Below are 57,671 nucleotides of genomic sequence, written 5' to 3'. Positions count from 1 at the left end.
GCAGCGGTCCGCTGAGCCTGCCGCACTTGGATGCATTGGGTTTGGGAGCCGCCATCCAATTGGCCTCTGGTGCCGAGACGCCGGGATTAGACGCAAAGCCCACGGGCCTGTGGGGGGCGGCGACCGAAGTGTCGCGCGGCAAGGACACGCCTTCCGGCCATTGGGAGCTTGCGGGACTTCCGGTCCCTTGGGACTGGCATTACTTTCCGGATACCAATCCGTGCTTTGAAGCGGATCTGGTGGCAAAGGTGTGCGCGCTAGCGGGCACGGACGGTATTTTGGGCAATCGGCATGCCTCTGGCACCTTGATCATCGAACAAGAGGCCGAGGCGCATGCCCGCACTGGCTGGCCGATTTGCTATAGTTCTGTGGACAGTGTTTTTCAGATCGCGGCCCACGAAGAGATATTCGGCCTTGATCGATTGTATAACCTTTGTAGTGAGTTAGCGCCATATCTTCATGCGATGCGCGTAGGTCGTGTGATCGCACGTCCCTATGTGGGAGACGCCAAGCAGGGCTATACCCGCACCCAAAACCGCAAGGATTTCGCAATAGAAGCGCCCGCGCCGATGCTGTGTGATTGGGTGTCCGAGGCGGGGCGCGACGTGATTGGGATTGGTAAAATTTCAGACATTTTCTCGGGGCGTGGGATCAGCAAAAGCCATAAGGGGGCGGATGCGGATTTGATGGAACACTTGGTCGAGGCGAGCAAAACTGCGCCTGATGGCAGCCTGACCTTCGCCAACTTTGTGGAGTTTGACAGCCTTTATGGGCACCGCCGCGATGTGTCGGGATATGCCCGCGCATTGGAGTGGTTCGACAGCCAACTGCCACGCGTTTTGCAAAACATGCGGGCCGATGATCTGCTGATCATCACCGCCGATCACGGCAATGACCCCACGTGGCGCGGCAATGATCATACGCGCGAACGGGTGCCTGTTGTGGGGCTTGGTGGGGGTGCGATTGGACTGCGTGCATTTGCGGATGTTGCAGCCAGTATTGCGGGCCATTTGCAGGTAAAGGCCGATGGGCCGGGGCGGAGTTTTTTGTGAGAGATTTGAAAAAGATAGAGCTGCATCTTCACCTTGAAGGCGCGGCGCCGGCCGCGTTTATCCGTGGGCTGGCGTCAGAGCAAAAAGTTTCGCTCGACGGGGTGTTTGATGAGGCGGGCCACTATGCCTATGACGACTTTCCCGGGTTCTTGCGGACCTATGAGGCGGCGACATCGGTCTTACGCTCACCTGAGCATTACGCGCGCCTCACGCGTGAGGTGCTAGAGCAAAGCGCGGCGCATGGTGTGATCTATACCGAGGCCTTTATCAGCCCCGATTTTTGCGGTGGTGGCGATGTATCCGCGTGGCGCGATTACCTTGCTGCGATGCAGGAGACTGCGTTGGAAGCTCGCACCGAGTTCGGGATCGAAATGCGCGGTATCGTTACGTGCATCCGCCATTTCGGGCCTGATCGCGCCAAGGCCGTGGCCCGCTGCGCCGCTGAGACTGCGGGCAGTTTCATCACCGGCTTTGGGATGGGCGGCGATGAAAGCATCGGCACCGCACGGGACTACGCATGGGCGTTCGATTGCGCGCGGGAAGCACAGTTGGAACTGACCAGCCATGCAGGGGAATGGAGCGCGCCGGACACTATTCGGGCGGCGTGGCAGGACCTTGGCTTGGCGCGTATCGGACACGGCGTGCGTGCCGTCGAAGACCCGTGTCTGTGCGAGGATCTGGCGGAGGCCGGTGTCGTGTTGGAAGTCTGCCCGGGGTCAAATGTCGCCTTGGGAATTTACCGTAACGTCGATGCGCATCCCATTGAAAAATTAAGAGAACGGGGCGTAAAAGTCACGGTGTCTACCGATGATCCGCCGTTCTTTCACACCACGATGACGGCCGAGTACGAAGCCCTAGACCGCACCTTTGGTTGGGGCGTTGAAGGATTGATGGCACAGGCGCGTGTCGCTGCCGAAGCCGCATTTTGCGACCCCGAGACCAAGGCCCGTTTGCTCACCGCACTGGAGGACACCCCATGACCGCACCGCTCACTGTTGTTGATCACCCCTTGGTGCAACATAAGCTTACGCTGATGCGTGCGCAGGACACGCCCACGGCGGTTTTTCGCCAACTCTTGCGAGAGATCAGCCAACTGCTCGCCTACGAAATTACGCGTGATTTGCCGACCGAGCTTCGGACCATTGCGACGCCGATGCAGGACATGGATGCGCCGGTTTTGGCGGGCAAAAAGCTTGCGTTGGTGTCGATCCTGCGGGCCGGGAACGGGCTGTTGGATGGGGTGTTGGAACTGATCCCCTCGGCGCGCGTTGGCTTTGTCGGTCTCTACCGGGATGAAGAAACGCTTGAGCCGGTGCAGTATTATTTCAAGGTGCCTCAATCGCTTGAGGACCGTGTGGTCATTGCCGTCGATCCTATGCTGGCGACGGGAAACAGCTCAGTCGCGGCGATTGATTTGCTTAAGAAAGCGGGCGCGCGGGACGTTCGATTCTTGTGTTTATTGGCGGCGCCCGAGGGTGTGGCGCGCATGCAAGAGGCGCATCCGGATGTGCCGATCACCACTGCATCTGTGGACGAAAAACTTAACGAACATGGATATATTGTTCCGGGCCTAGGGGATGCGGGTGACCGCATGTTTGGCACCAAATAAGCCAAATAGCTTTACTTGCAGGGCTCTCCTGCTGCATCATCGTGGTTAATTAAAGCTATGCCAATTAACCACAAAAAGGGCCCGCCCGATGCGTGCATTCCCTCTCTTGTTGGCCTGTTCGGTCGTCGTCTCTGGTGCGGTTGCCGCAAGTGCGCAAAGCGATGTGGTTGTGGCCGTGACCACTCCGGCCGAGGTGCCCCCGAGTGCTTTTAACGGCCGCCAATATGTGGACAGCGCGGGATGCGTGTTCGTGCGTGCGGGGCAGGGCGATGTGGTCGCTTGGATGCCCCGCTTGACGCGGTCGAACGAACCGCTGTGCGGGTATACGCCGACGAAAACCGAAGCGACACAGGGGCCAGAAACCGCGGTGGCAACGGTTGCACACACAACGACGTCTGCCAAACAGCTTGCGTCTGTGCAGGAGATCACGTTGATGTCAGCCCCTCGATCAGGCGCGCGCAGCACGTCCGCCGCGCCGATGGCTAGCGCCGCAGATGTTGTGATGCGGCCCGCGACCCGCGCGGCATGTGGGGCGACGGCGTTGCGCCTCGGGCATAGGATCGGCTGTGATACGGCCTCTGAGGTTGGTCCGAGTAACCTCGTGGCCATTCAAATCCCGCCGCAAACGCGCAATAGCACCCATGGGCTGGAAGGGTTGAACGGCAAGGATCTGCGCCGCACCGCACCGGCGCGAATTGTTGTGGCGAGCGACGCGACATACAGCTTTTCACCCAGCGCGCAGGGAACTGTGATCGTCGGATCAGCGGAGACCGCCAAGCGGTTGAGCCGCGATACCCAGCGCATCGCTGTTCCAAAGGGTTACAAAGAGGCGTGGACCGACGGGCGCTTGAACGTGTTTCGTGGAGTCGGCACCGATAACGGAACGTCGCAAATGCGGCGGACATGGACCGAGAGCGTGCCGCAACGGCTCATCGAGCAAGATGATTAAAGGTCACTGACAGATATTCGCGAGCGTTAACCAATCCGTGTCCGATAACACCTCTGGCGCAGGCTGGTTGGCAAAGGGGTCGGCTGCGACGAGGCGCGCGGCTTGGGGACCATCGCGGGGCAGGCTGCGTGCGTAGGGCGCCACCGGTAGGGACCGCGCTGAGAAAGCGTCGAGCAGGTGGCTATCGTCAACCTCCGTCGCGGGGCGCGTCAGCTTTAGGTCAACGTAGCGGCGCAGCGTTTCGGGGTTAGTTTCACCGCTGGTGAGGAGCCGAAACGTTTCACGAAAGCCCGCGAAGGTGAGATATTCGCTCAGCGTGTCATACAGATCTGCGCGCAGGGACGCGGTCAGGATATGGCCTGCAACAGCCTCCGCCGCGGAGCCGGGATCCAACAGATCCGCTGAGACAATGATGTGGCCGCCGGGCAGGTGCATCGTCGGCTTGGGCAGGTTGGGCAAGACGACGATCCGCGCGCGCGTCTGCGGCAGGACCCGGGCGTTGAGCACGCGCAGCGCTTCTAGGCCTTGGGGGTCGGAACAGGCCGGACCCGTGAGGGTCGTGATGCGCGACAACATACTCTGGCCAATTGCCACCTGCTGTGGGCCAGGCAGAACAGAAAGCGTGTGATCGCGTAGGGCCTTTGGCACCCAAAACAGCGCCAACGCCAGCAATGTGACGGTGATCGCCAAAAGGCTCAGCACACGTAGGCGACCGGGATGGGGGCGGGTGCGATCAATGGCCGTGCGAATGCGCTCAATCGCGTCGATCATCGTGGCGTCTTCGATCTCTAGCTCTTCGGGCGTGTCGCGGCCGGGCGCATAGATTGCGGGCCGTTTCCCGGGATTGCGCCTGTGTACGGCCGCTAAGGCCCAATGGGACAGCGCGGTATTGGATATGTCGGTGATGATCAGGCTGCCATCACCCACGGACACAAAGACCTCGATCCTCTGGGCGTCCTCATCGGCGCGCCACAGGCCCGTGGTTTCAATTTTTGCGATGTCCTTAAGTGCGGTCACTGCGCGGTGGCCCCTGTTCTTTCGTGATTAGAGTAGGGGTATCCGGGGGCCTCGGCAAGATCACCAGGCGCGGTTTGGGGCCGTGGCAGGGCCATGCGGCGGTCCGCCGCTGACCCTGCCACTGGGCCAAACGCTACGCCGATTGGCGCAAGCGTTGGCGCAGTTCAAACTTTTGGATTTTCCCGGTGGAGGTTTTGGGCAGTTCACCAAAGACCACGGCCTTGGGTGACTTGTAACCGGCCAGTCGTTCCCGGGCGAAGGCGATGATCTCAGCCTCGGTCGCGGTGACGCCGTCCTTGAGTTCCACAAAGGCGCAGGGCACTTCGCCCCATTTGTCATCAGGCTTGGCAACCACCGCGCAGAGCATCACCGCTGGGTGACCCATCAAGGCGCCTTCGACCTCAACCGATGAAATATTCTCACCGCCTGAGATGATGATATCCTTGGCACGATCTGCGATTTGGACGTAGCCGTCGGGATGTTGGATCGCGATGTCACCGGTGTGGAAATAGCCGCCCTTGAAGGCCTCTTGGGTGGCTTCTGGGTTCTTGAGGTAGCCTTTCATGACCGAGTTGCCGCGAATGGCAATCTCACCCTGTGCGGTTGCATCCTGGGCGATCGGCTGGCCCTCGGCGTCTAGTACCGTGATGTCCTCCATCATCGGGAAGATCACGCCCTGACGGGCTTTGATCGCAGCTTGTTCGTCAGCAGGCAGAGCGTTCCAATCGTCTTTCCACAAGCATTCGGTCACGTGGCCATAGGTTTCGGTCAGGCCGTAAACTTGGGTGATATTAAAGCCCAACTTGCCAATCGCCGAAAGGGTCGCGGGCGCAGGCGGGGCGCCAGCGGTAAAGACCTCGACCGTGTGGTCAAAGGCTTTGCGCGTGGCCTCGGGGGCATTCACGATCATGTTCAACACGATGGGTGCGCCGCCAAAGTGGGTCACGCCGCCTGCGATGGCGTCATAAATCGCCTCGGCGGTGATGTCGCGGCAGCAGTGCACGGTGCCGCCCAAAACGGGCATCATCCAGGTGTGGCACCAGCCGTTGCAGTGAAACAGCGGCACAATCGCCAAGAACCTTGGATGCAGGGTCATCCGCCACGAAATCACGGTGCCCATCGTCATCAGATAAGCGCCCCGGTGGTGATACACGACGCCCTTGGGTCGCCCCGTCGTGCCTGAGGTGTAGTTGAGCGCGATGCTCTCCCACTCATCTTTGGGCATGAGCCACGGCGCATCGGGGTCACCGGTTTGGAGGAAATCCTCATAGGTCATGTGCAGACCGCTGGCGTGAACACCAGCTACATTATCGGCAACCTCGATCAACCGTGGGGGCGTGCCTTCCATCTGTTCGCATGCGGCGGCAGCCACCGGCAGGAACTGGGGGTCGACCAGCACGATCTTGGCCTCACCGTGGTCAAAGATATAGGCGACTGTATCGACCTCTAGGCGGGTGTTGATCGTGTTTAGTACCGCGCCGCAGGCGGGCACGCCAAAATGCGCCTCGGCCTGAGCAGGCAGGTTGGGCAGAAGGGTTGCGACCACATCGCCGGGTTCAACGCCAGCGCGCGTCAGGGCCGAGGCCAAGCGGCTTACGCGCGCATGGTATTCGGCATAGGTGCGACGGATATTTCCATAAACAACCGCCTCCCGCTCAGGCCAGATTTGGGCAGCCCGGTTTAGGTGCGACAGGGGCGTCAAAGCGACGTGATTTGCATCACATTTCTCAAGGCCTGTTTCGTCTTTCATCCAGCCCATAGCGCGCCCTCCCTTGCGTCTGCTTATTCGCTCGCCATAGTGATCGTGAGACGCGCAAATGGAAAGAGCCTTCATGCAAAACAGACCCCTTGCGGCGGCAGGTGCAATCTTGACCGGTATGGCGATCATTTCCGTGATCGATCAATTCCTTCGCGTGATCGCGGCGGACAGCAGCCTTTGGACATTTCACCTGATCCGATCAGTGATGATGTGGGGCTTGGCGCTGGCCTATGTGGTCTGGCGGGGCACGCCATTGCGGGTCGTTTCTTGGCGGGGAATGGTGTTTCGGTCGGTGTTTTTATCCTCCGCAATGATGATTTACTTTGGGGCCTTGGCGTTCATGCCCGTCGCGCAGGCGGCGGCGGGGCTGTTCACGTCGCCCATTTGGGTTCTGATTTTCTCCGTGGTGTTTTTCGGACTGCGTATCGGGGTCTGGCGGGTGCTGGCCGTTGGGTTGGGGTTTGTGGGTATTTTGGCCGTGTTGTCGCCCGATCCCGCGACCGTGGGGCCGCTGACTTTCGTGCCGGTTCTGGCGGGTGCCTTCTATGCGATTGCGATGATTTCGACGCGGGAATGGTGCCCCGAGGAGGGCAGCCTTGAGATGACGCTCGCGGGGTTTACCGCGATGTGGCTGTGGGGCTTGGTCGGCGTGATCGTCGTGGGTCTTGTGGGGCCAGAGGCCCCTGCGGGCGCGGACGGGTTCGTGATGCGCGGCTGGGTTTGGCCCACGGTTGAGGTGTGGTTCTGGCTCTGGGTGCAGGCGGCGGGATCGCTGGTCGCGGTGATGTTCCTGACGCGGGCCTATCAGTTGGCCGAAGCGTCCTACGTGGGCGTGTTTGAATACGCGCTGTTGGGGTTTTCGGCCCTGTTCGGCTGGCTCGTCTGGGGTGAGGTGTTGGGCTGGGTCGGGCTGATCGGGATTGCGATGATCGCGGCCGGGGGCGTGATTATCGCGCTGCGCAGCCGAACCGCGCCTGAAGCCGAGGCTAACGCACAGGCCGTGTCCCCAAATAGCTGAGTGTTGCGGAGCGCGCCGTTACGCGCCCCGCCATGGTCATGTGCAGGTTAGGCTGCGGATTTTTCGCCGCCAAACCGGTGATAAAAGCTTTGGCCTTTGTCGGCCATCTCTTGCAGCAGGGCAGGCGTTGTGAACCGGGGGCCATAGGTTTCGGTCAGGCGGTCACAGGTGTCTGCGGCCCACGGCGTGCCAACCATGTCGAGCCATGAGAACGGTCCACCGGACCACGGCGCAAAGCCCCAGCCGAGGATCGCGCCGACATCGCCTTCGCGGATGTCCATCAAGACACCTTCCTCCAGGGCGCGCACGGCCTCTAGAACTTGGGCGAACAACAGGCGGTGCTGGACTTCGGTGACATCTGGTTGCGCCTCTGCGAGGGGGAATTTCGGGCCAAGCCCTTCCCAAAGTCCGCCGCGCTTGCCCTTGGCGTCGTAGCTGTAGAAGCCCGCGTTGGATTTGCGGCCCAAGCGGCCTTCATCCGCCATCCAGAACAAGACCTCATCCACGGCCCCATCAGGATAGGCATCACCCATCGCGGCCCGGGTCGCCTTGGCGATTTTGACGCCCAGATCGATCGAGGTTTCATCCACCAATTGCAGCGGCCCCAATGGCATTCCGATCAGTTTGGCTGCGTTCTCAATCAGGGCAGGGGCGACGCCCTCGGCCACCATGCGCAGGCCCTCGTTGATGTAGGGGATGATACAGCGGTTGGCATAGAAGAACCGCGCGTCATTCACGACAATGGGTGTCTTGCGGATTTGGCGCAAATAATCGAGCGCCTTGGCCACAGCACGGTCGCCGGTGGCTTTGCCCTTGATGATTTCGACCAAGAGCATCTTTTCCACGGGTGAGAAGAAGTGGATGCCGATGAACTGCTCGGGCGCACCGCTGGCCTTGGCCAACTGGCTGATTGGCAGGGTCGATGTGTTGGTCGCAAAGATACAATCGGGCCCAACGGCGGCTTCAACCTTGGCGGTGACCTCGGCCTTGACGGTCGGATCCTCAAACACGGCCTCCACCACCAGATCACAGCCCGCCAGCGCGGCGTAATCCGTCGTGGCGGTGATTTGTGCCAGTACGGCGGCCTTTTTCTCGGCCGTGACTTTGCCGCGCTTCATACCCTTGTCGAGGTAGGTCTCGCTATAGGCCTTGCCGCGGTCGGCGGCGTCTTGGGCGGCATCAATCAGCACCACCTCGATGCCTGCCTGCGCAGACACAAGTGCGATGCCAGCCCCCATCATGCCCGCACCAATCACACCCAGTTTGCGGACCTTTTGATCCTCAACCTCTGGGCGGACCGCGCCTTTTTCCAGGGCCTCTTTGTTGATGAACAACGACCGGATCATCGCAGAGGAGGAGGGGTTCATCAGCACATTGGTGAACCAGCGTGCTTCAATCCGAAGGGCAGTGTCGAAATCCACCATTGCGCCTTCGTATACGGCAGACAGAAGCGCCTTGGCCGCAGGGTAGACGCCTTGTGTTTTGCCGTTCACCATAGCGGAGGCGCCAACAAACGTCATGAAACCCGCCGGGTGATAGGGGGCACCACCGGGCATTTTGTAGCCCTTTTCATCCCATGGTTTGGTGATCTTTGGGCTGGATAGGACCCACTCTTTGGCCTTCGCATGCAGCTCGTCGGGGGCGACGACCTCATCCACGATGCCCGCCGCTTTGGCCTTTTTCGGATCGCTCAGCTTACCCTCCAGCAGGAAGGGCGAGGCGGCCATGGCACCCATTTTGCGCACCAACCGGGTGGTGCCGCCCATGCCGGGAAAGATGCCGACCATGATTTCGGGCAGTCCGATTTTGGCCTTTGGATTGTCGGCGGCAAAAATGCGGTGGCATGCCAGCGGGATTTCCAGCCCAATGCCAAGCGCTGTGCCGGGCAGACAGCAGGCAATCGGCTTGCCGCCTTTGTTTGTCTTGGGGTCTTGGCCTGCGCGCTCAATTTTGCGCAGGATACGGTGGCAGGCCATCAACCCGTCCATAAGGCCGCGCGCGGGGTCGTCGCCCGCGGCTTCCTTCATGGTCGCAATGATGTTCAGGTCCATGCCGCCCGCAAACGAGCCGGGCTTGCCCGAGGTGATGATGACGCCCTTAACCGCGTCATCGGCCAACGCCTGATCGATCAACGCATCAAGGTCTAGATAACCCTGTTGGTTCATCACATTCATGGACTTACCGAGGGTATCCCACGTGATTGTGGCCACGCCGTCAGCGTCCGTTTTCATGGTAAAGTCAGTCATTTACAGATCCTTTGGCAAACGACGCAGGGGCTGCGCGGGATGTCATAGTGGGAAGGTCGCGCGGCATTAGATACGCTCAATAATGGTGGCAGCACCCATGCCAGAGGCCACGCAAAGAGTGGCAAGGCCGGTGCTTTTGCCGCTGCGCTCTAGCTCATCCAGAAGCGTGCCAATGATAATGGCGCCGGTGGCCCCAAGGGGGTGACCCATCGCAATGGCCCCGCCGTTCACGTTCACACGGTCATGGTCCACGTCAAACGCTTGCATGAACCGCAACACCACAGAGGAGAACGCCTCATTCACTTCGAACAGATCGATGTCGGCGATATTCATGCCCGAGGTTTTGAGGATGTGTTCCGTCACCGGGACCGGCCCGGTCAGCATGATCGTCGGGTCCAGCCCAATTTTGGCCGTTGCGCGAATGACCGCGCGGGGTTTGAGGCCGTGCGCCTCACCAAAGGCTTTGGAGCCGACCAAAACGCCCGCAGCACCATCCACAATGCCCGAGCTGTTGCCCGCGTGGTGGATGTGGTTGATCCGCTCCAGATGGGGGTATTTCATCAGCGCGATTTTGTCGAAACCGGGCATGACCTCACCCATGGCTTGGAACGCGGGGTTCAGGCTGCCGAGCGATTGCATATCGGTCTGCGGGCGCATGTATTCATCGTGATCAAGGATCGTGAGGCCGTTTTGATCGCGCACTGGCACGACTGATTTGGCAAAACGGTTGTCGTCCCACGCGGCCTTGGCACGCTGTTGGCTGGTCACGGCAAGGTGGTCGGCTTGTTCACGGGTGATGCCGTATTCGGTGGCGATGATATCTGCCGAAATCCCTTGGGGGACGAAGTATTGGTCCATCGCGACTGAAGGATCGACGGCAATCGCCGCCCCGTCCGAGCCCATCGCGACGCGGCTCATGCACTCAACACCGCCCGCGATATAGGCATCACCTGCGCCGCCGCGGATTTGGTTGGCCGCAAGGTTAACGGCCTCCATGCCAGAGGCACAGAAACGGTTAATGCTGAGCCCTGGGATGCGTTCATCCAGATCAGAGGCCAACACGGCGGTCCGCGCCAAGCAGCCGCCCTGTTCCATCACTTGGGTGGCATTGCCCCAGATCACGTCTTCAACCGCGTGGCCTTCTAGCCCGTTACGTTCGCGCAAGGCGTTCAGAACATTGGTGGAAAGCCGCACGGCGGTGACTTCGTGCAGGCTGCCGTCCTTGCGGCCCTTGCCGCGCGGTGTGCGCACGGTGTCGTAGATATAAGCGTCAGACATGGTTGCGGTCCTTTGCAACGTTTGGGGGCGGCCTTGGTGTGTGTGTCCGAGGCGACATCTTTGTTTGCGTGCCTCATAGATATAGCACGCCAGTGGTTTAGGTGCAGGCTTGCGCCCGTTGGTTAGAAGTTTGGCAAGTCATTGCCGGCAATGCGAGGGGGCGCGGCCCGCATGACGTAGCGTTTTTTACGTGAACGTAAGGTCGGTTTGCGCGCAGGCTTGGGCCAGTCACGTGGATAGATATTGCATGCGCGGTCTATTGGTCCGCACGGCATTGCAGAGGCGCGGAAAAATCTCGGTTTGTGGCGATCAAAACTGGGCGCGCCGCCATGCATACCAAAAGGCTGCGCGGCGAAACTGCCGCGCAGGGTAATTAGGTGAGTGTCGAAGTGTTTGGGCGTTGCCCGTTATGCACCGAAGGCGCGTTGCATCAAGTCGTAGGGATGTTTCCAGCCCGGCGTGGCCGCGATCCGGTCCAGCCAAGCGTCAATATTGGACCATTCTGTGCGGTCAAACCCAAAGGGTTCCTCGTAGAAAAGATAACCACAGCAGGCAGTGTCGGCGATGGTAATTTGATCGCCAACGATCCAATTGCGCCCCTCTAGGTGGTCATTCAAGACGCCATAAGTCGCCTTGAGACGCCCCTGCATAAAGCCGATCACTTCTTGGGGGCGTTTTTCGGGGGGCAGGAAATTCATCAAGAAACGGGTCATCCCGGCCTGACCGGACAGTTTGTGATTGTCCCACAGGAGCCAACGCAGCACTTCACGTTTGTCTTCTGACGACGCGGGCATCAGCTTGCCCGTTTTTTCGGTGACATAGGTTTGGATCGCGCCGGATTGGGTGATGGTTTGATCGCCGTCCAGCAGAACGGGGACCTCACCCATGGGGTTGATCGCGCGAAATTCAGGTGTGCGGCTGCCGCCGTTGAAAAAATCAACATGGACTGGGGTCCAGTCAACTTCGGCCAGTGTGAGGGTCAACGCCGCTTTGTACGCGTTGCCGCTTTCGCCGAAGCAATAGAGTTTGGTCATTGGATAGAGCCTCCCGCCCTGAGTTTTGCCTTTGCACGGAGTGGTACTGTGCAATGTGCGCGCGGACCAGAGATGTATCGCGTTTGGCGGGAGATTGGGGGCTTTGTGTTTTACGGAACTTTGGTGGTCTGTGCTGCTCGGCCGCTTTCTAGTCGGCTTGCGAAAGCCGATTTTTGAAGCCCGCGAGGCGGTGCATCAGGGTCGCGTCGTCCAGCAGGCCCGATAGGTTTTCGAACACGAAACTCAGCGCCTCATCCTCTGTCAAACCTGATTGCGCGGCAAAGGCCCGAAGCTGCCGATACCCGGCATCCGTCATTTTTGCGGGAAAGTGGCAGGTGAGGCGGGGAGGTGGCGGCATTTGAGGCATTGATCCGTGATTGCGTGGCGGGGACGGGCCCCGCCACGCAGTCTTGGCTTAGAAATGGGCCGCGTCTAGTGCCATCAAGGTATCTGCCCCGGTTTCGATGCGCGACAAATGCATCGAGGTCGCGGGCAGTTGGCGGGCCATGTAGTAGCGCGCAGTTGCGAGCTTCGCGTCATAGAAATCACGATCCTCGGCGCCGTTGGCCAGCGCGTCCTGTGCGGCGCGTGCCATGCGTGCCCACATCAGGCCAAGGCAAACATGCCCCATCATGTGCATAAAGTCATAGGACCCTGCGAGCGCATTGTTGGGGTTTTTCATGCCCGCTTGCATGAAGTACATGCCCGCAGCCTGTAGATCTTTGGAGGCTTTTTTGAGCGGTTCAACGAAGGCGGCCATCTCGTCGCTCTCGTTTTCCTTGCAGAAAGTTTTCACCATCTCAAAGAAGCCCATCACATGCTTGCCACCGTCCTGTGCGAGCTTGCGGCCCACCAGATCAAGCGCCTGTACACCATTCGCACCCTCATAAATCATGGCGATCCGTGCGTCGCGGGCGAATTGGGACATACCCCACTCTTCGATGTAACCGTGCCCGCCATAGACCTGTTGGGCGTTGATGGTCATCTCATAGCCCTTGTCGGTCAGGAACCCTTTGATGACGGGGGTCATTAGGGAAATCAGGCCGTCGGCTTCGGCGTCCGAGTTGCGATGCGCCCGGTCGATGAGGTTAGCCCCCCAGAATGCAAAGGCGCGCGCGCCTTCGACAAAGGACTTTTGGTCCATCAGATTGCGGCGAATGTCGGGATGTACGATCAGCGGATCAGCGGCCAGTTCGGGGTGCTTTGTGCCGGTCACGTCACGGCCCTGTAGCCGGTCAAGGGCATAGGCGCGGGCGTTTTGATAGGCGACTTCGGACTGGGCATAGCCTTGAAGGCCGACGCCAATGCGCGCTTCGTTCATCATTGTGAACATTGCGCGCATGCCTTTGTGCGCTTCACCCAAGAGATATCCGGTCGCACCGTCGTAGTTCATCACGCAGGTTGAGTTGCCGTGGATGCCCATTTTCTCTTCAATCTTGCCGACCGAAAGATCGTTGCGCGCGCCAAGGCTGCCGTCGTCGTTTACGAGGACCTTAGGGACAATGAACAGGGACACGCCCTTGATCCCCTCGGGCGCGCCGGAAATCTTGGCGAGAACAAGGTGGATGATGTTGTCCGCCATGTCGTGATCACCGGCTGAGATGAAAATCTTTTGCCCTGTGATTTTATAGCTTCCGTCGTCTTGGGGCTCTGCGCGGGTGCGCATCAGGCCAAGGTCCGTGCCACAATGTGGCTCGGTCAGGTTCATGGTGCCGGTCCATTCACAGGTCACCATCTTGGGCAGGAACGTTTGTTTTTGGGCGTCTGAGCCGTGGGCATGGATCGCGGAATAGGCACCATGGGTCAGGCCAGGGTACATGTTGAACGCCATGTTCGAGGCGGACATGATCTCGCCAACCGCAGTGTGCATCAGATAAGGCAGGCCTTGGCCGCCGTAGGCAGGGTCGCAGTCAAGGGCAGTCCAGCCACCATGGCGCATTTGATCAAAGGCCTCTTTAAAACCGGTTGGCGTGCGCACCACGCCGTTCTCTAGCTGACACCCTTCGCGGTCGCCCACTTCGTTGAGCGGATGCAGGACTTCGCTCGCGATCTTGCCCGCTTCCTCCAACACCGCGCCGGTGAAATCGGCGTCCATTTCGTCATAGCCTGGGATGTTCTGCTCAGAAGCTTTGAGGACCTCGTGCAGCACGAATTGCATGTCTTTGGTGTTGGCGTTGAACGCTGGCATTTCCTGTCTCCCTGCCGTCGCCCAGGGTATCTGTTACGAGGCGACTCTTTGGTTAGTGTTCGCGGAGGCGATAAGGCTCGCTCCCCATTCCAGTTGGCTCTCAAGTTCGGCGATCGCCTCGTTGAGTTCATCACGTTGGACAATCATCGCATCGAGACGATTTTTGCCGATTTCATAAGTGCGGGCGTACTGAGTGGCTTGCCCGTCACCGAGGTAATAAAGATCCAGAAGTTGGCGGATTTCTTCGAGGCTGAACCCAAATCGCTTGCCGCGCAGGATCAATTTGAGCCGGGCACGGTCACGCTTGGTAAACAGTCGTTTTTGCCCTTCACGGATTGGGCTCAACAGCTCCTTCGCCTCATAGAACCGAAGAGTACGCGGCGTTACATCATATGCATCGCACATCTCTCGGATGGTCATCGTTTCTTCAGACATCTTTTTCACCATTCACAACTCCTGCGCAGCTGTGTGTGCACCGGAAATGTGAATTTCCAGTTTATGCTACAAGTTTATATTACGTTTACGTAACTCTAACGTCGCGTCACATTTTAGGTGACCAAAGGTCGGTCCGAAAACGCGCCCATACAGCCGAAAACCAACGCCAAAGCGAGGAGACAGTATTTAAAACCGCCTGTAGGAGCCAGCTATCAGTGACAGAAAATCATCGGTCTAGAGCGCATCTTACGGATCGGGGCGCTCTCTTTCGTATAGGAAACGCGCGTCCGTATCGTTAATCCGGCAGAGTATCGGCCACATTATCGCGCAAAGTTTGCAGCTGTGAGATCGCTTCATCCACCTCTGCCCGACGCTGCGTTAACTCTTGCAGCTGTTTGTCGGCCAGTTCGATCCAAGCCAGCATCTGTGTCCGGCCCTCGGGATCGGCGTCATAAAGCTCGAGCCACTGGCGAATCTCTTCCAGTGAAAAGCCGAATTTCCGCCCCCGCAGGATCAAGGTCATGCGGGCGACTTCGCGGGCACCGTAAAACCGTGTGCGACCTTCTTTTTCGGGAAACAGAAGCTCAATGTACTCGTAATGCCGCAACGTGCGTGGCGTTACATCAAATTTTTCGCACATTTCTTTGAAGCTGATCCGCTCGCTCATCGTAGTCTCCCTCAATCCCTGCGAGAAGTATGCGCGTAATCGCGGGGCAATGCCAACCCTTGCCCCGCAGCGATGTGCGGCGCATACACAAACCCATGGATACAACCGACGAAAAATCCCAACGCGTCCGCGCCTTTATGGAGGCACTGCCCCATTGCAGGGCGCTGGGTCTAGAGATGACCGAAATTGGCGGAGGGCAGGCCGTGATGCGTATGCCTTATAATCCGGCGTTGGTGGGGGACCCGGCAACGGGGGTGGTCGCGGGTGGGGCTGTGTCGGCCTTGATGGACAGCTGTGGCGGAGCGGCCGTGATGTGCCACCCCAAGGCGGTGGCGAGTACGGCAACATTGGATTTACGCATCGATTACATGCGCGCGGCCACGCCGGGGCAGGCCATTACGACACGCGCGGTATGTCATCATATCACACGCTCAGTCGCATTTGTCCGCGCAGAGGCGTTTGATGACGACGCAAGCACGCCAGTGGCCGTGGCCAACGGCGCCTTTACCGTTGAGATGCAATCATGAAGCGGCCCGAACCCATTCAAATCGTCAAACAACGCCGGGATGCCGCGTTGGCGGCTTTGATCGAAGGGGTGCCCTACATCCAATTCATGGGCATCGGGTTTGAACGTCGCGGTGATGAACTTACGGGTATTTTGCATTTCGATGAAAAGTTGATTGGCAATATGATGTTGCCCGCGCTGCACGGTGGGGCCACGGCGGCTTTTCTTGAGGTGACGGCAACCATCACCCTGTCATGGGCCATGATTTGGGATGATCTGGAGCGCGGCGATCTTCAGGACCTGACGCCGCAAACCTTGCCGCGCCTGCCCAAGACGATTGATTTTACCGTCGATTACCTGCGCGCAGGCTTGCCGCGTGATGCCTATGCACGCGCACGGATCAACCGCAAAGGCCGCCGTTATGCCAGCGTCCACGTTGAGGGCTGGCAAGACAACCGAGACCGTTTGCACGCCCAAGCCACGGGGCATTTCCTAATGCCCACACGCCCGACCGTTGGGAATGGCTGATACGATCACCCACGCCCGGGTGCTCAAGATTTCGGTGCCCATTGTGATTTCGAACGCGACGGTGCCGTTGATGGGCATCGTCGATACCGGCGTCGTAGGGCAAAGCGCGCAGGCCGCGCCGATTGCGGCGGTTGCTGCGGGCGCAATCACGCTTTCTGCTGTGTACTGGATATTCGGATTTCTGCGCATGGGCACGGCAGGCTTGGCGGCGCAGGCGACGGGTGCGGGCGACCGGGTTGAGGTCGGCGCACTGTTGATGCGGGTCTTGTTGATTGGGTTTGGGGCAGGGGTCGTGATGATCGCGACCCAATGGGCCATCATGGCCGGGGCCTTCGCGATTTCACCGGCGGAGCCAGAAGTTGAGGCTCTCGCGCGGTCCTACATTGGTATCCGTGTGTGGTCCGCGCCCGCAGCCATCGCGCTTTATGGGATCACCGGCTGGCTGGTCGCCCAAGAGCGCACGGACCAAGTCATGGTGCTGCAAATCTGGATGAACGGGGCGAACATCGCGTTGAGCTATGGGCTGGGCTATATGCTCGACTTCGGGGTGCCGGGGGTGGCATGGGCGACGTTTATGGCGGAATGGTCGGGCCTTGCTCTGGGGCTGTGGTTTTGTCGGGGCGCGTTTCGGGTGCCGGGATGGGCCACGCCTGCGCGCATTTTCGATCGGGCGCGGTTGATCAATATGGCGTCAGTGAATTCCGACATCATGATCCGCTCGGTCCTGCTGCAAATTGCCTTCACCTCTTTCATTTTGGTGCATTCGGCGCAGCTCGGCACCGTGCCGCTGGCCGCGAACCAAATCTTATTGCAGTTTTTGTTCGTGACCTCCTATGCGATGGACGGGTTTGCCTTTGCCGCAGAGGCGTTGGTGGGCAAAGCCTTTGGCGCGGGCAACCCCGCCCGCGTGCGCCGCGCCACGCTGATGACCAGCTTTTGGGGGGTGATCACCGTGACCCTCTTGGCGGTCATCTTTGCTATTATGGGGCCGTGGGGGATTGAGGTGCTGACGAAATCACCCGAGGTGCAGGCAGAAGCGCGTCGCTATCTACCGTGGGTCATTGCGGGGCCTCTGATCGGCTGTGCATCGTGGATGTTTGACGGGGTGTTCATCGGTGCAACCCGGTCGCGCGATATGCGCAACATGATGGTTCTGAGCTTTTTGCTGTATTTCGCCGCTGTTTACGTTCTTTTGCCCTACGGAAATCACGGGTTGTGGGCGGCGCTGATGATCTTTTTCGGGGCGCGGGGCATCACCCTTGGCCTGCGATATCCAGCATTAGAGCGGGCGGCAGGGCGCGCGGCCTAAGGGCCCATGAGCGGCCCGCAGTAATCGCGCGAACGGATCAAGAACACATCTTGGCCTTTTCGATATGACGCGTTACGTTTGCGATATGATGGATTTTGACGACTCCGAAGGCTTCGAAAGCCTCTCATCGCGCGCGATGGCCGCGCGTCCCACGCCCTACATGGATGGGCTGAACCCGGAACAACGCCGCGCCGTTGAGACGCTGGATGGTCCGGTCTTGATGCTTGCAGGGGCGGGCACAGGCAAAACGCGGGCTCTGACCGCCCGGATTGCCCATTTGCTGAATACGGCCAAGGCGCGGCCCAACGAAATCCTTGCGGTGACATTCACCAACAAAGCCGCCCGCGAGATGAAGGATCGGGTCGGGAAGCTCACCGGCCATGTCGAAGGGATGCCGTGGCTGGGCACATTTCACGCGATTTGTGTCAAGTTGCTGCGCCGTCATGCAGAGTTGATCAAGCGCGATGACCCTTTGTTGGATGGTGGCCAGAATGTCCCGCACCTAAAGTCAAACTTCACGATCCTCGATACCGATGACCAAATCCGTCTGCTCAAGCAGTTGATCGTGGCCGAAGGAATTGATGACAAACGTTGGCCCGCGCGGGCCTTGGCCGGGGTCATCGACCAATGGAAAAACCGCGCTTGGACGCCTGATCAGGTGCCTGCCAGCGAAAGCAGCGCCTATGACGGCAAGGGTGTGGCGCTATACCGAGCTTATCAGGATCGGTTGCTCACGCTCAATGCGGTGGATTTCGGCGATCTGCTTTTGCATGTCGTGACTATTTTCCAAACGCATTCCGACGTGTTGGAACAGTACCGCCGCTTTTTCCGCTATATTCTTGTGGACGAATACCAAGATACGAACGTGGCGCAGTATATGTGGTTGCGGCTTTTGGCTGGTGGACATCGGAATATTTGCTGCGTGGGCGATGATGATCAGTCGATCTATGGCTGGCGCGGCGCCGAGGTGGGCAACATCCTGCGGTTTGAGCGTGATTTCGAGGGTGCCGCCGTTATCCGGCTGGAGCAGAATTACCGCTCGACCCCGCATATCCTTGCCGCAGCCTCTGGCGTGATTGCGGGCAACAAGGGCCGTCTTGGCAAGACCCTATGGACCGAGATGGAGGAGGGCGAGAAGGTCAACCTCATCGGGCATTGGGACGGCGAAGAGGAGGCCCGCTGGGTCGGCGAAGAAGCTGAGGCTGCCTTGCGCGGAACGCGCGGACGTCGGGCCTTTGCGCTCAACGATATGGCGATTTTGGTGCGTGCTTCGCACCAGATGCGCGCTTTTGAGGATCGGTTCCTGACGATTGGTCTGCCGTACCGGGTGATTGGCGGGCCACGTTTCTATGAACGCTTAGAGATCCGCGACGCGATGGCGTATTTCCGCGTTGTGATCAGCCCGGATGATGATCTTGCGTTTGAGCGGATCGTGAATACGCCCAAGCGGGGGCTCGGTGATAAGGCGCAGCAGAAAATCCAGATGATGGCGCGCAGTAATGGCGTCAGCCTGTTGGAGGGCGCGCGCCTTATGGTTGAAACCAAAGGCATCGGGGGCAAGGGTGGCGCAGAGCTGGCCAAGCTGGTTGCGGGTTTGGATCGGTGGCGCGATGCGCTGCTGTCAGGGCGCGATCACATCGAGTTGGCCGAGGTGATCCTAGAGGAATCCGGCTACACCGACATGTGGCTCAACGACAAAACACCCGAAGCGCCGGGGCGATTGGATAACCTTAAGGAGCTTGTAAAAGCCCTTGAAAACTTTGAAAATCTTCAAGGCTTTCTGGAGCACGTCAGCCTAATTATGGACAATGAGAGCGACAGTGGTGAGGACAAAATCACCATGATGACGCTGCACGCGGCTAAGGGTCTGGAATTCCCCATGGTGTTCCTGCCAGGGTGGGAGGACGGCTTGTTTCCCTCTCAGCGATCAATGGACGAAAGTGGGCAAAAGGGCCTCGAGGAAGAGCGGCGGCTGGCCTACGTCGGGATCACCCGCGCCGAGGAAGTTTGCACCATTAGTTTTGCCGCTAACCGGCGCGTCTATGGCCAGTGGCAATCCTCGCTTCCGTCGCGGTTTATTGACGAGCTGCCCGAAAAGCATGTCGAGGTTTTGACCCCACCCGGGCTCTATGGCGGGGGCTTTGGGGCTGCGGGCATGGCGCAGGCGCAGACCCGGGCGATGGGGGGCGGTGTTGAAAGTGACATCACCGAACGCGCGACCAAGGCGGATGTCTACAACTCACCCGGATGGCGGCGATTGCAGGCCAACGCCAGTGCGCGCACGCTGTCGCAGCCCAAGGAAAGCCGGACCATGGTGATCGACGCTCAAGCCGTCAGCGCCCATTCCATTGATGACCGGGTGTTCCACACGAAATTCGGCTACGGCACGGTTGAGGCGATTGAGGGCGACAAGCTGGAGGTGGCGTTTGACAAGGCGGGCACCAAAAAGCTGGTGGGCCGGTTCCTCGTTCCAGCGGATCAAGCCGGTGATGTGCCGTTCTGACGCTTGCGCGGGCCCTGCGGGACGCGTAGGGCTGCGCATATGAAAATACTATTCTTAGGCGATGTTATGGGGCGGTCTGGCCGCAGTGCGGTCACGGAGCGTTTGTCTGCGCTGCGGGCCGCGTGGGGGCTGGATTTCGTTGTGGTGAACGGCGAAAACGCGACCTCGGGGCACGGGTTAAACCGCGATCATGCGCGCGCGCTGCTTGATGCAGGTGCGGACGTGATCACACTGGGCGATCACGCCTTTGATCAAAAAGACATGCTGGGCACGATTGAGAGTGAGCCACGTATTCTGCGGCCGATCAATATCTCAAAGGCGGCACCGGGACGCGGGCATCGCATTTATGAAGTGCCGGGTGGGCGCAAGGTCCTTGTGGCGCAGGTGTTGGGCCGGGTGTTCATGAAGCAACCCTACGATGATCCGTTTTCCCCGCTGGACGCGCTGTTTCGGACGCATCGGCTGGGTGCTGCGGTGAATGCGACATTGATTGATATCCATTGCGAAGCCACGTCCGAGAAAATGGGCGTTGGGCATTTTTGCGACGGCAAAGCCAGCGTCGTTGTCGGCACCCACACCCACGTACCCACGGCAGACGCGCAAATTCTGCCCGGTGGCACCGCGTTCCAGTCGGACGCCGGGATGTGCGGCGACTATGACAGCGTGATCGGCATGGAAAAGACCGAACCCATGCGCCGCTTTATCACCGGAATGCCCAAGGCGCGGTTTTCGCCCGCTATGGGCGAGGCCACGCTAAGCGGGCTTTATGTGGAAACCGACGACCGCACAGGCAAGGCCACGCGGGTGGTACAGGTGCGTCAAGGCGGGCGGCTCAGCCCCTCGGGCCCCGAGGCAGTGGGATGACACGCGCGCCCACGCACCCAGCCTCCGGGCTGCTTGTGGGCGTTCTCATCTTGATGGGGGCAGGGTGGGGACTTGGCCAACCTCTGACCAAAATTGCCGTGTCCACCGGATTGCCGACGTTGGGCCTTTTGGCGTGGCAACTCATGATCGGTGCTGTTGTATTGTGCAGCTTTATCGTGCTGCGTGGCGGGCGTATCCCACTGGCCCCGCGCAATCTGTTTTTCTATGGCTGGATCGCGTGTGTAGGGACGCTGTTCCCGAATTATGCCTCGTATGAGGCGGCGCGGGTCCTGCCCGCAGGGATCATATCGATCCTTTTGTCGACGGTTCCGATGATCGCCTTTCCGGTTGCGCTTGGCCTTGGGCTTGAACGGTTTGAGCTGCGACGCCTGTTGGGGCTTTTGTTCGGCTTGGCGGGTGTTTTGTTGATCACCCTCCCGGACGCAAGCCTGCCGGAGCGCGCGATGCTTGCTTTTGTCCCGCTGGCCCTGATCGCGCCGTTGTTTTACGGGGCCGAGGGAAATCTGGTCGCGCGGTTTGGCACCGGCGGGGTGGACGCGGTCACGGTGATTGCGGGCGCGTCATTAGTGGGTGCCTGCGTTTTGGCGCCCTTGGCCGTCGCGACTGGGCAGTGGGTCACACCCGCCCTGACGCTGCCGCATGGTGCCTTGGCGCTGTCGGCGTTGCTGCACACGGTGGTCTATGTGGCTTACGTCTGGATGGTGGGGCGCGCGGGCTCGGTTTTCGCGGCGCAGGTCAGCTATCTGGTCACGGGGTTTGGTGTGATGTGGGCCATGCTCATCCTGGGAGAGCGGTTTGCGCCCACTGTCTGGCTGGCTATGGTGGTGATGTTTGCAGGCCTTGCGATGGTGCAGCCCCGCCCAAAGCTGCTGGCCCCCAAAGAGATTAGAACGTGAGATCGTCATGGAATTAGTGACCCTTAGCCAGTCGGCGCAAGCCACCTTGGCCTTGTTGACGGTGGGGGTGATGTTTGCCCTGTTTCTGCGGGAAACGTTCCCAACCGAGGTTACGGCTATCATGGGGGTTGCGGTCCTATTGGTCACAGGTGTGCTACCCTACGAGGCCGCGATTGGAGTACTGTCCAACCCTGCGCCGTGGACAATTGCGGCGATGTTTATCGTGATGGGGGCGTTGGTGCGCACAGGCGCGCTCAACTGGTTCACTGCACGGGCTGAGGCGCAAGCTGACATCAGCCCGAGGCGTGCAATCGGTGCGTTGATGGCTTTGGTTATTGTGGCCTCTGCGTTTGTGTCCAACACCCCGGTGGTCGTCGTGATGATCCCGGTTTTTGTGCAATTGGCGAATAAGCTTGGCACTGTCCCGTCCAAGCTTTTGATCCCGCTTAGCTATGCCGCGATCATGGGGGGCACGCTAACGCTGATTGGGACCTCGACCAACCTGTTGGTTGACGGGGTCGCGCGGGCCGAGGGGCTGACACCGTTCACGATCTTTGAGGTCACGCCACTTGCCGTCGTGCTGGTCATCTATGTGATGATTTACCTTTATTTTGTGGCCCCGCGTGTGTTGCCAGAGCGGACCTCGATGGCCGCAATGCTGGGCGGCGACAAATCCAAGATGAAGTTCTTTACCGAAGCCGTGATCCCGCCAGAATCCAACCTTGTGGGGCGTGAGGTTTTGGGCGTGCAGCTGTTCAAACGCGAAGGCGTGCGGTTGATCGACGTGATCCGGGGGGATGCCTCGTTGCGGCGGAACCTAAAGGGTGTCGAGTTGCAGGTCGGGGATAGGGTTATCCTGCGCACCCCAATGACGGAGCTTTTGTCGCTGCAACGGGATAAGTCGCTAAAGCGGTTGGATCAGGTGGGCGCGACCGAGACGACCACGGTTGAGGTGTTGATCACGCCCGGCGCGCGCATGGTTGGACGGCGGTTGGGTGAGATGCGTTTGCGCCGCCGCTACGGCGTCTATCCGATTGCAGCCCACCGGCGGGACCGTAACATCGGGACAGACCTTGATAGCCTGATCGTAAAGGTCGGCGATACGTTACTGCTTGAGGGCGCGCCAGAGGATATTCACCGCTTTGCCTCGGACATGAACCTCGTGGATGTGTCTAAGCCCGAGGCGCGTGCATACCGTCGCGAAATGGCGTGGGTGCCCGTGACGGCGATGATCGGTTTGGTGGTCATGGCGGCTTTGGGCATTGCGCCGATTTTCCTGTTGGCGGTTCTGGCTGTGGCATTGGTGCTCGCGACCCGCTGCATTGATGCCGAAGAGGCGTTTGAATTCATCGAAGGCCGCTTGTTGGCGTTGATCTTTTCGATGCTCGCGATTGGGGCGGCGCTGCAATCCTCTGGCGCGGTGACACTGATTGTGGACGCAGTTGCGCCTTATCTTGCGGGATTGCCGCCCTTTTTGCTGGTCTGGGCGATTTACCTTCTGACCAGTATCTTGACGGAGTTGGTTTCCAACAATGCGGTTGCGGTCGTGGTGACGCCGATTGCGATTGCTCTGGCCGCGTCGCTGGGCATTGATCCACGCCCCTTGGTCGTGGCGGTGATGGTCGCGGCCAGCGCGTCGTTTGCTACGCCGATTGGATATCAAACCAACATGATGGTCTACGGTCCCGGCGGCTACAAATTTACGGATTTCATGAAGCTGGGCATCCCGTTGAACGTCACGGTAGGGCTGCTCGCCAGCGTGATGATCCCGTTTATCTGGCCATTCTAAGCCCGACCCAACAGGAGAAGAAACCATGCGTGCAATAATGATTTTGGGTGGCTGTTTAGGGGTGATGGCCTGCACCACGACGCCGGTTGAGCTGGTTCCCTCAGGCGATGCGCGCGTGGCAGAGGTGTCAGTGCGGCCCGATGTGTTGAGCATCACCATGACGGATGGCGCGCGCTGCGTGGCCGAGCGGCCTGATGACATTCGCACCGGGTGGTCCAGTACGACGGACAACTGCGGCTATGCGCTGCCGTTCTCGGTGCTGTTTTTTGCAGGGGCCGAAGATCCCGCACGGTTTGCGGTGGAACCGGGGCCTGCGGTGATTGCCGCAGACGGCACGCTGATGCCTCGCGCCGAGGTCTATGTGACGGACGTTGATGGCGTGCAAAAGCAGTTCGTTCGGCGCTTGGACAATGTCCGCATTCAGGTTGTTGACCCCGTCTGACGGAGCAACGGTGCGGCAACAAGCAGAGCTAAGCCCAAAGCCGGGCCACGTGCCGTGCCATTTGCGCAAGTGTCTTCGATAGGGCATCGTGCCGTAATGCTGATCGAAGATGAAATTCTGACGCTACGGCGTCTGTGTGTGGCCGACTTACAGGCTTTCCAGTCCTATCGCTCGGACCCTGTGGTGGGGGCCTATCAAAGTTGGAGCGTGATGAGCGACGATCAGGCCCGCAGCTTTCTGGCGGCGGTTGCTGACGCGCCTTTGTTCGTGCCGGGGGAATGGTCGCAGATCGCGATTGTGGCCGATGGGTTGGTCGGAGACATCGGCCTGTGCCTTGATGGCGCAAGCCGTGAGGTTGAGATCGGGATCACGCTTGCGCGCGGGGCTCAGGGGTTGGGCTACGCGCGCCGCGCTGTCCGGCTGGCCGTGCAGTTGGTGTGGCGCGACAGCTCCGCGCAGTGCATTCGGGCCATTACTGACGCACGGAATGTCGCCGCTTTGATCTTGCTGGAACACTCTGGATTTCGCGAGGGTCCACCGCTGATAACGGAGGGCATTCCCGAGCGGCAATTCACCCTAAACCGCCCCAATTTGCCCTAAGCCGATCTGCGCACTGCACAGGCTTGCAGCCCCAAGGCTCTTGGCCCTATAACCGCACGAAATTCTCGGACCAAATGAACGGAGACGACCCATGGCAGGGCATAGTAAATGGGCCAACATCCAGCACCGCAAGGGCCGGCAGGATAAAATCCGTGCCAAGCTGTTTTCCAAAATGGCCAAGGAAATTACCGTGGCCGCCAAAATGGGCGACCCCGATCCCGAGAAAAACCCGCGTCTGCGCTTGGCCGTAAAAGAGGCCAAATCGCAATCCGTGCCCAAGGATGTGATTGATCGCGCGATCAAGAAATCCCAAGGCGGGGATGCCGACAGCTATGATGAGATCCGCTATGAGGGCTATGGCCCGGGCGGTGTTGCCGTAATCGTTGAGACGATGACCGACAATCGCAATCGGACTGCCTCGACCGTGCGCTCCACTTTTTCCAAGAACGGCGGCAACTTGGGTGAGACAGGCTCAGTCGGGTTTATGTTCGATCGCAAGGGGCAGGTGGTTTATTCGGCCAGCGTCGGCGACGAAGACACCGTGATGATGGCCGCGATTGAGGCCGGTGCCGAAGACGTCGAAAGCGATGGCGAGGTGCACGTTGTGTGGTGTGCAGATACGGACCTGAGCACCGTATCCACAGCGCTTGAGGCGGAATTGGGCGAGTCGGAGACGACCAAACTGGTATGGCGTCCGACGACCACCACAGAGTTAGACCTTGAAGGTATGGAAAAGCTGATGAAGCTGATCGAAGCCTTGGAAGACGACGATGACGTACAGACCGTCACGGCGAACTTTGAAGCCTCGGATGAGGTGATGGAACAGCTTTGATCCCAGCCCAATAGGGCAGATGATCAGACAATAAAAAAGCGCCCTTTTGGGCGCTTTTTCTTTTTCACTATAAAGATCGGTTATGTGGTCTTGCGACGCCGCGCAAAACCCAAAGCCGCGAGGCCCGTCATCAGCAGGGCGACACCCGCAGGTAGCGGCACTGCCGAAACCATCACGTTATCAATGGCACCAGAGTTGCGGCCAAAGTCAAAAGTCAGCTGGTCGACCCGCGCGCTTGTGCCAAGAGCCAAGCGTTGCAGCGCGTTTTCCGTGCGGCCGTTGTCGATGATGCTGGAAAAGACTGCGTTGCCATCCAGCGACCCGCTGACCACCAACGTGCCGTCATCAATAAACGTAACACCCGAAAACAGGACATCCATGGCGGTGAAATCGAAGGTAATCACGCCGCCGCTGCGGTTGTCGTCCACTTCGTTGCCAGTGTTGTTACGATCATCCGGGGTTTCATCAACCACGAGCACGTTGTTGATCGGATCCACAAGGGGACCCAGCGTATCAACCACGACATACGTGGGCTCGATATCGGGGTCACGGCCGCCGCGTGGGTTGCCAGCGCCGTCAACGGTCGCATAGGCGCGTGCTACCGTGGTGTTGCCGCTTGGATTTACGATCGTGCTGACCGTTGCTGAAACCGAGCCATCGGCGGACATGATGCTGTAGATGTCCTGTCCGTTGATGACCCCAATGCCATTGCTTGTGTCAAAGTCGATCACCGCAGCAGAGGCGGCCCCGCACATTGCAACCCCAAGGGCAGATGCGGCTAATGTCCGTCTTAAATTCATGTTGATCCCCAACTTAGTATAATTTGTATCCTTAGATACCATTTTGACTTTAGCGTAAAGATCAGATTGCTGTATCGATTATGGAAATTGCCGTAGCGGAATTTTGCATATCCGGCATGCGGTGCCTTTTTGTTGTGCACCCTCGCGATCTGCGCCAATGCTGTGGGCATGACCACACCAAACAAACCCCTTGTCGGAGTTCTTTGGATGATCGTCACGGGGCTGTGTTTTGTCACGGTAACCGCGATCGTCAAGCACTCGGCCCAAGACTTGCCTGCCGCACAGGCGGCCTTCATGCGATATGTGTTGGGCTTGGTGTTTTTGTTGCCCGTGGCCAAAGGCCTTATGGCCACACGGCTCGAGCGCGCGACGCTTGTTCGGTTTTCGCTGCGCGGTGTGATCCATTCTCTGGGCGTGATCTTGTGGTTCTTTTCGATGACGCGCATCCCCATCGCAGAGGTTACTGCGATGAACTACCTTGTGCCGATTTACGTGACCGTAGGTGCGGCCCTTTTCCTAGGTGAAAAGCTGGCAGCAAGACGCATCGCGGCCGTTGGGGCAGGGTTGTTGGGCGCGCTCATTATTTTGCGCCCCGGCTTCCGCGAGGTTGATCTGGGCCACATCGCGATGCTCGGCACGGCGGCTGGCTTTGCTGGATCATACCTTTTGGCAAAGAAGCTCTCGGGTGAGGTGCCGGCCAGCATGGTGGTGGCCATGTTGTCGATCTTTGTTACGCTTGGGCTTGCGCCCTTTGCCTTTGCGGTCTGGGTGCCGCCCAGTCTTGAGGATTGGGGATGGATGTTCCTAGTCGCGGTCTTCGCAACGGGGGGGCATTACGCGATGACTTACGCGTTTGCTGCCGCACCTGTGACTGTGACCCAGCCGGTGACATTTTTGCAGCTGGTCTGGGCGGTGCTGCTGGGGTGGCTCGCGTTTAACGAAACCCCTGATGTGTGGGTGATTGTGGGTGGGGGTGTGATTATCTCGGCCGTCAGCTTCATCACGTGGCGCGAATCTGTATTGCGCCGGGCGCAGGCCCGGGCGGCGATTGAGGCCGGGCAGGTCTGATCCTCGCTTAACTGCGGATTAACCATTCGTTCATGTTTTGTCTTGTGGGCTGGGGGCGTCGTCCTTACATCGCCACTATGTATTTACGTTATATCGCGTTTTCGGCCTTAGCCGCTGTGTTGTCCGCGCCTGTCATGGCACGCGCGGATTTGGTGTTTTCCGGTCCGGTTGTCATGGGCGATGGGGACAGCCTGCGGGTTGGCGGATCACAGAATTTGCGGCTCATTGGGATCGACGCGCCCGAGCTGGATCAAACCTGCATGCTCGATACTGGGGCGACATTTGCCTGTGGTACTTGGGTGGCTGAAACGGTGCGCAAGGCGTTCAATGGGCGGGCGGCGACCTGCACGGCGCAACAGATTGATCGCTATGACCGTCCGCTTGTGACTTGCACCATCGGGGGCGAAGACCTGGGCGCGCGGCTGGTGCGTGAAGGCTTGGCGCTGACCTACCGAGAGAGCAAAACCTACGCTGCTGAGGAAAAGGCCGCGATCCTTGCGGACCGGGGGCTTTGGTCCATGGACATGCAGGACCCGTCTGAGCATCGGCGCGCGCGGGCCACAAACCGTGCCGCGCCAAATTCTGCGCCCGATCCTGCGTGCACGATCAAGGGCAACATCTCCTCCAATGGCCGCATCTATCACCGCCCCGGCGATGAGAACTATGCGCGCACAAACATCCGTGTCGATCGCGGCGAGCGGTGGTTCTGCACCGAGGCTGAGGCACGGGCGGCAGGGTGGCGCGGGGCTCGCCGCTAGGCCACGGGCCAGAACGACTGCGGTCAAATTGCGGGGAAATGGCAATCGCGCAACGGCGCGACATGTTGTTAGCGCCCTCATGCTTGCCCCGCCGATGCCCGCAGGATAAGTCGAGTTAACCTCAGAATGGAAAGACAGGCTTATGACCAAACCCGATTTCAACGACCGCATGTTGTCCCTGGGCCTTGCCCGCGTTTCGGAGGCAGCGGCACTTGCCTCTGCTAAGCTGATCGGGCGCGGCGACGAAAAGGCCGCGGACCAAGCGGCTGTGAACGCCATGCGCGAACAGCTCAATCAGCTGGACATCGCAGGCGTCGTTGTCATCGGCGAGGGGGAGCGTGACGAAGCCCCTATGCTGTACATCGGCGAAGAAGTGGGCACAGGCGAAGGACCAGGCGTGGATATCGCGCTGGACCCTCTGGAAGGCACTACGCTGACTGCAAAAGACATGCCCAACGCGTTGACCGTTATCGCGATGGGGCCGCGCGGCTCAATGCTGCACGCGCCTGATGTATACATGGAAAAGCTGGCGATTGGACCCGGTTATCCGGAGGGCATCGTAACGCTGGACATGACACCGACCCAACGTGTCGAAGCACTGGCCAAGGCCAAAGGCTGCGGCCCCGAAGGGATCACTGTCTGTGTTCTGGAGCGCCCTCGCCACGAAGCACTGGTGACTGAAATCCGCGCGACCGGTGCTGCGATCCGTCTGATCACTGATGGTGACGTGGCTGGTGTGATGCACTGCGCCGAGGCCGAGATCACAGGTATCGACATGTACATGGGTGAGGGGGGCGCGCCTGAGGGTGTGCTTGCGGCATCGGCGCTGAAATGTATGGGCGGGCAGATGTATGGCCGCCTGTTGTTCCGCAACGATGATGAGCGTGGCCGCGCCGCAAAAGCGGGCATCACGGACCTCGACAAGATCTATTCTCGCGATGAGATGGTGACTTCGGACGTGATCTTTGCCGCGACTGGCGTGACCGATGGCTCCATTGTGTCCGGCATTAAACGTGAGGTCGGCTACATGACCGCCGAGACGATCCTGATGCGCTCCAAAACCGGTTCGGTCCGCCGGATGGTCTATCGCAACCCAGTCTAAGCCCCTGTCGCGATGCGGCAGATCAACGACAGACCAAACGCGCACCATAGGGGGCTGCTCGCATGACGGTAGGACATGTTTTGGGAGTGGCTGCCTCAGTCACGGGGCGCGCTTGGGTTGGGATTGATCCCGCGCAGGATCGCGCGGCCGAGGCGCTTGTGCAAAGTACGGGGCTTCCACAGGCGCTGTGCCGCCATTTGGCGCGGCGCGGCGTTGCGGCCGATGAGGTCGAAAGCTTTCTTGCGCCCAAGCTTCGTGATTTGTTGCCTGATCCACTGAGCCTGCGGGACATGGCACCAGCAGCGGAGCGACTTTTGCGTGCGGTTCAAAAGCGCGAAAAGATTGCCGTGTTCGCGGATTATGACGTGGATGGTGGCAGCTCCGCAGCCTTGTTGATTTGGTGGCTGCGCGATCTTGGGTTGGGGGCGACGCTCTATGTGCCCGACCGGATTGATGAAGGCTATGGCCCGAACCCAACGGCCATGGCCGCGCTGGCGCGTGACAATGATTTGATCCTGTGTGTGGACTGCGGCACGCTCTCGCATGATGCCATTGCGGCGGCGGACGCGGCGGATGTTGTGGTGATTGACCACCACTTGGGTGGTGAAACGCTGCCTCCAGCGCTGGCGGTCGTGAACCCCAACAGGCAGGACGAAAGCGGCGATCTGGGGCATCTGTGCGCGGCGGCCGTCGTGTTTTTGGTGCTGGTCGAGGCGAACCGTCAAATGCGCGTTGCGGGTCACAAAGGCCCGGACTTGATCGCGATGTTGGATTTGGTGGCCCTTGCGACCGTCGCGGATGTCGCGCCCTTGGTGGGCGTGAACCGTGCACTGGTCCGTCAGGGGCTTCAGGTTATGGGGCGGCGGGCGCGCCCCGGTTTGGTGGCCCTTGCAGATGAGGCGCGGCTGGACACGGCGCCGTCCTCTTATCACCTCGGGTTTGTCCTGGGTCCGAGGGTGAACGCGGGCGGTCGGATCGGCGCGGCTGATCTGGGGGCGCGGCTTTTGGCGACGGCAGATGCCCACGAGGCGGCAGCGCTTGCGGCCCGGTTAGAGGTTTTGAACGCTGAGCGCCGGGATATCGAGGCGCAGGTGCGTGAGGCCGCTTTGGCGCAGGCCGAGGCACGGGGGCTGGATGCACCGCTGGTGTGGGCCGCTGGTGAGGGTTGGCATCCGGGCGTTGTGGGTATCGTTGCTTCTCGCCTCAAGGAGACGACGAACCGTCCCGCTGTGGTGATTGGACTGGAGGGTGGATTTGGCAAAGGCTCGGGTCGATCTGTCCATGGTGTTGATCTTGGCGCCAGTATCCAAAAGCTCGCTGCGGAGGGGCTACTGGTCAAGGGGGGCGGACACAGGATGGCCGCGGGCCTGACAGTGGCCGAGGATCAGCTGGAGGCTGCAATGACGCGCCTGTCCGAGCTACTCGACAAGCAGGGGGCAGGGGTAGGCGGCCCACAAGACCTCAAGATCGACGCGACTTTGATGCCGGGTGCAGTCACGACCGAATTGATCGAACAATTGGAACAAGCTGGTCCTTTTGGGCAGGGCGCACGCGCGCCACGATTTGCGTTTCCTGAGGCCCGTGTGACGTTTTCCAAACCGGTCGGGCAGGGACATCTTAAACTGGTTTTGTCCGATGGTGGGCCGGTACGTCTGGAGGCAATCGCCTTTGGTGCCGCGGATAACGGAATCGCTGCAGCGATTGCCGACGCCGCTGGCGCACCGCTGCATTTTGCAGGTCGTTTGGAGGTGAATTCCTGGGGCGGACGGCAGACCCCACAGCTCCGTATAGAAGACGTTTCACGCCCCATTTAGACCCTCTTTTGGGTCGCTAAATTTTTTATCCAAAAAGAGTGAATTTTCCTCTTGCGCGCTCCGCGGGGTTTGCCTAAACACCGCCTCACAGAAGAGTGGCCCGTTCGTCTATCGGTTAGGACGCCAGGTTTTCAACCTGGAAAGAGGGGTTCGATTCCCCTACGGGCTGCCACTGTTTTTACTCAAACCACGCGTTAATAGATGCGCCAGTAGGTGCCGGTAAAACAAATCTATCTTTTGACAACTAGTAGGACAGGCAGTCTACCTAAACTGTTCGCTGTCAAGTATTCGGGACGTGAAGCACGTTGCCTATGTCTGCTAAGCGTTTCGCTGGCCTACAATTCTTGCCTTAACATTCAACGATACGCAGTGGGATGTAGGATAGTGTGGAGGTTTGCGCCGCAAGCTAAAACGTCAGCCGGGCAATATTCATTATACAGCCACTTAGCCTCTAAGCACGTCCAGGCTGCAAGAAAAAATCCATTCTCTACTTGAGATGCTTTTCGCCTCTATGTTTGCATCGGTATCCTCGCTCTCCCAAGGCTAACGATACTCATTTGTGCGGCTCAGACGACTGGCTGTGGACGACGTGTGGGGGGGGGGCGGACTTGGATTGGCAATTTGCGACCTTTGATGAGTTGAGCCACGACGGGCAGTCACTTCTGTAAGCGGCTTTGCGCACTGGCGTGCAACGTTTGCGTCCTGTCGTTTGGATATGCGTGACACCGACTTTGGGTCTTACATTGATGATGACAGGCCCCAACCTAACCTCTTCACTCGCGAGATCGTCTATGGGGCTCTGTCAACTCAGGGGGGGGTGGAGCTTTCACCCTCGATCACGGTGGGGCTTGGTGTTTGCAACTGTTCTCATATTGCTGGTGACACCATAGTCCTACGGTGCCACTTCCACCCGAAAGCTTACAGAGCCACGAGCGCCTGGCAAATAGTCGCCCGTGCATACCCACTGTAAATCACCTTGATAATTCACCCTCTCATCCGCAGGTACCGTGCGTGTGCATGTCACGCCGGGGGCTAAGGTTACAGGGCTATCGCTTCCACCAGCCAAAGTCGTGTAGGGCGGCGTCCGATCGTAGATCGTAATTTCTGAGGCGGGCAGGGTGCCCAGATTTTCGAGCGTGATGCGATATTCTAATGTGTCACCAATGCTGGCCTGATTACGAACGGTTTCACTGGCGCCATCGGTTACATTGCGGACGGTTTTGGTCAGCTTGAGTGTCCCTTGTTGTGTTTCGACGCGGACGCGGTCTGTGTTGATGTCCTCTTGGATCAAACCAGAGCTGCCGTATTGGGTCGTTGCCGTAAGGGTGATGGCTGTGCTGTCACCATTTGCGGCACCTGCTGAATTGCTGACGCGTGCAATCAAGCAAATCGTTGTATCTGCCTGGATGTTGATCGGCCCTGTCACGGGTTGATCCGCGTTGCCGTCACATCCTGTGTCCACAAAAAGCGTCGCATTGAAGGCTGTGTTGGTGGGAGTTGCTAGGTCGAACACAACGCTCCCTTCTGCGTCAGCGGTGTAGCTGTGGGGCAGGGAAATAACTTGGCCAGGGCGCAAGGCGACCTGTTGGTCTGTTCCAAGTGTTGCAGCGCGGATGACACCAAAGTCGAGGCTGGTGTAGGATGCTCCCACCTCGGGTGTGAACGTATAGCTGCCGTCCCGCGCGTCAGCGTCCACCAAGGCAGGCAGGCCACTCGTTTGTTCTGAGACGACGCGCACTTGCGGCGGACCCGCTAGGGCCAAGCGGACGCTCTGCGCATACCCATCAGGCAGCACCAGAGACCAGCTGCCGTCGGCTGCGATTTCGGGTGTGTCGATGAGCGTGCCACCAGCATCGAAAACCTCCAGAGAGGCGAGGCTCGTGCCAAGCTCAGACCCACCCTGAACCGCGTCATAGGCTGTGGCGTTTGCCCCGTTGTCGAAAAAGATCGTACCCGACAAAACAGCGCCAGTTCCGGTATGGGCCACGGTGGCGTTTGCCTCGTCATCGTCCGCAAGCCCGTCTGCCAGATCATCGACACCACGCCCAACGGAGGGGTCACTGTCGGGATCAGGCAGAGAACTGGCTACGATTTCAGCATGGTTGGTGTGCTCTCCACTGGCCTGCATTTGGACCCTCAGGGTGATGGACGTGCTTTGCCCCGCATCCAATTGCCCAGCCTGCCAAATGCCTGTGCCCGTGTCATAGCTTTGGCCTTGATCTGGTGCGGTGTCCGATAGGTAGACATAGCCGTTCGGTAGCAGATCCAGAACCTCAATACCTGTTGCGGTGTCTGGGCCAGCGTTACTCACTGTCAAAACAAAATCAATCGAGGCCCCTGCGTTCGCAGTGATGCTCGGCTGTCCGGTTGCCGGGTCCAGCGCCGTTTTGGTCAGGGATAGATCCGCAGAGGGGGGCGTTGGGACAAAGCCAAAATCCTGTCCGCTCAGTTCCGTATCCGCCACAACTGCAAGACCGCGCAACGGATTGCCTGTAGAGACAGACAGTCCCGCTGGAATTTCGGCATCTGCTGCATCTACGAGGACCCGGTAGGTCGAGAGCGTTGACACGCCGAGGAACTCATAGGTCCCCTCGGCTGTCGTTTGGGTCGTCGCAACGAGCACATCATCGGTGTCATCCGCAGGTGTTCCGCGGTCATCAAACAGGCTGACGGTTATGTCCGCAGGCAAAACGGGCTCACCATCCGTCAGACTACCATCCAAGTCGGCATCCTCAAACAGGGTGCCAGAAATGCTGCCTTCTGGTGTTACAAAAACGATGGCGTAGTCTTCAACCTCACCGTCTGTAGCGAGGCCATCGGACGTCAGTTCCGCCTGACTGGAGTACCGGAAACGCGCAAAGGTCGTAGAGAGTGGGTTGCCTGCAGGAACGGTCAGTGGAACGGCGATGGTTCCGTCGCCGTCGGTGTCTTGCAGATCATCAGCAATGACTTCGCCAGCGTCAAAAACGCCATTTCCGTCCCAATCCACCCAAGCCATCAAATAGCCAGTCGCGGTGGAGGGTTCTGCGACTGTGACGTTCAGAACGACGTCGTTCCCCTTTGCGAGTGCAGGGAATGAGACACCGTCTTCGTCATCTGCGCCGGTGGTATCATCGCCCTGCGCGTCTGCACTGTCGCGGTGTTGTGCGTCGCCGTCGGCAGGCACCAGCCCCAAATACAAATCATCGGACAATGCGTGTGATGGTGTTCCGTAGGCATTGGTACTGGTGCCATCGGGTGCAGTGCCGGAAATCGGGCAATCACCGAAGTCATCGCATGTATCTGACACGCCCAAAACCGTCGCTTCGCCGCCGCCAATGGTGATGCCCAGTGCAGCGAGCACCGGATCAACGGCTTGGCCAAGTGCTTGGGTGATCGCGTCATCTACAATGTCGCTTATCGCGGTGCTGACCGCGGCTTCGATCACGGATTCAATCGGATCTACGAGTGGCCCGCCGGGCAGGTCGAGTTCAACGTTGAGATTGTTCGTGATGCCACCCACAACTTGGTCCACAGCGTTGATCGGGACATCCAGCTCACGAGTTTGTGGGTAGGGGGCTGTAAAATCTAAGGTGCCAGAGCCAAAGGATACTGTTTCGCCGTTGGAAGAGGCTCGGATCGAAGCGGGTATCACGGTATCAGGCAAAAATGCGATGCCCGGAATTGTTACGGTTGCATCCGCTATTGTCGATGTCCCGATATCATCTGCGGTGATCACACGTTCACGGGCGAAATACACCGCATCGTCGATTTCCCCCAAGTACGCGTTGACCACCCCGGGCGTCATCGTCGCCTGAGCCGTCTGATTTGCAACATCGATGCTGGTCACGGACCCATCGGCTTCGCCCACCTCAACATAAAGCGACACGTCAGGTGACTGGATTTCTACAACGGCAACTCCAAGATCAAGGGGCTGAGGCGCCTCATTCAGCGCGATATCAATTTTCGTGCGAACTGCTGCTGATCTGAACGTGGTGCTTTCGGGGCCGCATACGAGTTGGGGGGCTTCTGTTATTTGGAGGTAGGCTCTAACCTCCCCCAATCCTAAAATGTCGATGACCACGGGTTCTGGGGTGCCCGCGCCGTAGCGCGCATTATAAAGCTGCACCGAACCGCTCACCAAATCTAAGGTCGAAAGGTTTGCGCCCGACAGTTCACCCTCTGTGGTGTCCAGTACCAAAAAATCGCTCAGTAAGACGCCATCTGTCAGGCCGCTGGTGTTTGTTGCCAATGCTTGCAACGCAGTCGCTGCGGCCGGATCCCCGTTATTGGCAGCCGCATTCGCAGCGGCTGTAAAAATCTCTGATAGGGTTGCTTCGGAATTAAGGGCATCATCCGGTGACGTCGTGCCTGTGACCGCCTCAAGTTCTGTGACAAAATCATCAACAGGGACCTGCGCGCCAATGAGGTCGGCGCGAACATCATCTAGCCCAAGATCAACCCCCAATAGACTGGATAGACCATTGTTGAGCTCCCGCACGTTTGCTGCTGGATCTGCGAGGAATGACGAGCTGGCTGTGACACAAAGTGCACCGCAGCTCGCATCATCCACAGATTGCGCCGCTGCGGGCGCCGCAAAAGACCACAAAGCCACCATGAGAGGCGCGATGGCAAAACGACGTGCGATTTTTTGCATTTCTAAATCCTGAAGTATCATTCCTTACGGGTACGATACGTGAGCAATGCGAAGTGCGCTGGGCGCAAAATACACAATGACTAATGCCAAAGCGGGCGCTCCTATCCATAAGGATAGGGGCGCAATTGCATCAGGATTTCAAAACAATGTCCCAAGCTGTGAGGGATGCCTTGATGGCGGCGGGCACGTTTTCGATTTGGCGCCGTGCATCATCGGCCTTGCCGATTTTACAGGCGGCCTCAATCGTTTGGAGCAAGCGGTGCAGCCGTTTGGCACCCAGCATCCCGCAAGCACCCGCCATTGAATGCGCGTGGGCCTGAATGTCGCGCACGCTTTGGGCATCCTCTAGCGCAGCAAGGTCGGTGGTAAGTTGAGCTCGTAGTTTTTCAATCCGCGCGGCATATCCGTCGCGGCCGATAACCTCAAGCAATTCGGCTACCTGATTGTCGTCAAGGACGGGAATGTCGGCTCCCTGATCTGAGGGGATCTGAGAAGATGCGCACACCTCATGCGCAACAAGGCAGCGATCAAGCTCACGCAGATTGATGGGCTTGGCCAAGAAGCCGTTCATACCTGCCGCGCGAAACGCTTCACGCTCGGATGGCAGGGCATGCGCCGTGACGGCGATGATGTGGGTGTTTTGATTGATCCCGGGCCGTGACCGAATTTGACGCGTGGCCTGCGTGCCGCTGATTTCGGGCATAGAAACGTCCATCAGGATCGCGTCGAACTGCGTTTCTGCCGCCATATCAATCGCCTGCTGCCCGCCGATCGCATAGGAGACCTCGTGACCAAGCCGTTCCAACATCGCACCCAAAAGGTCGCGATTGATCTCGTTGTCATCAACCACCAACAGATGTTGTTTGTGCTGGGTGCTCTCAAAGGGTTGCTGGCCTTCGGGTTTGGGCAGTTGGTCGGGGGAGGCTTCGACCATGGGCAGTTCCACATGGAAATGGGTGCCTTCACCAAGCGTAGAGGCGCAGGTGATCTGCCCGCCCATAGTATTCACGAACCGCTGCACAATACCAAGGCCCAGTCCGGTGCCGCTGGTGCGGCGCTCGTAACTGCTGTCCAATGAGATGAAATCTTCGAAAATCCGGTGCTGGTCTTCTTCGGCAATGCCGATGCCGGTGTCGGTCACATCTAGGTGCAGGGTGCCAGTATCCGGCACATAGTTCAGCGCAAGCTTGACCGCGCCGCCAGGAGTGAATTTGATCGCGTTGCTAAGCAGGTTCACGATGATCTGCTGAATGCCGCGTGGGTCGGTCATGAACCAGCGGTCTTGAGTCTGGGATTGCTCCAGTTCGATGACGGTTTCGTTGTCCCGTGCGAGGTGCTGTAGCGTTGCCACAAGGCTGTCGGTCAGGGTTGCGATATCGCATGGGGTCGGCTCTGGGGTTTCGCTTTTTTCAGCACGCTCAATCGCTAGGACATCATTGATGTGGCCCAGCAAGATATCGCCCGAAGTCAGTGCGGCAGCCAAGTAGGACTTCTGAGCCTTGCTCAGTGGGCTGCCTTCCAGCATTTGAAGCGCCGATAGAATGCCATTCAGCGGCGTGCGCATTTCATGGCTCATCATCGCAAAAAACCGTGAGCGTTCCCGGCTGTTGGATAGTGCGTTGTCACGGCTCGCGACCAACTCAGCCTTTTGTGCTTCCTGTTCGGTAATATCGCGCATGTAACAGACGAAAAAGAAATCGGTTTCCGTATCCTCTAGTGAGCTACCAACTTCTGCAGGAAAAACATGACCGTCCCGATGCAGAGCATTGATTTCAATCCTCCCTCTATCAGCAAAGGTGGTTTCGCCCGTCTGCGCATAGTTCTTCATAGCGTCGAGAAAAATCTCCCGCTCGTTCGGCGGCAGCAGTAGGTCATAAAACTTTTTACCAAGAGCCTCTTGGCGGGTGTGGCCAAATAATTCCTCGGCAGAGTTACTAAAATCAACAATCTTGGCGTCTCTGTCGCAAACGATAATCCCGTCAAGAGCACCACGACGTGTTGCACTGAGACGCGCGTCTCTGCTTGCTGCGGCTTGGGTGGCGTCCTGAAGGGACTTGGCCTGTCGTAGCAATCCAATAATCAAGCCCATAAAGATTACGATCATCGCGGTCACCGAAACGATCAGAACTTCAATCAATCCAACGGTACGATCGCGCTCGGCCTCACTGTTTTTGGCGACAAAGCTCATAAAGTCGAGGCCAATGCTGCGAGGTAAAGTGCGCACACTGTAAAGCGCGCGGCGTAGGTCATCCAAACCCGCTAGAAGTTTCTCATCAGAGCCGTCGATTAAGGGCAGTTGCGTGTCCAAAACAACCTTTAGCTTCATAAGGTCTGGACTGAATTGCCCCGCACCGGATCCCTGGCGCAAGGGCAAGGTACGGCTGTAAAAAATGTCAAACCGCTTGCGCAGTTCGTCAAGGTAGGGCTCTCCGCCGGCCTCAACGTCATCAATCGCGTCTTGCAGTTTGAGATATTCGATCTCCAATTGGGCCGACAGGTATTCTTGCTGGCCCTGCTTCGCGACGCTGAGATTGTCGACATAAGACCATACGTTGAACGACAAATAGCTGATTGCAATGCAACCAGCGATGATGATCATGGAGGCGGAGCCAAAGACCATGCGCAAAGGACGCCCCGCGAACGGGCGCATGAACGGGTTTGCAGATGGCTTCATGGGTTATTTAACGAACAAACGATTGAGCTGCCAAATTGAGCGGGAATATACAGTTTCCGTTTGATACTTTTTGTGGCTGTCATAGGGGTACACAATCCGAAGCGGTCCTTTGCTGCGTCGGCTCATCTGTGCCCCATTGTGGAGGTAGGCGATGATGGGGCCATCTTTCACGGCATCACTGACAGGGATGTCTACGGCGTAGTCATCTACTGCAACCGCGCGCATTTTCCCGTCTGAAATTTCGATGCTATCCAACAGATCTTTCAAACGCACGCCTTTGAATTCCTGCGTGCCATGGCTCCAGATCGTTTTGGTTGAAAAGGTAACGGGATCGAAAGCCATCATGTCATTCAAGGTGAAGTGGTATTCAATTTGGTCGTGGTCGACGGAGAGAACAATCGGATCAGTCTCCGAATGCGCGAACATCACAGAGGCAATGAGCGCCATAAGTGCGCTCACGAGAGTCGAGGGAAGATGGAATTTGAACATTGTGCGTTCCTTTCGCCTCGGCATTATCGTTTAGCCGGTCCAGGCGGGATAACGTATCGGGATAGACCTTATATCCTTTCGTATAGGGCCTTTGGGTGCTGCGTGTGAAAGCACCTTTGATACCCCGAGGTATCGTTCGAGTGGGGTGTCTTGCGTCAGCTTAATTTTCCTGAACAGTGATGAACCTTACAGTCGTTTTACAATTTGTTTCGGCAGGCCCAGACCCGTGTTCCGGCCGCCGGAACACTCCGTTGTGCACCTACCGAAAGGACGCTCTCATGGGTTTGAGAATTCTTGTTGCCGATGACCATGAATTGGTCCGCGATACGATTGCCATGTTTCTGGAGTCGGATGGGACGGGGCAGGTAATACAGGCCGGGACGTTGGATGACGCGTTAAAGCTGATGAAGTCGCATGGGGCTTTTGATCTAGTCCTCCTTGACTACACAATGCCTGGTATGCGCGGACTTGAGGGGCTTAAAGCAGCCTTGAAGATCAGCGGTGGCAATCCTGTTGGTTTGATCTCCGGGACGGGGACGCGGCTTGTGGCGCAACAAGCGCTGGATCTGGGGGCTGCTGGGTTTTTGCCCAAAACAATGCCCGCCAAGAGCCTCGTGAACGCGGTAAAATTCATGGCAATGGGTGAGATTTTTGCGCCAGCCGATTTCATGTCCGGCAAGAACGATGCCCCCGAGACCGATTTTGAAAAGTCGCTGTCAGATCGCGAACGGCAGGTGCTCCGTGGTGTGCTTGCTGCCAAGTCCAACAAAGAAATAGCCATCGACTTGGAACTTCAGGAACCGACAATCAAGCTGCACGTGAAAACGTTGTGCCGTAAGCTTGATGCGAAAAACCGAACCGATGGGGCCATGATTGCCCGTGATGCGGGCTTTGCATAGCGGCGCACTCTTCCTTCTATAGCTGAGTATACAACACGCGTACCATCAGGTGCGCGTGTTTTTCGTTGTACTTGCCCCGTGCAGGACGATGCGGCGTTCTTGTACCCAAAAGAATAGTCTTTGACCTGTCAGGACGGCATTGCCCTCCCATCGGCCCCCAAAAAACCCATCCAGTTCCGGCAGATTGCAAGGGCATCGCAGCAACCCGATGCGATGTTTGAAACCCGGTTTCGCCGGTCTTGAAGGAACCACGATATGTCTGAATGCTCTCCCATCCGTCGGCGCACAGCCATCACTGCCCTAACGATTGCCGCCGCCACGTGTGTGTTTGCGAATGCGGCTGTGGCCCAAGCGCTCGAAAGCGACTTTTCGTTTACGATCATCGAGACGAATGCACAGGGCCAAGAGCAACAGATCGAACGTGATGACGTCGAACCTGGTGAAATGATTGAATATACCTTGCGCCACGAAAACACGAGCGATGCCCCCTTGGCAGGCCTTGTTATTCGCGCACCCGTCCCAGTCGGTGTGACACTTAAACCGGCCGCTGAGTTTAGTTCCGTACCCGCCCGTTTCGAAGTCCAAGCCGAGCTTGACCCTGAACAAGACGGACTTGAGTGGGCAGCCCTTCCTGCGATGCGGCGTGTGGCAGATGCCCAAGGCGCCCTTGTCGAAGAGCCACTGCCGAACAACGCGATCGTCGCCGTGCGGTGGACCTTGGATGCCCCTTTGGCCGCCGGTGAAACCGCTCTCAATGGCTACCGCGTGCAGGTCAACTGAGCAGCGCCTGACTTCTTCTTTTCTTCTTCTTCCCCATACTAACACCCCTCAAAAGGTACTGATTGAATTACACATAAATCCACCTTGATCCGCTCCGTAAGTGCAGCGGCAGTATTGGTCACCGCGTTTTCGGCGGCTGCGCAGGCCGCCCCACAAGCAGGTGCTGTCATTGGCAACCAAGCTGTTGCCACCTACGAAAACACGGCTGGCGACACGATCACGATCACTTCCAACACAGTCGAGACGATTGTCCGCCAGGTTGCCGGCGTCACACTGACATCCGACACATCAGATAACATCGCTCCGGGCGGCAAGGCCTTCTTGCCTCATATCGTGACCAACGTCGGTAACGGGGCAGATGCCTTCACGCTGAGCGTTTCGGAAAATGATACAGGCGCGTTTGATGCGCAAAACTTGGTGTTCTATCCAGATGCGAACATGGATGGTGTCGCCGACAGTGCAACGCCGATCACCGAGACCCCGCTACTTGCCCCCGGCGAGCAGTTCGGCCTGATCATTGAGGCGACAGCAGGGTCCACAGCCAGTGGCACAGATACGATGACCGTGACCGCAGCGTCTCAGCTGGATAGCGGAACGACGGATACCAACACCGACACTCTGACTGTGTCCAACGGGGCGATCATTGAACTTGTCAAATCGATGGTTGCTGCCGACGACAATGCCAACAACCGGATCGACGCAGGGGATTTGGTGACAATCACGCTGGCATACTCCAGCACAGGTTTGGTCGATGCCACGAACTACAAAGTGACGGACGTACTAGACGATGGTCTGGCCTATGTCGCAGGCTCGGCACGCTGGTCCGATGCATCCGGTGCTCTGAACGACAGCAACAGCTTTTCCGATGTCGACGCGACCAACGGCAGCGGCAACAACATCTTCTGGAACTTTAACGATGATGACACCGTCGATTTCAGCATCGACCGGGTTGCGTCTGGCCGCACGGGCAGCGTGACATTCCAAGCGCGTATCACATCCGCGGCGGATGCGGGCGTCATCACCAACACCGCGACCCAAACCGTTGAAGGGACTGATTTCCCGAGCTCAAACACCGCGACAATCGTTGTTGATGCTGAATTCGAAGTCGACATCGCAGACCAATCGCCCAACGCGTCTATGACATCTGGGACCGATGATGGCACCAGCGGCGATGACATCGTTTCCGAGACGACCAATGTGTATCAAGGTGGGGTGATCCGCCAAGAATTCGTGATCACCAACAATTCCAACCAGTCTGACAGCCTGTCGGTCTCGGTGCTGGACGACAGCAACAATACATATCCCGCAGGCACCACGTTCCGCATTGTGGGCGCAGATGGGATCACGCCTGTAATTGGCTCCGTGGGGCCGCTCGCGATCGGCGAAAGCGCAAAAGTCACTCTGGTCGCAACGCTGCCCTCGGATGCGACGCCAGTTGCCGCCAGCACGACGTCGACGCCGACGTATCAAGTCTATCTTGAGACGAAATCTGATGCCTCCGGGGCCAGCGATACATCGGTTGCGGCTTTCATGGGCGCAGTGTTGGCATCCAGCGTGGATTTGGAAAATGATGTCACTGGCAGCGAAGGTGACGGGGCCAACCCACGCGATGGATCGTCTAATCCTTGGGTTGTCAGCGAAGACAGCACCCAAACCACGCCGTCCTTGGGTATTGCGCCTGGTGACGCCTACACCTTTGAGATGAACGTTCAAAACAACGGCGGGACTTCGGACAGCTACAATATCTCGCTGGCCAATCCGTTGCCCGCGGGCTGGACCGTAGAGTTCCGCGATGCTTCCGGCTCAATCATCACCAACACTGGCACCATTCCAGACGGGGACACCGGCACGTTTAGCGTCATTGTTACCCCCGCAGAGGATGCCGTGGCCGGGGATACAGAGGTTGATATCCAAGTTCAAAGTGCGGTCTCCGGTCAATCCGACCGTATCGTGAACGCCATCCGCGTGCGCAACATCTATGACGTGAGCATTGTGTCGGATCAGGCGGTTCAAGCTTCTCCGGGTGGGGTCGTTGATATTGCGCATACCATCACCAACAACGGTAACGTCACAATTACCTCTGGTACGATTTCAGCTTCTGGGTTTAGCAACTTCTCGGGCGCGATCTTTAGGGATGTGAACAACAACGGCGCAGTGGATGCAGGCGATGAAGTGATCGACAACTTTGACGATCTTCCTTCGGGCCTTGCTGCTGGTGATACGCTGAGCGTGATTTACCGGGTGCAAAGTCCGTCAACTGGGACTGCAGGTGTTTCTGAAGTGGCGACGTTGAGCTTGGGGGAGACACTGAACGGTACGGGTAGCGACATCACCCCCGGCGATAACACAGTTGAGGATACCATCACGATTGTGACTGGCGATGTCACCCTCGAGAAGTACCAGTACATCGACGCTGATTGTGACGGCACCGTCGGGACCTTCACCAAAACACGTCAGGACGTGGAACCGGGCCAATGTATCCGCTACCGCATTGTTGCGGAAAACACGGGCGCCTTTGCGGCAACGAATGTGGAGATTTTCGACAGCGCACCGGCCTATACCGCCATCACCGAATGTGCCGGGGATTGTGACGCGGCGATGTCGCCCTCGGGGACACCAACATTCACGAGCACGAGCATTTCAGGGACCTACGCAGAAGTGCTGCCGGGTGGCTCTGTTGACCTAGAGTTCACGGTCGAAGTCGACAACTGATACCGTCGACATAGCCAGTCAATCAAAACCCCCGCAGGCCATGCTTGCGGGGGTTTTTGCATTTTCGATCCCTGTTGCGAATGGGAACTATCCCTTTGGGTAGGCATCTGCCTGTTTGCGTCAGCGCCATACCCCTTCGCCCCCCGGCAAGCTGCCCCGTACGCTGGCAAAACACCCCCAATGACGAAAGCCGGTGTGATGCGTGATTGCCAAACCCGGAAACTCCGAAGGGCGGCACCATGCAGAATTTTACAAACTTTGGACGTACCCGCACCCGTCACGCCATGAATGCGGCGCAAAAAACTGTATCTTGCGGCACTGACTTTGGACCGGCTCAGCTGCTAGCCCAATGGGCATTTCCAATCTTAGCCCTTGCCGCCTTTGTGTTCACTTGGACCGCTCAAAGCACTCAGGCCCAATTGGCACCTGCCGATACGCTGATCCGGAATGTCGCCGAAGCCACGTATTTTAATCCAGCCATCGGGGTCCGTGAGACCATTCAATCCAATGAAGTCATGGCTCGTGTGGCCCCTGTGCCCGCAATTGACGCGAGCGGCGCTATGGAACTGCGTTTGTCGCGCGGTGCGTTGGAGCAGTTTCAGTTTCAAGTACGCAATACCGGCAACACAGATCTGGAATTTACCCCAGCCATCAGTCTGGCCGGCGATGTGACTTCGATTGAAGAGGCAACGCTTTATCACGATGTAAACGGGAACGGCGTGATCGACCCACAAGAGCCAGCCCTTTCGCATGGGGATACACTTTCGCTTGAGATGTCTGAACAGACGAACCTGATCTATGCTTTTGCCGTGTCCTCCGGCGCGCGCGCAGACCAAAACGTGACGGCAACACTCGCGGCAACGGTTTCGCCTGAACTCAGCGCGAACGTTACAAGCACGGTGACCATCACTGATACCGCTTTGGAGTTGAGCAAACAGCAACAGGTTCGGTTCACCGGGGATCGGACTTCGCTGATCTATCAGCTGCAACTGCGCAACAACTCGGAGCAGGCAATCCCGGCCTACGATGCGGTAGACGGTGCAGACATTTTGATCGATGGGGTGCCTGCCGCGGGTGTCTTGATCACCGATATCGTGCCAATGAACACTATGTTCGAAACCGTAGAGGCGCAGGGCGGCATCACCGCTTTGTATCACAGCCGTGGCGCACCTGCGCGCTCCTATGAAAGTACCGCCCCTTTATTTGCGGCTTTGATTGATGAAGTTGCTTTTTTTGTCGAAGGCGACTTTGCCGTTGGTCGCGCCGCTGATGTGGCTTTTTCGGTGCAGGTCGACGCGGGCCTTTCGCCCGTGAATATCGACAATACAGCGGCGACCTACGTCGTGACCGGGGCCGAGACATACACCCAACGTTCCAACACGGTGACGTATCAGACCCCTGTTGAGGGCACCGGCACTATCTCTTTCGTAGATCCTATCACGCGCAGCGTTGTGCGATTTGGAGACACGCAAAGCGACGCGCGCGTTCTTGTTAACGCGACGTCCTGCAACACAACGGCCAACATCGATACCGTGCTCGTGACGCTTCTCAACGCGGCCACTGGCGACCGTGAAACGGCCTTCGCGCGCGAAACTGGGGGGGATACCGGGGTCTTTGAAACTGCGCTGATCCCGCTTGCGGAAATGATTGAGACGGTTGCGGGCGACTCTGTGGTTTCGGTGAATGTGGCCGATACCGTGGAAGCCAGCGCGTTTTGCGGGATCAGCCGCATGAGGACCACTTTGCAGATGGGCAACGCCCGGACCGTGTTCAATGCGATGAATAACACACCGATTGAGGACATCACGGTTGTCTTGCTGGATGCCGTTAGCGGCGCCGAAGTCGCTCGGACAGTTAGCAACCAGCAGGGGCTTTATGCTTTTGACCGGATTGCACCCGGTGAGTACCGCTTTGACATCGAAAATGCGCCGCAGTGGCGTTTTCCTACTGTGCGCCCAGCCTTGCCCGGGTATGAGCGCACCGTGACACCCGCTGGTCGTGGGGCACCATTCACGCATGATGGCGGACGGGTTTACGTCTCGGACCTGCCGCTCGATCCATTTTATGCGACACCACTTGCCCTGACAAAAACCGCACAGCGGGATGTGGTCTCAACCGGTGAATTCCTGCGCTATAGCCTCGATGTTTCGAACAATATGTATCAGGCGCTGATCAACGCTGAGGTTGCGGACACGCCCGACATGGGTCTCAGCTTTATCGAAGGCTCTGCCCGCCTGGACGGCCAGCCGATTGCTGATCCGACAGTGGCGCCTGACGGCACGCTGACATTTGACCTCGGCAATCTGATGCCGATCTCTAGCCAAGAGTTGACGTATCTGACACGCATTTCAGCCGCTGCATCTGAAGGCGCGCTCGAAAACGCGGCTATCCTGAGCGGCAATCAAGCGGGGGCAGGGACGCTACGCCAATCGCCACCCGCTCGTGCGATTGTCGAGCTGAGCAATGGCTCGGGCGTCTTCGCACGCGAGGGCACGATCATTGGCACCGTTTTCATGGATTGTGACGGCAATGGCCTGCAAGGTGATGCATCCGAGCCGGGCATTCCTGGTGTGCGGCTGGTGACCCAAGACGGCCTGTTTGTCGTGACCGACAAAAATGGAAAATACTCGCTGCGCGGTCTGCGTCCGGTGACCCACGCACTGCAAATCCAACGTCAAACCCTGCCAGCCAACGTAAAGGTCGCAGTGACGCGCACCAATGATCTGCGTGTCGGTGGATCACGGATTGTGCCATTGCGGCGCGGTGAAGTGCGGGCTGAGAACTTTGCAGCCGGCATATGCACCCCAGCGACCCTCGAGAGTGTTGCAAAGCGCCGCGCCCAATTTGATGCGGAAGGTAATTCCGGCCTGTCCCGCCCTCGGGCACTCGGCTTCAACCAAGATGGTCGTCGCACCGTGACTGCTCGATCCGAGGCGGGTGCGGCGACATCCACCCAAATCATCGGCGACAAGGTGCAAAAGGACACATCCACTGAGGTGGCAACGACAAACGCGGCCCGCGCGCAAGCAACGCTTGAGCAGCTGGTGGAAACGTTGGACCCCATGATCGGTTTCTTGGACGTGCCCGAAACTGGCGCGGTCGCGTCGCGTACGCATAGTTTTCGTGTCAAAGGGCCTGCCGATCTGTCCCTCAAGGTTCTGATCAATGGCACCCCTGTTGCACAAGACCGCGTGGGTGAGCATGCCTTGTCCCGGACGCGCAACGTGCAGATCACCCAATTTGTTGCGACCAAGCTGCGGGCGGGTGCGAATACGCTGACATTGATTGGCCGTGACGGCTTTGGGATCGAGCGGCAGCGCACCTCTATCACGCTTGTTGCACCGGGCGAGCCCGCAAACATCGACATTGTGGTGCCGAAAATTGCCAGCGCCGATCCCAATACGCCGATCCCTGTTGCGATCCGCATCCTTGATGCCTCTGGTATGGTTGTGCCCGCGTCTGCGGTGGTCACGCTTCAGGCGCGGAATGCGCGCTGGGATGTCACGGACATCCGCCCCGAAACACCCGGCCTGCAAACGTTCATCGACAACGGTGAAGCGATTGTGAACTTGATCCCACCCCAAGCCTCCGGCCCTGAAACCATTGCTGCGATCAGTGGCTTTGGCAAAGCCGAGGCCAAGGTGACCTTCACGCCCAATTTGGAAGACCGCATTTTGGTCGGTGTGATCGAGGGGGCCGTGGCCTTGGGCGGCGGAGCCAATGGCTCACTGCTGCAAGCGGATCGTTTTAGCCATTTCGAAGATACGACAACCGGTCTGAACGGGGCGCTTTACTACAAAGGGGCGATTGCTGGATCTGCCTTGCTCACCCTGCGCTACGATTCTGATGGCGACACCGAAGACCGCTTGTTCCGCGATATCGACAGCGATGCGTATTACCCCGTCTATGGTGATACCTCCGAGACAGGTTTTGACGCGCAATCGTCCAGCAATCTGTTTGTCAAAATTGAGCGCGGCCAGTCCTATATGCTTTATGGTGACATCGCGATTGAACCAAAATCCACAGCCCTCAAGCTGGGTGGCGAACGCCGTGTTGCCACCGGGACAGAGGTGTTTTGGGAAAATGAACGGCTGTCGGTGTCCGCTTTTGCGGTGCAAACGGATCAGACCCAAAAGGTGGCTGAGATTGCGGGGCGCGGCGTGTCTGGACCCTACGATCTGGCATTGGGCGGCTACGTGACAGGCTCTGAGCGGGTCGAAATCCTTGTACGGGATGCTGACGGTGGAGATATCTTGTCCACGACGCCCCTGCGTCGTGGCACCGACTACCTGCTGAACTATTTCACCGACACGATCACCTTTGACATCCCGCTGCGTCAGTTTGATTTCGATGGCAATCCGGTTTCTGCCCGCGTGACCTATGAGGTGAAGGCCGATCAAGCCGAGCGTTACTGGCTTTACGGCGGTGAGGCCGCCTACCAGCTGAACGATAATACCGAAGTCGGTGTGCGTGTGGTGAACTCTGATGGCACGCGTGGCCTAGACACACGGAACCGGCTGCGGGCTGCATACGTCCGCCAGTCGCGCTTGAACGGCGGCGTCTGGGAGGCTGAAATCGCGCATAGCGAGGATGGTCTTGGTGAAACCGATCAGGCAGCGCGCCTGTTCTATGAGCGTAAAGACGGCCAGAACCGCCTGCAATTTGAGGCAATCCACGCGGGCCGCAACTTTGATGCAGGCGATGGGATCACGCGCGCCGGTGCCTCTCAGGTGCGGTTGTCTTTTGACACCGAATTGAGCGCACGCAAAACATTTGGCCTGAGCGCGGAATACACGCGGGACCAAGTGCGCGATACGGAGGACATGACGTTCGAAGCTCTCTATGGGCACCGCTTCAATGACGGCTTCCTTGGGGAGTTCGGTGTGACCGTTTCACGCGATAGCCGTGCCACGGGGACGACAAATGAGACGGCCATCACCTTGGGCGGCGTTTGGACACCAATGGATCAACCCGGCACCCGGGCAGAAGCCCGCCTCCATCTGCCGGTGGCTGGAAATGGCACGCAGGATACCAAGCTTGTTTTTGGCGTGTACCGCGATTTGGAAAATGGCGCGCGCACCTTTGAGGAAGCTGAACTGATCTTTGAGCCGAACGGAATGTCTACGCGTGTACGTGTCGGCGGCGAGTATAGGTTCAACGATTGGCTTTCGGGGGCGACAGAGCTGACCAAGACTGCGTCCGAAGTCGAAGAGACCGTGATCCAGAACCTGGATATGGGTTGGGACGTTGGCGAAGCTTGGACGATCAGCGCAGGGCTGGAACATTCTCGCAAAGTCGAAAGCGGCGATGACGCGCTGACCAGCTTGGCTTTGGGGCTCAAGTGGACTGGCCCTGATAAGCGGTATGTTGGTGATGCGGATTTTGACACAACGTGGGAAGACACTGGCCGCACCCATTACACCAGCGTTGGTTTCGCCACGCAGGCCACACCAGATTTGGCCATCCTCGCGCGTGGGCGCGTCGCGCTGGATAGCCGCAATGACACGCGCGTGCTGCGTACTCGGGCGCGGGTCGGGGCTGCATATCGTCCGATCGCGGACCCACGGCTTGACGTTCTGGCGTGGTATGAGGCGCAGATCGAAGACCGGGGCGAGCGCACCGAAACGCACCTTTGGTCCGTGGACGGAAGCTTTGAGGCGACAGATGATCTGCGCCTGAACGGAAAGTACGCTGGCCGCCATCAGCGTGCAGATATTCAAGGTAGCCCGACTGCCAAAGCGACGACGCAGTTGGCGCAGGCGGGTCTTGCGCTGGACTTCTGGAAGGAACGTTTCCAACTGGGTGTGAATGGCTCGTATCTTTTCGATGACGCGGGCAATTCCAGCCAAGGGTTGGGTCTTGAGTTGGGCTTTACGCCCTCAGAAGGCACGCTGATGGCGCTGGGCTATAACCACAGCAGTGGCCAAGTTTCGGGCCAGTCGGAGTTGTACCAAGAAGGTGCATATCTGCGGCTGACGCTGCTCTTGGGTGAAGGGCTCGCGTCGGCGCTGGACAGTTTTTGGAACAATTGATGGTGGCGCTAGGCGAGTAAGCCTAGCGGCTGATTTTAGGGCGCGAAGCTAAAGAACTGAGCCGGTGTGAGCGGGCAGGGGACACAACCCCAGCAGCCTGCCTTAGCCGGTGCGGGCCGGTTCGCTCATCTGTTTTGCCGGCGCTTAGGATGCGTTTGGGTGGTTCGGTGCTCGTTGTCATTCATGCTTTTTGCTACTGGACTGCACTTGGACTTGAACCTTGGTAAATTATCCCTAATTGTTCCTTATTGCGATCCGTTCGCAACTTTGGCCTGCCTATTTGCAAATGCTTCTTAAAAACACTATGATCCAAGCGACAGGAGAGACAATGTTCCGACTGACCTCAGCGACCCTCGCTCTTGGCCTTATGGCCGCCCCGGTTTTCGCAGATGATAAGCTAAAGGTGGTGACGACTTTTACCGTTATCGCGGACATGGCCGCGAATGTTGCGGGTGACGCGGCAGAGGTGGTTTCGATCACCAAGCCCGGTGCGGAAATCCACGGCTATCAACCCACGCCCGGTGATCTGCGCCGCGCAGTCGATGCGGATTTGATCCTTTGGAACGGCCTCAATCTAGAACTTTGGTTCGAACAATTTCTGTCCAACCTCGGGGATATCCCATCAGTCACAGTCTCGGACGGGATTGAGCCTATCGCGATTGCAAGCGGCTCATATCAGGGCAAAACAAACCCCCACGCTTGGATCGGCGCGGATGCGGCGATGGTTTATGTTGATAACATCGCCGCGGCGATGGCCGACGCGGACCCCGACAATGCGGCGATCTATACGGCAAATGCTGCCGCCTATAAGGCAGAGATTGAGGGCGTCCTCGCACCTTTGCGCGCTCAGTTGTCCGAGGTCGAACAGGAGAAACGCTGGCTCGTGACCTGTGAGGGCGCGTTTAGCTACCTTGCCCGCGATTTCGGCCTGCAAGAGTTGTATCTGTGGCCCATGAATACCGACGCTGTGGGCACACCGCAGCAGGTGCGTGCGGTGATTGATGGCGTGCGGGAAAATGATATTCCCGTCGTTTTCTGCGAAAGCACGGTAAACACCGCCCCGGCCGAGCAGGTCGCGCGTGAAACGGGGGCTAAGTACGGTGGCGTTCTGTTTGTCGACAGCCTCAGTGAACCAGACGGCCCTGTGCCTACGTATCTGGATCTGCTGCGCGTCACTTCTCAAACCGTTGTGAAAGGTCTGACCGCCGAATGACATCGCCCAATGCCCCTTTCGACCAATCGGGCATTTGTGCTCGGGATGTCACTGTCACTTACCGCAACGGCCACACGGCACTGCGCCACGCAAGCTTTGAGATACCGCGCGGCACGGTGACGGCCTTGGTCGGGGTCAACGGGGCGGGAAAATCTACGCTCTTCAAGGCGATCATGGGGTTCGTGCCGGCTGCAAGCGGCACGATCACTCTAATGGGGCGTACGGTGAAACAGGCGCTCAAAGACAACATCGTGGCCTATGTCCCCCAAGCCGAAGAGGTCGATTGGGCTTTCCCGGTGTTGGTCGAGGATGTGGTGATGATGGGCCGCTATGGCCACATGGGCATGCTGCGCCGGGCGCGCGCTGCGGACCATGCCGCCGTGACCCAAGCGTTGGAGCGTGTGAGCATGCTCGACTACCGTCATCGTCAAATCGGTGAGCTGTCGGGCGGTCAGCGAAAGCGTGTTTTTCTGGCGCGCGCCTTGGCGCAAAACGGGCAAGTCATCTTGCTCGATGAGCCGTTCACCGGCGTGGATGTGCAGACCGAGGAGCAGATCGTCAAACTTCTGCGTGAGTTGCGGGATGAAGGACGTGTGATGCTGGTCTCGACCCATAACCTTGGGTCAGTACCAGAGTTTTGTGATCGGACGGTCCTCGTTAAGGGCACCGTGCTGGCCCATGGCCCGACCGAGACGATTTTCACTCGCGCCAACCTAGAGCGCGCGTTTGGCGGTGTGCTGCGCCACTTTACCTTGGGTGGGGATGAGCTGCACGACGACGATGATGGTCGCGAGGTCCGGATCATTACAGACGACGAACGGCCCTTTGTCATGTACGGCGAACGCGATGCGGAGCCTCCGGCCAAAGAAGCCGACAAAACCGCGGGCAAGGCCTCAAGCGATGCTTGAACCCTTTGCATACAGCTACATGGTCAATGCCATGTGGGTGAGCGCGCTGGTGGGAGCGGTCTGTGCATTCCTGAGCGTCTATCTGATGCTAAAGGGCTGGTCGCTGATCGGCGATGCGCTGTCCCACTCGGTCGTGCCGGGGGTGGCGGGGGCCTATATGCTGGGCCTTCCGTTCGCCTTTGGGGCGTTTATCGCTGGTGGCTTGGCGGCCGGCTCGATGTTGTTTTTGTCCAACCGCTCTGGCCTCAAATCCGATGTGATTATCGGGATTATCTTTACGGGGTTCTTTGGGTTGGGGCTGTTCATGGTTTCGCTCAACCCGATTGCCGTGTCGGTCCAAACGATCACGATGGGCAATATCCTCGCGATCACGCCCGAAGACACGCTGCAATTGGTGATCATCGGGGCGGTTTCCCTGACGGTGTTGCTGGTCTTGTGGAAGGACCTTTTGGTGACATTCTTTGACGAAAACCACGCACGATCCATCGGATTGCGGCCGGATCTGTTGAAAGTGATTTTCTTTACCCTGCTGTCGGCCAGCGTCGTGGCCGCGATGCAGACTGTTGGGGCGTTTTTGGTTATCGCAATGGTCGTGACGCCGGGAGCGACGGCGTATCTGTTGTGTGACCGGTTCGAGCGGCTTTTGATGACGTCTGTGTCTATCGGAGCTGGGACCAGCTTTGCCGGGGCATACGTGAGCTACTTTCTGGACGGGGCCACGGGCGGGATCATCGTGGCGTTACAAACGCTTATCTTCCTCGTGGCATTTGTCTTTGCGCCGAAACACGGGCTTTTGGCATCCCGGGCCAAGTCGCGCGCGGCGTTGAAACGTCCCATTGAGGACCCGGTCCACGTAGGCATCGATGCGCGGCTAGAGGCAAGCAAATGATCGACACGATCCTTCTGCCCTTTCAGTTCGCCTTTATGCAAAAAGCCTTTTGGATTGCGCTTTTGGTGGCGCCTCCTGCCGCGATGCTGTCGTGTTTTTTGGTGCTCAAGGGCTGGGCGTTAATGGGCGACGCGGTGGCGCATGCCGTCCTGCCGGGCATTGTGTTGGCCTACATCGCGGGGTTGCCGTTGATTTTGGGCGCGTTCATCGCGGGCATGGGGTCGGCTGTATTGACGGGCTATTTGGCTGAAAACAGCCGCGTCAAACAGGACACGGTGATGGGGGTCGTATTTTCGGGATTTTTCGCCGTTGGGATCATCCTGTTTGTAGCATTCCCGTCGGACGCGCACCTTGACCACATCCTCTTTGGCAACATGCTGGGCGTCGGCACGGCTGATTTATGGACCGCAGGGCTGATTTCAGTCGGGGTGTGTGCGGTGCTGTTGGTAAAGTGGCGGGACCTGTTGTTGCATGCCTTTGATCCGGCGCAAGCACAGGCCATGGGGCTGCCTGTGAAGGTCTTGCACTACGGGTTGTTGACGCTTTTGTCGCTTGTGATTGTGGCGACGTTGTCGTCGGTCGGGCTGATCCTTGCGATTGCCTTGTTGATCACACCGGGGGCAATTGCATTTCTAGTGGTGCGCAGCTTTGGCGCGATGCTGGTCGTGTCCGTCAGCGTTTGCACCTTGTCGATGATCGCGGGTGTATACGCGAGCTTCTTTATCGACGTGGCCCCTGCGCCCACCGTTGTCTTGATCCTGACAGCTTTGTTCTTGGTGGCCTTCACATACCGTGTTCAGGCCACCAAAGCTGCGTCGCGCCGGGCTTAGACGTTCTGGATTTGCAGAGCGACTGGCGCTCCTACAACCGTCGCAATCTGTGTCAGCGCGCTTACCGCACGGTCCAAATCATTGGGCGCGCAGGCGTGTGTGACGATCAACACGGGCGCCGTATCTGCGTCAGAGTGATCATACTGACGCATCCGGTCGATCGAAATACCCGAGTTGCCCAGCGTGGTGGCGACCTGTGCCAGCGCGCCAGGTTCATCGCGCAGCGTCAGACGCAGATAATAGGGGCAGGGCGTGGCCGATACGGCAGGGGCCGCCTTTGCCAAGGAAGCGGCGGGTTGGCCAAACACGGGCAGATCAATGCCGCGCGCCAGATCACACACATCCGCCATGACCGCGCTGGCCGTAGGGCCTTCGCCGGCACCGGCGCCGCGCATCACGATTTGGCCGACCGCGTCGCCTTCGAGGACGACCATGTTGGTGCCCCCCTCCAACTGGCCCAAGGGTGAGCTGGCGGGCACCAGGCAGGGGCGCATGCTTTGCTGTAGACCTGCGTCGGTCATCTGCGCCAGACCCAACAGCTTGATCTTATAGCCCATGTCGGCTGCCCGGCTGATGTCTTCGATGGTGATCGCGCCAATCCCCTCAAGGGCCACGGCGTCGAAATCGACCTGTGTGCCGAACGCGATGCTGGCCAGCAGGGCCAGCTTGTGGCCCGCGTCGATGCCGCCCACGTCTAGGTTAGGATCAGCCTCCAAGTAGCCCAAATCATTGGCTTCTTGGAACACGGTGTCATAGGGAAGGCCCGCGCTTTCCATCCGGGTGAGGATGTAATTGCAGGTGCCGTTCATGACGCCCAACACGCGGGTCATTGCGTTTGCGGCCAGCCCCTCTGTCAGGGCTTTGACGACGGGTATACCGCCCGCGACAGCCGCCTCAAACCGGATTTGCGCGCCGTTTGCCTCCGCCAATTCAGCCAACGCCTGACCGTGAACCGCCAAGAGCGCTTTGTTCGCGGTGACAACGCTTTTGCCCAAGGAAAGAGCAGCCTCAGTGGCGGCTTTGGCGGGGCCGTCTGTGCCGCCCATCAATTCAACCAACACGTCCACATCATCGCGTTTCGCGAGGGCGACGGGATCATCCTCCCACGCGTAGGCGGAGATATCGATGCCGCGATCCTTGCTGCGCGAGCGCGCGGACACTGCCGTGATTTCAATAGAGGTGCCAGTGCGCGCGGACAGCATCGCGGCGTGGTTTTGGACGATCTTGACCGTCCCGGTGCCAACCGTTCCCAAACCTACAACGCCTAGTCGAAGAGTGTCTTTGCGCATTGGAGGCTCCATGGTGTGTTTTGCGTTAAACCGGAGATAGCTCAGCCGCTTCTGGCGTGCAATGCGCCTTGGTTAAAGAGCCGCCTCACGGAGCGCATCGGCGCGCGATTGTAGGGCTTGACGGCGAGTATCCAGATCAACCGGCGCAGATGGCGCGGGGAGGGCGGCTTGGGGCATGTCATTCGGGGTCTCTGCTGGGGGCAGAGTGGCCAAAAAGGGCGCAAGGGGGATCAGTTCTGGGTAACCCGAGGCCTGTGCTGCGGGCGAAACCGTCGATGAAACGTCGGGCAAGTCTGCGCAACTGCTCAGCGCTAGGGTGACGGACAACAGAATGGGGGGTGTGCTGCGCAAAACTCATGCTCCGGTGGTTGCGCGGCCAAAGTATGGGGGGCACGCCCCCCACGCAAGGGGCTTAGGTCCGCCTGCGTCGCGCCCATCCCAAAAGGCCAAGCGCCGCGAGCAAAGCCGCCCCCGATGCTGGCAGTGGCACAGGTGCAACCGGATCGGCAGGAACCGGTGCCAGCCTCGTGATTGGAAACACACCTGAGGCAGAGGTAATGGTCACACCGCTTGTCACCTCAACACCCAGTTGCGATTTCATCGATAGCGACGCCCCGGACAGATCACCCGGCATATCCGTGGACACAAAGGCATCCACCCGCTGCATCCAGCGCATATTGAACGTGTAGGGCGGGCCAAATGCGTCCTCTGGGATGACATTCAGATGCAATTCCAGTCGATCATATTTGAAGGCATTCGGCCCCAATTCCGGCGCGGCCTTACGCTCACCGGATCGGACCATTGGGCCTCTGCCCGGGGAAGTCGCGTCCGGCGCATACATGCTCATGGAGGCGGCACTGGTGTTAGCAGGCTCATGGCCATGGGACGTGCCTGTTATATCCATGAAAAATGTGATGTCGCCCACACCGGAGAGCGTGAAGGTATCCACCATGGCGATCATACCGCCGCCGCCAGTGTCACATGTCGCGCCACCGGCCACACAATAGTCGCGGAAAATGAGGCCATAGGCGTTGGTCTCAATCGTGCCTGCCCCCGGGTCCACGCGTGCGCCCATCGTGCCCCAACCGGTTTCGCCCGAGGCATTCACATAGGTGCCTGAGCTGTCGTACATGATGTCGTTATTGTACCAATTGTATTGCACACCTTGGTTGTACCCGTAGATCGACGCATAGGTTGTGACAGCTGTCGCATCTTGGGCGATCAGTGAAAAAGCAGTGGCTGCGATGCATCCGCGCGCCAGGCCGAAAAAGCGCATTTATTCTAATCCTTAATAAAGGCTTAAGTAGTGGCATATTTTTGCCATTCGATCAATGAATCTGGTGGGTGTAGAGCGCGGCAAAAGCGGGCGGTACGCCCGTTGTGCAGGTGGATAGACGTGCCAGATGCCGCGTAAATCCCAAAGCATGAGCAGAAAAAAGCCCGCTCAACATCACTGTCGAGCGGGCTTGGTTTTTGCGACGGGTCTGCGGGGATATCCCGCCGACGCCTGACTTAGAGGTTGGGATAGATCGGGAAACGATCGCACATCGCTTGAACGCGGGCGCGGACGCTGGCTTCGACTTCTGCGTTGCCGTCTTCGCCGTTTGCCGCAAGGCCGTTCACAACCTCAACAATCAGATCGGCGATTTCGCGGAACTCAAGCTCACCAAAGCCACGGGTGGTACCGGCAGGTGTCCCAAGGCGGATGCCGCTGGTGACCATTGGGCTTTCGGTGTCGAACGGGATGCCGTTCTTGTTACAGGTGATGTGGGCGCGGCCGAGGGCTTTCTCAGTTGCGTTGCCTTTGACGCCTGCTGGGCGCAGGTCGACCAACATTAGGTGCGTGTCGGTGCCGCCGGTGACAATATCAAGACCACCTTTGATCAACTGATCCGCAAGCGCCTTGGCGTTCGCGATCACTTGGGTCTGGTACTCTTTGAAGCCGGGCCGCAGGGCCTCACCAAAGGCTACGGCCTTACCTGCGATCACATGCATCAAGGGGCCGCCCTGAATGCCGGGGAAAATCGCCGAGTTGAACTTTTTCGCCAGATCCGCGTCGTCCGTTAGGATCATGCCGCCACGGGGGCCGCGCAGCGTCTTGTGCGTGGTCGTGGTTGCCACATGCGCGTGCGGGAAGGGCGAGGGGTAGTGGCCCGACGCCACGAGGCCTGCAAAGTGCGCCATGTCGACCAGCAGGTAGGCGCCAACGCTATCGGCAATTTCGCGCATCCGTGCAAAATCGATGACACGTGGGATGGCCGAACCGCCCGCAATGATCATCTGAGGTTTGTGCTCAGTCGCAAGCGCTTGGACTTGGTCGTAGTCCAGCAGCAAATCGTCTTCGCGCACGCCGTATTGGATGGCGTTGAACCACTTGCCCGATTGGTTGGGCTTGGCGCCGTGGGTCAGGTGACCGCCCGCATCAAGCGACATGCCAAGGATGGTGTCGCCGGGCTTTAGCAGAGCCTGGAACACACCTTGGTTCGCTTGGCTGCCAGAGTTGGGCTGTACGTTTACAAAGCCACAGCCGAACAATTCCTTGGCACGGTCCCGTGCAAGGTTCTCGGCCACGTCGACGTATTGGCAGCCGCCATAGTAACGGCGTCCGGGATAACCTTCGGCGTATTTGTTGGTCAGGACCGAGCCCTGAGCCTCCATCACGGCTTGAGAAACGATGTTCTCAGAGGCGATCAGTTCGATCTCATCGCGCTGACGGCCAAGCTCGTCTTGCATGGCGGCGTGAAGCTCCGGATCGCTTTCGGCGATGGAGGTGGTGAAAAAACCGGGGGCGCGGTGCGGGGCGTTCATAGGCTCTCTCCTGAGGTGCAGACGTTTTACGTTGCGCGTTGTGTAAGGGGTTGTGCGCCCGGTGGGAAGTCTGGAATGCGCACATGTATACCCCGGGAGCGGCAAAAGGGCCCTCTTGTGTTTCGGATCGGCCCGAGTGCAGTGTTTTGGAAACCAACGGAGTGTTTTTGTCATGCCCGCTGCGCGGAATATTTGTTTCATGGCCTCACCGGCCGCCGACGCGCAGGAAGCATTGGCCGCGCTGACAGCCCGCTATGGCCAGTTCGACCCGCAAGACGCCGATGTGATCGTGGCTTTGGGGGGCGACGGTTTTATGCTGCAAACCTTGCACGGCAGCATGGGGGTCGACGCGCCCGTTTACGGTATGAATCGCGGCACGGTCGGTTTCTTGATGAACGAATATGCCGAAAACGGCCTGATTGAGCGCCT

General features: G+C 58.6%; 45 protein-coding genes and 1 tRNA gene (2 of these 46 running past the window's edge). 29 read left to right on the top strand and 17 right to left on the bottom strand.

The features are described from left to right. The 4 genes from THS5294_RS12275 to THS5294_RS12260 form a co-directional block, all read left to right on the top strand. Window positions 1–1,052, top strand: partial view of a phosphopentomutase gene (locus THS5294_RS12275; RefSeq protein ID WP_058123993.1) — the 3' portion only. It extends 148 nt beyond the left edge of the window; only the last 1,052 of its 1,200 coding nucleotides appear in the window; its start codon lies off the left edge, out of view; its stop codon occupies window positions 1,050–1,052. Beyond that, a complete protein-coding gene (locus THS5294_RS12270) occupies window positions 1,049–2,032 on the top strand; it encodes an adenosine deaminase (protein ID WP_058123992.1) in 984 nt (327 codons plus the stop codon). Before THS5294_RS12275 ends, THS5294_RS12270 begins: the two co-directional genes overlap by 4 nt. After that, window positions 2,029–2,661, top strand: coding sequence for a uracil phosphoribosyltransferase (gene upp / locus THS5294_RS12265; protein WP_058123991.1), 633 nt, complete (start codon window positions 2,029–2,031; stop codon window positions 2,659–2,661). The genes THS5294_RS12270 and upp overlap by 4 nt, the downstream gene beginning before the upstream one ends. Window positions 2,662–2,749: 88 nt before the next feature. Next, a complete protein-coding gene (locus THS5294_RS12260) occupies window positions 2,750–3,610 on the top strand; it encodes a hypothetical protein (RefSeq protein WP_058123990.1) in 861 nt (286 codons plus the stop codon). Window positions 3,611–3,613: 3 nt separating this feature from the next. Here THS5294_RS12260 and THS5294_RS12255 read toward each other — a convergent pair whose 3' ends face one another. Both THS5294_RS12255 and THS5294_RS12250 read right to left on the bottom strand, forming a co-directional pair. Then, complete coding sequence (locus tag THS5294_RS12255) at window positions 3,614–4,627, bottom strand: hypothetical protein (RefSeq protein WP_058123989.1); 1,014 nt, start codon at window positions 4,625–4,627, stop codon at window positions 3,614–3,616. A gap of 133 nt (window positions 4,628–4,760) precedes the next feature. Further along, complete coding sequence (locus THS5294_RS12250; RefSeq protein ID WP_058123988.1) at window positions 4,761–6,386, bottom strand: AMP-binding protein; 1,626 nt, start codon at window positions 6,384–6,386, stop codon at window positions 4,761–4,763. 73 nt (window positions 6,387–6,459) lie between these two features. On the opposite strand from THS5294_RS12250, the gene THS5294_RS12245 reads away from it, so the two are divergent. Continuing rightward, entirely contained in the window at window positions 6,460–7,404 is a 945-nt protein-coding gene (locus tag THS5294_RS12245) for a DMT family transporter (protein ID WP_058123987.1), read from the top strand. Between the two features lie 47 nt (window positions 7,405–7,451). On the opposite strand, the gene THS5294_RS12240 is transcribed toward THS5294_RS12245, so the two are convergent. The 7 genes from THS5294_RS12240 to THS5294_RS12210 all read right to left on the bottom strand — a co-directional run bounded on the left by THS5294_RS12240 (window position 7,452) and on the right by THS5294_RS12210 (window position 15,252). After that, complete coding sequence (locus THS5294_RS12240) at window positions 7,452–9,650, bottom strand: 3-hydroxyacyl-CoA dehydrogenase NAD-binding domain-containing protein (RefSeq protein ID WP_058123986.1); 2,199 nt, start codon at window positions 9,648–9,650, stop codon at window positions 7,452–7,454. A gap of 66 nt (window positions 9,651–9,716) precedes the next feature. Further along, window positions 9,717–10,928: an acetyl-CoA C-acetyltransferase gene (locus THS5294_RS12235; RefSeq protein ID WP_058123985.1), complete on the bottom strand. Its 1,212-nt coding sequence runs from the start codon at window positions 10,926–10,928 to the stop codon at window positions 9,717–9,719. A 407-nt stretch (window positions 10,929–11,335) separates the two neighbouring features. Next, on the bottom strand, window positions 11,336–11,962 hold the full coding sequence (locus tag THS5294_RS12230) for a glutathione S-transferase family protein (protein WP_058123984.1): 627 nt from the start codon (window positions 11,960–11,962) through the stop codon (window positions 11,336–11,338). 148 nt (window positions 11,963–12,110) lie between these two features. Continuing rightward, entirely contained in the window at window positions 12,111–12,320 is a 210-nt protein-coding gene (locus THS5294_RS12225) for a hypothetical protein (protein ID WP_058123983.1), read from the bottom strand. Window positions 12,321–12,377: 57 nt separating this feature from the next. Further along, the gene (locus THS5294_RS12220; RefSeq protein WP_058123982.1) at window positions 12,378–14,150 is read right to left on the bottom strand and encodes an acyl-CoA dehydrogenase C-terminal domain-containing protein; all 1,773 of its coding nucleotides are present in this window, start codon (window positions 14,148–14,150) and stop codon (window positions 12,378–12,380) included. A gap of 33 nt (window positions 14,151–14,183) precedes the next feature. Further along, window positions 14,184–14,585, bottom strand: coding sequence for a MerR family transcriptional regulator (locus THS5294_RS12215; protein ID WP_038003913.1), 402 nt, complete (start codon window positions 14,583–14,585; stop codon window positions 14,184–14,186). 295 nt (window positions 14,586–14,880) lie between these two features. Then, the gene (locus THS5294_RS12210) at window positions 14,881–15,252 is read right to left on the bottom strand and encodes a MerR family transcriptional regulator (RefSeq protein ID WP_038003682.1); all 372 of its coding nucleotides are present in this window, start codon (window positions 15,250–15,252) and stop codon (window positions 14,881–14,883) included. A gap of 95 nt (window positions 15,253–15,347) precedes the next feature. Between THS5294_RS12210 and THS5294_RS12205 the strand changes: the two genes are divergently transcribed. From THS5294_RS12205 to THS5294_RS12160, 10 genes are all read left to right on the top strand, one after another. After that, entirely contained in the window at window positions 15,348–15,779 is a 432-nt protein-coding gene (locus THS5294_RS12205) for a PaaI family thioesterase (protein WP_058124191.1), read from the top strand. Beyond that, on the top strand, window positions 15,776–16,285 hold the full coding sequence (locus tag THS5294_RS12200; RefSeq protein WP_038003680.1) for a PaaI family thioesterase: 510 nt from the start codon (window positions 15,776–15,778) through the stop codon (window positions 16,283–16,285). Before THS5294_RS12205 ends, THS5294_RS12200 begins: the two co-directional genes overlap by 4 nt. Further along, window positions 16,278–17,594: an MATE family efflux transporter gene (locus THS5294_RS12195; protein WP_058123981.1), complete on the top strand. Its 1,317-nt coding sequence runs from the start codon at window positions 16,278–16,280 to the stop codon at window positions 17,592–17,594. Before THS5294_RS12200 ends, THS5294_RS12195 begins: the two co-directional genes overlap by 8 nt. Window positions 17,595–17,679: 85 nt before the next feature. Next, window positions 17,680–20,097 carry an ATP-dependent helicase gene (locus THS5294_RS12190; RefSeq protein ID WP_058124190.1) on the top strand — a complete coding sequence of 806 codons (2,418 nt, stop codon included), beginning with the start codon at window positions 17,680–17,682 and terminating at the stop codon, window positions 20,095–20,097. Window positions 20,098–20,136: 39 nt separating this feature from the next. Beyond that, the gene (locus tag THS5294_RS12185; protein WP_038003675.1) at window positions 20,137–20,961 is read left to right on the top strand and encodes a TIGR00282 family metallophosphoesterase; all 825 of its coding nucleotides are present in this window, start codon (window positions 20,137–20,139) and stop codon (window positions 20,959–20,961) included. Then, window positions 20,958–21,878 (top strand): DMT family transporter, encoded by a 921-nt coding sequence (locus THS5294_RS12180; RefSeq protein WP_058123980.1) that lies wholly within the window; start codon window positions 20,958–20,960, stop codon window positions 21,876–21,878. Before THS5294_RS12185 ends, THS5294_RS12180 begins: the two co-directional genes overlap by 4 nt. Window positions 21,879–21,885: 7 nt before the next feature. Continuing rightward, complete coding sequence (locus THS5294_RS12175; RefSeq protein WP_058123979.1) at window positions 21,886–23,667, top strand: SLC13 family permease; 1,782 nt, start codon at window positions 21,886–21,888, stop codon at window positions 23,665–23,667. A gap of 25 nt (window positions 23,668–23,692) precedes the next feature. Next, a complete protein-coding gene (locus tag THS5294_RS12170) occupies window positions 23,693–24,109 on the top strand; it encodes a hypothetical protein (protein WP_058123978.1) in 417 nt (138 codons plus the stop codon). Between the two features lie 96 nt (window positions 24,110–24,205). Next, a complete protein-coding gene (locus THS5294_RS12165) occupies window positions 24,206–24,709 on the top strand; it encodes a GNAT family N-acetyltransferase (protein WP_058123977.1) in 504 nt (167 codons plus the stop codon). 91 nt (window positions 24,710–24,800) lie between these two features. After that, window positions 24,801–25,541: a YebC/PmpR family DNA-binding transcriptional regulator gene (locus THS5294_RS12160; RefSeq protein WP_038003668.1), complete on the top strand. Its 741-nt coding sequence runs from the start codon at window positions 24,801–24,803 to the stop codon at window positions 25,539–25,541. Window positions 25,542–25,621: 80 nt separating this feature from the next. On the opposite strand, the gene THS5294_RS12155 is transcribed toward THS5294_RS12160, so the two are convergent. Further along, window positions 25,622–26,341: a VPLPA-CTERM sorting domain-containing protein gene (locus THS5294_RS12155; protein ID WP_199484384.1), complete on the bottom strand. Its 720-nt coding sequence runs from the start codon at window positions 26,339–26,341 to the stop codon at window positions 25,622–25,624. 168 nt (window positions 26,342–26,509) lie between these two features. On the opposite strand from THS5294_RS12155, the gene THS5294_RS12150 reads away from it, so the two are divergent. The 5 genes from THS5294_RS12150 (at window position 26,510) to THS5294_RS12130 (ending at window position 31,255) form a co-directional block, all read left to right on the top strand. Beyond that, a complete protein-coding gene (locus THS5294_RS12150; protein ID WP_058123975.1) occupies window positions 26,510–27,409 on the top strand; it encodes a DMT family transporter in 900 nt (299 codons plus the stop codon). A gap of 77 nt (window positions 27,410–27,486) precedes the next feature. Further along, complete coding sequence (locus THS5294_RS12145; RefSeq protein ID WP_058123974.1) at window positions 27,487–28,167, top strand: thermonuclease family protein; 681 nt, start codon at window positions 27,487–27,489, stop codon at window positions 28,165–28,167. A gap of 142 nt (window positions 28,168–28,309) precedes the next feature. Continuing rightward, window positions 28,310–29,269 carry a class II fructose-bisphosphatase gene (glpX, locus tag THS5294_RS12140; protein ID WP_038003662.1) on the top strand — a complete coding sequence of 320 codons (960 nt, stop codon included), beginning with the start codon at window positions 28,310–28,312 and terminating at the stop codon, window positions 29,267–29,269. Between the two features lie 62 nt (window positions 29,270–29,331). Next, the gene (gene recJ / locus THS5294_RS12135; RefSeq protein ID WP_058123973.1) at window positions 29,332–31,083 is read left to right on the top strand and encodes a single-stranded-DNA-specific exonuclease RecJ; all 1,752 of its coding nucleotides are present in this window, start codon (window positions 29,332–29,334) and stop codon (window positions 31,081–31,083) included. Window positions 31,084–31,180: 97 nt separating this feature from the next. Continuing rightward, window positions 31,181–31,255 (top strand) — tRNA-Glu (locus THS5294_RS12130). 720 nt (window positions 31,256–31,975) lie between these two features. Here the strand turns inward: THS5294_RS12130 and THS5294_RS12125 are convergent. The 3 genes from THS5294_RS12125 to THS5294_RS12115 form a co-directional block, all read right to left on the bottom strand. Further along, window positions 31,976–35,719: a GEVED domain-containing protein gene (locus tag THS5294_RS12125; protein WP_058123972.1), complete on the bottom strand. Its 3,744-nt coding sequence runs from the start codon at window positions 35,717–35,719 to the stop codon at window positions 31,976–31,978. 130 nt (window positions 35,720–35,849) lie between these two features. Beyond that, window positions 35,850–38,393, bottom strand: a complete 2,544-nt coding sequence (locus THS5294_RS12120; RefSeq protein WP_058123971.1) for a hybrid sensor histidine kinase/response regulator — start codon at window positions 38,391–38,393, stop codon at window positions 35,850–35,852. A gap of 3 nt (window positions 38,394–38,396) precedes the next feature. Continuing rightward, window positions 38,397–38,882, bottom strand: coding sequence for a putative pterin-binding protein (locus tag THS5294_RS12115; protein WP_058123970.1), 486 nt, complete (start codon window positions 38,880–38,882; stop codon window positions 38,397–38,399). A 278-nt stretch (window positions 38,883–39,160) separates the two neighbouring features. Here THS5294_RS12115 and THS5294_RS12110 point away from each other — a divergent pair, with 278 nt between their 5' ends. From THS5294_RS12110 to THS5294_RS12075, 8 genes are all read left to right on the top strand, one after another. Continuing rightward, window positions 39,161–39,781: a response regulator transcription factor gene (locus THS5294_RS12110; protein ID WP_058123969.1), complete on the top strand. Its 621-nt coding sequence runs from the start codon at window positions 39,161–39,163 to the stop codon at window positions 39,779–39,781. A gap of 255 nt (window positions 39,782–40,036) precedes the next feature. Then, complete coding sequence (locus THS5294_RS12105) at window positions 40,037–40,561, top strand: hypothetical protein (RefSeq protein WP_058123968.1); 525 nt, start codon at window positions 40,037–40,039, stop codon at window positions 40,559–40,561. 84 nt (window positions 40,562–40,645) lie between these two features. Then, entirely contained in the window at window positions 40,646–43,273 is a 2,628-nt protein-coding gene (locus tag THS5294_RS12100) for a beta strand repeat-containing protein (RefSeq protein WP_233486474.1), read from the top strand. 239 nt (window positions 43,274–43,512) lie between these two features. Continuing rightward, window positions 43,513–49,305 carry a DUF11 domain-containing protein gene (locus THS5294_RS12095; RefSeq protein WP_058123966.1) on the top strand — a complete coding sequence of 1,931 codons (5,793 nt, stop codon included), beginning with the start codon at window positions 43,513–43,515 and terminating at the stop codon, window positions 49,303–49,305. Between the two features lie 328 nt (window positions 49,306–49,633). Then, window positions 49,634–50,518 carry a metal ABC transporter substrate-binding protein gene (locus THS5294_RS12090; RefSeq protein ID WP_058123965.1) on the top strand — a complete coding sequence of 295 codons (885 nt, stop codon included), beginning with the start codon at window positions 49,634–49,636 and terminating at the stop codon, window positions 50,516–50,518. Further along, window positions 50,515–51,426, top strand: a complete 912-nt coding sequence (locus tag THS5294_RS12085) for a manganese/iron ABC transporter ATP-binding protein (protein ID WP_058123964.1) — start codon at window positions 50,515–50,517, stop codon at window positions 51,424–51,426. The genes THS5294_RS12090 and THS5294_RS12085 overlap by 4 nt, the downstream gene beginning before the upstream one ends. Further along, window positions 51,419–52,315: a metal ABC transporter permease gene (locus THS5294_RS12080; protein WP_052068421.1), complete on the top strand. Its 897-nt coding sequence runs from the start codon at window positions 51,419–51,421 to the stop codon at window positions 52,313–52,315. Before THS5294_RS12085 ends, THS5294_RS12080 begins: the two co-directional genes overlap by 8 nt. Continuing rightward, window positions 52,312–53,145 carry a metal ABC transporter permease gene (locus THS5294_RS12075; protein ID WP_058123963.1) on the top strand — a complete coding sequence of 278 codons (834 nt, stop codon included), beginning with the start codon at window positions 52,312–52,314 and terminating at the stop codon, window positions 53,143–53,145. The genes THS5294_RS12080 and THS5294_RS12075 overlap by 4 nt, the downstream gene beginning before the upstream one ends. Here THS5294_RS12075 and THS5294_RS12070 read toward each other — a convergent pair. The 4 genes from THS5294_RS12070 to glyA all read right to left on the bottom strand — a co-directional run bounded on the left by THS5294_RS12070 (window position 53,142) and on the right by glyA (window position 57,242). Further along, window positions 53,142–54,434 (bottom strand): homoserine dehydrogenase, encoded by a 1,293-nt coding sequence (locus THS5294_RS12070; RefSeq protein WP_058123962.1) that lies wholly within the window; start codon window positions 54,432–54,434, stop codon window positions 53,142–53,144. The genes THS5294_RS12075 and THS5294_RS12070 overlap by 4 nt on opposite strands. Before the next feature lie 72 nt (window positions 54,435–54,506). Continuing rightward, the gene (locus THS5294_RS12065; protein ID WP_058123961.1) at window positions 54,507–54,785 is read right to left on the bottom strand and encodes a hypothetical protein; all 279 of its coding nucleotides are present in this window, start codon (window positions 54,783–54,785) and stop codon (window positions 54,507–54,509) included. Between the two features lie 61 nt (window positions 54,786–54,846). Continuing rightward, window positions 54,847–55,710, bottom strand: coding sequence for a hypothetical protein (locus tag THS5294_RS12060; RefSeq protein ID WP_058123960.1), 864 nt, complete (start codon window positions 55,708–55,710; stop codon window positions 54,847–54,849). A 236-nt stretch (window positions 55,711–55,946) separates the two neighbouring features. Then, window positions 55,947–57,242 (bottom strand): serine hydroxymethyltransferase, encoded by a 1,296-nt coding sequence (gene glyA / locus THS5294_RS12055; protein WP_058123959.1) that lies wholly within the window; start codon window positions 57,240–57,242, stop codon window positions 55,947–55,949. Window positions 57,243–57,414: 172 nt separating this feature from the next. Between glyA and THS5294_RS12050 the strand changes: the two genes are divergently transcribed. Next, window positions 57,415–57,671: the 5' end (the start) of an NAD kinase gene (locus THS5294_RS12050; RefSeq protein WP_058123958.1), read on the top strand. It continues 511 nt past the right edge of the window; 257 of the gene's 768 nt are visible here — the first part of the coding sequence; the start codon lies at window positions 57,415–57,417; the stop codon falls past the right edge of the window.

Origin of the sequence: Thalassobacter stenotrophicus (assembly GCF_001458315.1) — a bacterium.
Taxonomy (GTDB): Bacteria; Pseudomonadota; Alphaproteobacteria; order Rhodobacterales; family Rhodobacteraceae; genus Thalassobacter; species Thalassobacter stenotrophicus.
Note: the sequence above shows the minus strand (reverse complement) of the source record. Positions and strands in the feature narration are given on the sequence as shown.

Coding starts and splice junctions, on each gene's coding strand:
- THS5294_RS12240 (WP_058123986.1), bottom strand. CDS start 9,650: ATGACTGACTTTACCATGAAAACGGACGCTGACGGCGTGGCCACAATC.
- THS5294_RS12245 (WP_058123987.1), top strand. CDS start 6,460: ATGCAAAACAGACCCCTTGCGGCGGCAGGTGCAATCTTGACCGGTATG.
- THS5294_RS12175 (WP_058123979.1), top strand. CDS start 21,886: ATGGAATTAGTGACCCTTAGCCAGTCGGCGCAAGCCACCTTGGCCTTG.
- THS5294_RS12105 (WP_058123968.1), top strand. CDS start 40,037: ATGTCTGAATGCTCTCCCATCCGTCGGCGCACAGCCATCACTGCCCTA.
- THS5294_RS12090 (WP_058123965.1), top strand. CDS start 49,634: ATGTTCCGACTGACCTCAGCGACCCTCGCTCTTGGCCTTATGGCCGCC.
- THS5294_RS12235 (WP_058123985.1), bottom strand. CDS start 10,928: ATGTCTGACGCTTATATCTACGACACCGTGCGCACACCGCGCGGCAAG.
- THS5294_RS12225 (WP_058123983.1), bottom strand. CDS start 12,320: ATGCCGCCACCTCCCCGCCTCACCTGCCACTTTCCCGCAAAAATGACG.
- THS5294_RS12190 (WP_058124190.1), top strand. CDS start 17,680: ATGATGGATTTTGACGACTCCGAAGGCTTCGAAAGCCTCTCATCGCGC.
- THS5294_RS12160 (WP_038003668.1), top strand. CDS start 24,801: ATGGCAGGGCATAGTAAATGGGCCAACATCCAGCACCGCAAGGGCCGG.
- THS5294_RS12260 (WP_058123990.1), top strand. CDS start 2,750: ATGCGTGCATTCCCTCTCTTGTTGGCCTGTTCGGTCGTCGTCTCTGGT.
- THS5294_RS12095 (WP_058123966.1), top strand. CDS start 43,513: ATGCAGAATTTTACAAACTTTGGACGTACCCGCACCCGTCACGCCATG.
- THS5294_RS12075 (WP_058123963.1), top strand. CDS start 52,312: ATGATCGACACGATCCTTCTGCCCTTTCAGTTCGCCTTTATGCAAAAA.
- THS5294_RS12195 (WP_058123981.1), top strand. CDS start 16,278: ATGGCTGATACGATCACCCACGCCCGGGTGCTCAAGATTTCGGTGCCC.
- THS5294_RS12150 (WP_058123975.1), top strand. CDS start 26,510: ATGACCACACCAAACAAACCCCTTGTCGGAGTTCTTTGGATGATCGTC.
- glyA (WP_058123959.1), bottom strand. CDS start 57,242: ATGAACGCCCCGCACCGCGCCCCCGGTTTTTTCACCACCTCCATCGCC.
- THS5294_RS12215 (WP_038003913.1), bottom strand. CDS start 14,585: ATGTCTGAAGAAACGATGACCATCCGAGAGATGTGCGATGCATATGAT.
- THS5294_RS12220 (WP_058123982.1), bottom strand. CDS start 14,150: ATGCCAGCGTTCAACGCCAACACCAAAGACATGCAATTCGTGCTGCAC.
- THS5294_RS12170 (WP_058123978.1), top strand. CDS start 23,693: ATGCGTGCAATAATGATTTTGGGTGGCTGTTTAGGGGTGATGGCCTGC.
- upp (WP_058123991.1), top strand. CDS start 2,029: ATGACCGCACCGCTCACTGTTGTTGATCACCCCTTGGTGCAACATAAG.
- THS5294_RS12210 (WP_038003682.1), bottom strand. CDS start 15,252: ATGAGCGAGCGGATCAGCTTCAAAGAAATGTGCGAAAAATTTGATGTA.
- THS5294_RS12120 (WP_058123971.1), bottom strand. CDS start 38,393: ATGAAGCCATCTGCAAACCCGTTCATGCGCCCGTTCGCGGGGCGTCCT.
- THS5294_RS12230 (WP_058123984.1), bottom strand. CDS start 11,962: ATGACCAAACTCTATTGCTTCGGCGAAAGCGGCAACGCGTACAAAGCG.
- THS5294_RS12110 (WP_058123969.1), top strand. CDS start 39,161: ATGGGTTTGAGAATTCTTGTTGCCGATGACCATGAATTGGTCCGCGAT.
- THS5294_RS12205 (WP_058124191.1), top strand. CDS start 15,348: ATGGATACAACCGACGAAAAATCCCAACGCGTCCGCGCCTTTATGGAG.
- THS5294_RS12200 (WP_038003680.1), top strand. CDS start 15,776: ATGAAGCGGCCCGAACCCATTCAAATCGTCAAACAACGCCGGGATGCC.
- THS5294_RS12145 (WP_058123974.1), top strand. CDS start 27,487: ATGTATTTACGTTATATCGCGTTTTCGGCCTTAGCCGCTGTGTTGTCC.
- THS5294_RS12125 (WP_058123972.1), bottom strand. CDS start 35,719: ATGCAAAAAATCGCACGTCGTTTTGCCATCGCGCCTCTCATGGTGGCT.
- recJ (WP_058123973.1), top strand. CDS start 29,332: ATGACGGTAGGACATGTTTTGGGAGTGGCTGCCTCAGTCACGGGGCGC.
- THS5294_RS12165 (WP_058123977.1), top strand. CDS start 24,206: ATGCTGATCGAAGATGAAATTCTGACGCTACGGCGTCTGTGTGTGGCC.
- THS5294_RS12085 (WP_058123964.1), top strand. CDS start 50,515: ATGACATCGCCCAATGCCCCTTTCGACCAATCGGGCATTTGTGCTCGG.
- THS5294_RS12060 (WP_058123960.1), bottom strand. CDS start 55,710: ATGCGCTTTTTCGGCCTGGCGCGCGGATGCATCGCAGCCACTGCTTTT.
- glpX (WP_038003662.1), top strand. CDS start 28,310: ATGACCAAACCCGATTTCAACGACCGCATGTTGTCCCTGGGCCTTGCC.
- THS5294_RS12180 (WP_058123980.1), top strand. CDS start 20,958: ATGACACGCGCGCCCACGCACCCAGCCTCCGGGCTGCTTGTGGGCGTT.
- THS5294_RS12070 (WP_058123962.1), bottom strand. CDS start 54,434: ATGCGCAAAGACACTCTTCGACTAGGCGTTGTAGGTTTGGGAACGGTT.
- THS5294_RS12155 (WP_199484384.1), bottom strand. CDS start 26,341: ATGAATTTAAGACGGACATTAGCCGCATCTGCCCTTGGGGTTGCAATG.
- THS5294_RS12250 (WP_058123988.1), bottom strand. CDS start 6,386: ATGGGCTGGATGAAAGACGAAACAGGCCTTGAGAAATGTGATGCAAAT.
- THS5294_RS12115 (WP_058123970.1), bottom strand. CDS start 38,882: ATGTTCAAATTCCATCTTCCCTCGACTCTCGTGAGCGCACTTATGGCG.
- THS5294_RS12080 (WP_052068421.1), top strand. CDS start 51,419: ATGCTTGAACCCTTTGCATACAGCTACATGGTCAATGCCATGTGGGTG.
- THS5294_RS12185 (WP_038003675.1), top strand. CDS start 20,137: ATGAAAATACTATTCTTAGGCGATGTTATGGGGCGGTCTGGCCGCAGT.